Genomic DNA, 53,840 nt, shown 5'->3' on the forward strand with positions numbered 1-53,840 from the left:
CCCGGCCCAACGATCCGGTGAGCCTCGTCCTGGCCGGCCACATTGCTAAAGGGGAAAAGCGCTTTGACGATGCCCTTGAACATTTCTTGGCGCTGCTGAAGATGCGTCAAGATCAAAGGCTTCTCGCGGAGCTCGTGGACCTGGTACTGATCAGGGGAGATCACGAAGGCGTACTGGACCGGCTCGAGGAGTGGGGCAAACGGAGCAATTATTCTTCGCCGCTGTTTTTGGGCCAGGTCGAACTTGCTTTGGGTCATCGCGCCAATGTTGTAGTGAACCCCCGGCACAGTGCTGAGTTCCTGTGATAATCCCGAGACTGCACGATCAGCGGCAAGGATTGAATCACTTTTCAGCGCGGACAACCCTCAATTGCTCACATGTCAAAATGTAGCCCATGCCGACCGGCGGGCGCAGCGTATTTTGCTGGCCATGATTACCAGTGAAAACCCGGGACTGCCTCGACTCCGGGCACCTGGAAAATCGACTGGCCGGTCAATTTCGCCGCAATCGTCCAATGGGACACAGGGAAATGATCCAGTCGCCGCAATCTTGGGTACTCTATTGAAGTGATATCGATCCTCGTAGCCGACGACCATGGAATTGTGCGAGAAGGTCTGCGCCGTCTGCTTGACGCGGAGAGTGACTTTCATGTGTGCGGCGAGGCCCTCGATGGACGCGAGGTCCTCGAACAAGTTGAAAAGTACGAGCCCGATGTGGTCGTGCTGGATATCACAATGCCCCGACTCGGCGGCCTCGAAACCCTCGAACGATTGCGCGTAAAGCACAGCAACGTAAGAGTGATTTTGCTCTCGGTGCACAGCGACCCGCCGTTCATCCAGAGCGCCATTTCCCTGGGCGCCGATGGCTACGTGCTCAAGAACGGCAAGGCGGGCGAGGTCGTCTCCGCGATCCGCGCCGTAACCCGGGGCGGCAGCTACTTCAGCCCGGCGGTGGCACGCGAGATCGTGCAACAATTGCGCGCCCCAAAATCGGCGGGCGACGAGCCCTTCACTCTGCTCTCCGGGCGTGAGCGCGAAGTTCTGCACTTGATTGCCGAAGGCCTCTCGGCCAAAGAAGTTGCAACGGAGCTCAATATCAGCACGAAGACCGTTGAAGCTCATCGCACCAGCCTGATGCGAAAGCTCGGTGTGCGAAAGGCCACCGAACTCGTGCGCTACGCCCTGCGCCACGGTTTGATCGAACCCTGATCTTCCGTCTTCACCAAGCGCTTCACCAAGCCCTCCACCAAACCCTTATCCCGAGCGGTCGAGCACTGCCAGGGCTTCGACGTGGGGCGTCTGCGGAAACAGATCCAGACCCGCGAGACGCGAGAGTTGGTAGCGCGGGCGCTCACTCCCGGGATCGCTGCAAATGATTTTCAGATCCCGGGCCAAGGTTGCGGGATCGCAACTCACGTAGGCAATTCGCGACGCTCCCAGCGCGGCCAGTTGTTCGGCGGCTCCGCGCGCCAGTCCGGCACGAGGCGGGTCGAGCAATACGACGTCGGGTTTGCTACCCGCCATTTTTGCGAGTGCAGTTTCGACCCGCGCCGTTCGCACCTCTACCCCGGTAAGTCCGGCACTGGCGAGGTTGCGCGCGAGATCCCCGGTCGCCGTCGAATCGGATTCAATGGCAATCACGTGCTTGAAAAGTTGCGCCAGACCCAGCGTGAAGAAACCCGCGCCAGCAAACAACTCCAACAACTCTTCACCAGGTACACCGCTTACGGCTTCGGCTACGAGCGAATACAGAACTTCGAAAAGAAGTGGGTTGCCCTGGGCGAAAACCCCGGGCGAAATGCCGATGCGCGCGCCCCCCGCTTCGATTTCGATACGCGTGTCTGACACCGGGACCTCGATCGCGTGCTCAGCCAACGCCGTCGTGCGCACCTGCCCATCGGCTCCAAGGGCCAGCTCCCATTCGCAAGTGTCCGATGCGACGGCGACCTCGGTGTCGGTGCTTTTGATGTCGGTGATGTAGGTCGGAATCCTGGATCCCAGTGCAGCGAGTTCTACTTCGAGTTCGGGCATCAGCACTGGACACGCGGTTATGGGTTCGATCTCGTGATCTCGAAAGCGTCGATACCCGATCTTCCCCGGCGCGCTCAACAGGCGTGTTCGACCGCGATAGCCATAGGCCTTGGGAGAGGCGATGAACTGGATCGGCGGCAGATCACGAAATTTTCCGATTCGCTCGAGCGCGTCGCTCAGGATCTGGCGCTTGGATCGAACCTGAGCGGAGTACGAGACGTGTTGCCATGCGCAGCCGCCGCATTCACCAAATACCGGGCACTCGGGTTCGACCCGGTCGGGGCTCGCCTGCAGAATCTCGACAGCATGGGCCCTGACGAATCGTCCACCGGTATCGAGCGCCGCGATGCGAACGCGATCTCCTGGAACCGTGAAGCGCGCAAATACCACCCGGCCGTCGGCCAGATGCCCCACACCGTCCCCCCCAGCAGCCAGGGAGTCGATTGACACTTCCTCGTCTATGGCTTCGCCGCTGGCGTTGGCTGCGTCTGTGACCCTGCTCGGACCCTGTTGAATTTTGGGTCGCCGCGAGTGGGGTTTTGATCGCCCTCGCCGCCGTTGACTCACTGCGCGTCCAAATGCGTGGGAAGTTCCTCTTGCTCGTCCTGCTGAGCGACTGTCTCGTGCGACACGACAGGTCGGATGCGAATTGCGACGGAATTTGAAGAGCGCACGGAACCCCAAATGCGATCTGCCAACCCGTACTTCTGCGCCATCGCCCGATTGAGCAGGGCCTGGAGCTTCAGGTCGTGTTCCACCTCGGTCTCAATTTCGATCATCCGGCCTTCGCGCTCCAGATACGACCGATCGCTGGACTCGAGTCGGGCCAGCCAGTTGACCCTTGGACTGGCCGCACGAAAGTAGATCTCGCCCTCGACCTCGGCGATCCAAAGATCGGTATCGCGTTCTTGCCCTTCGGCGTCTCGGGTCGTGAGTCGGACGACTTCTCCCTTGTCGGGAATGGTCACCGCGAACAAGATTGCAGCCGTCAAGCAGCCCACGGCCAACATGCCACCGCGCACCGGAAACGATTCACTTACCGGCACTCCATTTCTCCATGACTGCATTTGGCGAAAAAGCGCTCGCGGCGGAGCCGCGGTCGTCGCTGGACCTCAGGTCGAAGCTGACTTGTCGCCAAATTTCGAATCGTCATCCGCGGTTTTCTGGATCACGCGGAGTCGGGTGATCCGACTGCCGGAAACGTCAATACATATCAGTTCGTACCCGGACAACTCGACACTCTCGCCGCGCCGAGGACTTCGGCCCAAGGTATTGAAGAAGAGCCCCGCCAGGGTGTCTCCCTTTTCGGCGGTGATGCGCCAACTTGTCTCGCGATTGAAGTCCAATACCGAGACTCGTCCCAACACTTCGTAGCTTTCGTCGCCCAGCTTGCGAATGGTCAACAGTTCTTCGAAATCGAACTCGTCGCGAATCTCACCGACGATCTCTTCGAGGATGTCCTCCTGGGTGACCAACCCCAGGGTCACACCGAACTCATCCTTCACCAGCGCAACGTGACAGAACGATCGCTGCATATCGGCCAGCAGGCGCAGAATGGGTTTTCGCTCGGGCACCCGGAGAATCGGTTTGAGAATCCCTCGAACATCACCTCGCTCGTCGTTGACCAGCCGAATCACGTCCTTGAGGTGCGCAATTCCGAGAACGTGATCGATCGACTCCTCAAAAATTGGAACGCGGGTATAGCGCTCGTCGAGCACGCTTTCGAGCAGGGTTGCTGGAGGCGTGTCAACGGAAAAAGCGACGATCTCGGTGCGCTGCACCATGATCTCGGTCACGTCCATTTGCGCGGCGTCAGACGTGGCGCCGATGATCGCGAGCGGTGAGCCGAACTGGTCGCCTTCACGCGCCTCCCGGGCGAAACGCAGGACGCCTTCGGCGGAATGCCGGTCGGCTGCATCCCCCGATACGTGTGCGATGCGCTGCACAACGGGTTCGATGATGCGATCAAAGAGCGAGTGCACCGGACGCATCAACCCGTGAAAGATGTAGAGCGGCAAGCCGATCGTCCGCGCCACGATCACGGGGTGTTGTGCCGCCACGGCCTTGGGAAGGACTTCGCACAGAACCAGCACCAGGATCGTCATCACGACGGTCGAAATGACGATTCCGAGTTGGGGTCCGAAATGGCGAATCGAGAGCGCGGCAGCCGCCGACGCACCCAGGATATTGACGACGTTGTTTCCCAGTAGAATCGTAACCAGCAGACGAGACGACGAAGACAAGAGATCGCGCACGGCGACTGCAGCCGGACCCCGGGCCGATTCGATCTCCTTTTCGATCTCGTGGGAGCGCAGGCGGAACAGTGCAGTTTCGCTGCCGGAAAAGAAGGCAGAAATGACGATGCAGACCACGATGATGGTCAGATAGATCAGATCCGACACGAATGGCCCTCGAGGACTGACACACTAATGGTGATCGATGCGTGGGAGGCGATCAGAGCACACACCAAACGGCTTGGGGACGGATCCTCCGAGGCTATCGGAGAGGAAACAGAAGAGGCAACAGGACCCGGGCTCGTGCTGGACTCGCATTGTGGACTTGGCATGGCGCCTTTCGATCGTCCTTCTTTACTTTGCTTTACTTTGCAATCAGCCTTCGTTGTCCGTCGCTAAAACCAACCGTTACAGCAAACAAACGCTAACGCGACTCACCAATGCCGGCAACAATTCGACCCTACACGCAACACGAAGGCAATTCGCCAGTGGGAACCCTCCCCTGGCGGCCCGTTGAAAAACCCTTCGGTCGCCTGAGTTTCGAGAATTCCAAGCTACACGAGCTACGCACACAAGCTCGCTGACCCCGAACTCAGACAGTCGGCCCTACATCAAGACGATGGTGAACGGAACCCCATTCCTTCGAGCGTCTTGCGCAACTCGGATCCAGGCTCGAGCAGCCTTCGCAGCGCCACCACTGCGGGACGATCCCAGCGATCCTCGGGAACCGCAAAATCGTACTGCTCGTCCGTGAGGGGTTGGAAGCGAAGACCCGCCTGCAGGGCGACGGTTTCGATGGTGACGCCCCAGTCCGCCCGCTCTTGCGCTACCGCGGCTGCAACGGCGTAGTGCGATCGCGGCTCATGTGGAAAGCCGGGGGGCTGCAAGTCGCCGAGCAGTTGATCGATCAGGATGCGAGTGCCGGACCCGCGATTTCGATTCACCATGCGCAACCGACCGTCGGCGAGCAGCGCTTCGACACTTCGTTGTTCGTCGACTCGGGTCACGACGCCCTGCATGCGTCGATAACCGGATAGCAGGCGCAACCCCTCGTCGAGAAATGGCGCGTTGTATTCGCCCGATTCCGGGTCCAGTAGATGCAAGGGTGCAACATCACACTCGCCGCGTCGCGCTGCGGCGAGTCCGCCTAGACTTCCCACGGCGAGCAATTTGATCCGAAACCCCTCCTTCGAGAGCGCGCTCGCGATGGCGTCGAGTCCCGCGCAATGGCTTCCGATCATGACCATGTCGGCGACGGGCACTTCCCGGCCAATGCGAGTCACCTTCACGGGTTCAGAGGCTTCGACAATTTCAGTGTTGCGACCCACGCGAACGAATCCGTCTGCACGACTGAACGTCGTGACGCTGCCACTGCCCTTTCCCATCGGGTACGCGCGCAATCCGCCAGTAGCGCTCTCGACCAATCCCACGAGCAGATACTCGAGCCGCCCCCGCTCCGACACCACTTGCTGCGCCATCAGGGCTTCAACCTCTTCAGCACGATCCGCTGGAAGACCCGCCATCATGCGAATGACCGGCGCGACAAACTCGTGAAACGTGAAAATCGCCGAGGTCGGGAAGCCCGGAAGAATGACGACGGGTTGACGGTGATGGGAAGCGAGGCAAATGGGCTTGCCGGGTTTCAACGCGACTCCATGCACGGCAATCCCTGGATCGAGTTCCGCAACCACCAGCCCGTTGAGATCGCCTTCACCCTTTGACGTCCCGCCCGAGAGCAGCACGAGATCGGCGGATTTGATCGCGCGGGTGAGTGCGCCGCGGAGCGCGTCGAGGTCGTCGCGAAAGGCACCGTAGAAATCGGGTTCCCCGCCGAGTTCGCGAACCGCGTCGGCGAGAATTCGGCCATTGCTGTCGTAGACCAGTCCCGGGCGCATGGCTTCTCCCGGTTGAACGATCTCGTCACCGGTCGAAATGATTGCGACGGTTGGACGCCGCCAAACCAGGAGTTCTTCCCGCCCGATCGCCGCCAGCAGTCCGGTTTCGCGTGAAGTCAGCAGCGTCCCCGAGAACAGCACCGTCTCGCCGCGCCCCATATCAGTCCCCGCAAACGAGAGTGCCGCCCCAGGAACCCGGGAGTGGCGAACGACGAGCACCCGCTGCGAAGGGGAATCGCCGGCTTCTTCAATGTCCGTGTGTTCGACGGGTACGACCGCGTCGGCGCCCCGGGGCAGCATGCCCCCGGTGGCGATCATGGTTGCAGTTCCTGCGCGAACTTCTTCTTTTGGTATTACGCCTGTGGGAATCGTTTCTTGATTCAGCCGAAGTCGCACGGGCTTTTCTTCTGAAGCACCGAAGGTATCCGCGGCAAGCACCGCAAAGCCGTCCATGTTCGACCGGTCGAACCCGGGAACATCGACTTCCGAGCGCACATCCTCTGCCAGAACCCGGCCCAGCGCACTTTCGAGTGCAACGGTTTCGATTCCAACTGGCGCGAAATCGATCACCTCATGCCAGCGCCTTTCGGCTTCGTCGCGATCGATGACGTCGAGAAACTGTGTCTGCTTCACTGGGAAGGCTCCCATGGTTCGTCGTCATAGAGCAATACTTCGACCTCGTCGCCCGGTGCTACACCCTCGAGTTCGCGCGCAATGATCACGGCGCCAATCGCACGCACGGTAGAAGAGAGAATCGAAGCACCGGACGTCGCGAGTGGGACGATCTTGCCGCCTTCTTCCCCAACTCTCACGTAGTCCGTTCTGCCAATTTTTGACGCGATCTTGCGGGCCAGGGGTAAGCGAATGCGTCGGTGGGGCCAGGCGCGACTTCGCCCCCCCATGGCACGCAAACTCGGACCCGCAAAGAATTCGTAGGCACACAGACAGCTCACGGGGTTTCCCGGAAGTAGAAAAACCAGTCGCTCATCGATGCGCCCGACACCCGCCGGGCTCGACGGACGCATCGAAATCCCGTGGAAATCGAGACTCCCCATCTCGTCGAGCAATCTCGGCGCAAAGTCCTCCTTGCCCACACTGCTGCCCCCGGAAACGAGCACGACGTCCGCCAGCGGGTCTGCCATGGCGCGGGCAATGGGATCGGGTTCGTCGGGCAAGATTTCAAAGGGCAGTAATTCTGCGCCGTCGCGCTCGAGCAACCCTCGCAACACCACCGAATTGCTGTCCACGATCTTCGAGCCGCCTGGTTGACTACCCGCCGGTAAAAGTTCGTTGCCCGTGACGACCAGTCGCACCCGGGGTCGGCGCACACAGCGAGGATTGCCCACGCCAATCGAAGACAGGAGCCCCGCATCTTGCGCCCGCAAGCGTCGTCCGGCGCGCAAGACAATCTCGCCTTCACGAATGTCTTCGCCAATCTCGCCCACGTTCCTCTGCGGTGCGACCGCTTCGCTCACTTCGACGTGGCCCGCTTCTTCGTTGCAGACTTCTGCCATTACGACCGCATCCGCTCCGACGGGCACGGGGGCGCCCGTCATGATCCGAACGGCAGAACCCTTGGCCAGTGCGCCCTCGAACGGTTGCCCCGGCATTGATTCGCCGATGATCTCGAATCGGATTGGATTGTAGGAAGACGCACCAAAGCTCTCTTCTCCGCGAATCGCGTAGCCGTCCATCGCCGAACGGGGAAAACCGGGAACGTTGACGACCGCCCTCACCTCTTCAGCGAGAACACGCCCCACGCACTGCGAAAGATCGACTTCTTCGGGCTCACATTGCCGAGTGTGTTCCACCAGGAAACGCTCGACGTCTTCGACGTCGACGCGCGTAGCGAAGCCCTTCATACGAACATCGCGCATCGATCTAGAGTCTCCAAATGGAAAGCGGGCAGAGAAGCCAACGCCCCCCGCCCGCAATCCAACCAAATGCGCAGCGAATCAGCCGGCAGCCTTCGCCATGAACAACTCATCGCGGTTTTCGAAGCGAACCTTCGCCTGGGCGATGATCTCTGGACCTATATCAAACTTGAGCGAGTGATCCGGGCCAATGCCCTCCTCTACCAGGCAGTCCGAGAGCTTGTCGTCCTCATCCTTCCAACCCGCCTTGGCGTTGAAGCTCCATTCATCCTGGAGAATCTCCCAGCCCATATCGGCGATCTGATCCCGCGTTACTTCCTCGCCGTACAGCAAGCCGTAGTACTCTCGGATCATGTCGAGGTCTGGCCCGAGGAACTGGCAGAAGCCCGACGAATCGCAGACCGCATTCACGAGCTGCACTTCTTGCGCCGCTCGAGCCATGTCCTCGGGCGCCATGGCGGGGTTCACGATCAAGCCGGCTGTGTGATCCGCGCCCATCGAACTGGTGCAGTAGGAAACGCCCGTCGCCTTGAGGGGACGGGGATCCCAGGCGGGAATCGCCTGGCCGCGTCCGTGGGGGACGCGCTTGTGACCCGTGCGCTTGCCCACCGCAACTGCGCCGTTCCCCACCGCGCGACCGAGGTCGGTGCCCTCGGCAATTTCGTCGAAGAGCTTCTTCGCGGCTTCGGCGTCACCCCATTTCATTTCACCGGCGTCCATCAGGATCGCGATGGCAGCCCCCGTTTCGATCGTATCGAGGCCGAGTTCGTCACACAATCGATCGAGATCGGCAACATCTTCCCAGCTCTCCATTGCGCAGCTCGCACCCAATATGGTGAGGGTCTCGAACTCGAGGGCCGAGGTCTTGTAGTTGCCTTCTTTGTCGTGGACGATGTTCGAGCAGCTTATGATGCAGCCCGTCAAGCAATTGTGCATGCCTCCGCCGTAGGTCTCGAAGCTCTCGATGATGCGCGCGCCGTCGAGTTCGTTGACGTTGGGCGATTGGCCCTCTGTGCGGTTCTTGTATACGAACGTGTTGAGCATGTTCGCGACCGGAACCACCCCGGATGTGCCGGTCTTGAACATCTGCGGGCCGGCCAGGTATTCCTTCGACTTGCTCTTGTTCAACGCCGTAAAGCCCTTGTTGTCCGCTGCCTTTCGGAGTGGCGCCTTGGCGGGATCGATCAGCACCCACTTGAGTCCCTTGGAGCCCATCACCGCCCCCAAGCCACCGCGAGCTGCATGACGTGCGGGGCGGCGTTCCTTGTCCTGGTCCGTGCACGCGACTGAAGCGCCCGAGAGCATGTGCTCGCCTGCCGGTCCGATCGAAATTACCGAAGCGGTCTTGGGTTCATTCGCGAGCAGCTTCTCGCAGAGTGCGTAGTTCCACATGCCCTTGTATTCGTCGGCCTCTACGACTTCGACCGTGTCGGCACTGATCCGCAGCCCGTAGCGCTTGTTGCGGTCGGCGGGCTGGCCCTTCACGATCACCCCTCTAAAGCCGAGCTTCATCAGGTGCTGAGAGGGATTGCCGCCGGCGTTGGCCTCTTTGATGCCGCCGGTCAGCGGGCTTTTGCCACCGATCGAGATACGACCCGAGGTCGGTGCGGACGTACCCGAGAGCACGCCCGGTGCCATCACGAGAACGTTGTCGGGGCCCAGCGGGTCGCAGGTCGGGTCACAGTCTCGTGTCAAAATCTTTGCCGACAGTCCTCGCCCTCCGAGCAACTTCCACTCCGCGGGGAAGTCTTCGAACGTTACTGTTTGCGTGGTCATGTCGACGTGAATCAGGCGATCGCCTTCCGGTCCAGCCATCTGTCATCTCCATTCGTATTGCGATGGTTCCTGAATCGACCGTGTTCGATTCAAGTTTCTAGCGATCGAATCCCACCGGAGTTGGATCCGAAACATTAACAAAGCCGATGTGTTCAGCCTCCCGCGACGGCGGCCAACACCTCGAGCCGATCCGCTTCACCGATCTCGACGGACAGCGTATCCGGGGACACGTCGAGCTGAACTTCGTTCACGAAGAACTTCAGCCAGCGCTGAGCCTGGCCGTGCTCGTCGAGGCAGAGTTCCAGAAACCCCGGTGCCTGAGCGCCCACGCTTTCGAGGCAATCCCTGATGCTGCCGGCCGGCACGACCACCTCGCCGGCACCCTGGGTGGTGCCCCGAAAGGCTTGCGGAATTACGACGACCGGCATTTGCGTTTGCTTGCTCCACTGATTCGTACGGCGCGATCGGCGATTCTAGCCCGCATTCGTGCGACGGTCGTGTCAACGCGAGCGAATCAATCGGGGCGGATAGCCCCGGGGGCGACGCGTGGGAGAGAGTAACTTGGGTCCCGAGTGAAGCGCTGATCCGGGCCGAAGGGATTTACCGAATCGGGAGCCTCCGGCGCGTCCATGGCGGTAGCCGGGGTGTAGTGTTCACGAACCGCGATCTTCAGCAGCGTCCCGACCACAAGGGGATCGCCCAGCGTAAGTCCATTGACGACCGCGGTCCGGTTCAGGCTCCAGTCGTTCCCCGTGCGCTCACTGATTTGGGCCAGATCCTCGCCCTCTCTCACGGTGGCGATCCGCAGCCGCAGTTCGTCGATGACAGCCGCCTCACTCGGCCGCAAGCTGCGAAAACTTCGCGCGAAGCCGCGGAAGATCCCGGCGTGCCTCGAAAACTGGCCCTCCGGTGCGCCGGCGGACAAACGGTAGATATGCCCCTGATAGGCGATGAAGGTCAACTCCATTTCGAAGTAACCAATGGGGGTGGAGAGCAGACCTCTCACCCGCAGCGCCTCGAGGGGGCCAATCCGGATCGAGTCGCCCGCCGTAAAGCGCAACCTTTCCTCGGACGCGTACTGCATGGCGGCGGCGCGCGGATCCATTCCTGGCCCTTGCAACTCGAGAATCACGACTCCGTTCTGACCCGGCGCGACACCCAGTACCCGGGAGCGCTGGTTGTCGACCTTCCAACCGTGCGGGAAAGCCAGGGAGACCCTCAGATCGGGGTGTAGGAAGCGCCCGTTACGCATCACCCCCTCGCTTGCGGGTTTGCCGATCGCGAGACCGTCGAGCTTCGCAAAAAATTCAGCCCGGCTGGGGGCCAAACCAAACGTGGGCTTCCAGCGCAGAACTGCGGCGCGGGTCGTCGCTTCGGCCACGCGTTCTGGAGTGCTGGGATGGGTATCGAAAAAACCCGCGGACCTGGAAAAGCCGCGTTCGAGACGTGTAGTTTTGTCTAGCGTGCGCAAAAAGTCGCTCATCCCCCTGGGATTCACTCCGGCGGATGCCGTCAGGTCCTGGGCGATTCGGTCGGCCTCGCGCTCCTGGTCGCGCCCATATGCCGACATCATTCCCGCCCCCAACATCTGCACCCCGGCGACTGCGCGACCGTCGGCCCCGGCCATTACGGCACCCACCGTGCCCAGGATCGTCGCAAGCCCGACTGTCTTGCTCCGCATGTCGCGCTGCGCTGCGTGGCGCGCGACGACGTGACCAATTTCGTGACCGAGCACGTTGGCGAGTTCGGCTTCAGAGTTCGAAAGCACGAGCAACCCGCGCGAGACGTAGATATGACCACCCGGAAGCGCAAATGCGTTCGGCACGTCCATTTCTACGATGTTGAAGTGATAGTCGAGCTGGCGGCGCGGAGCGTGGGCCGCCATCGCCTGGCCGAGCGCATCGACGTAGGCCGCGAGTTCGGGGGCATCCACCAGGCCCAATATCTGCTCGACCTTGCGCGCCTCTCGTTCGTCGATGACACGCTCGTCTTCTTCGGACATTAAAATGACTTGCCGGCGACCCGTCACCGGGTTCACAGCGCACGCCATCTGGAGCAGCAGCATGGATGCCAGCAGCGCTCGGACGTGGATTCGCCGACGCGACGAACTCGCGAATGTTGCTTCAGCTGTCGTTGCATACATAACGGTAGGCAGAGTTCTAGATATCCCGATCGGCGACGTGTGTCTGGTTGTTGGGCCCGCGTCTCCAAGGATATCTCACTACGGACTTCTCGGGGTCGAGACACGATTTCGCATTTGCAGCGCAATCAGGTCCGGGCTCGGCGCAGTAGCCGGGGTCTTGTTCAGGATCGGTTGTTTGAGGTGTTGCAGTGCGGCGGGGAGTGGTCACACGGCCCTTTTATAATTGAACCAGGACCCGAAGTGGCGGGAGTCTTCCCAGGCCTCCGACGAGGCTCAGCGCCTTATACGGCTGCGACGAAGCGGCTCGTTTGAGATCGATCCCAGATCTGAACATCGAGAGATACGGAACGTATCCCGAGTGCGATGCTGACACGCGCCTCCAATTCAGATCTGTTGGAACCTATTTTCTGGTCGATCCCCTTTTCGAACCCTTGGAGAAACTCGGAACATCATCATCGGGTTGAAGGAGATGACAGAGACTGCTCTCCTCCGGCTGCTGGCCCCACGATTGATGAGGTCTCGAGCGAAATCTCCTGTAACTTCGCCCTTTGATTGGAGCTCCCGGGTCTGGGAAGTCCTCCCGCACCAAACGGCACTACACGGACGTTTCACTGGATTCGCACCGGAGTTATCGACTACGGCATCGACTTGCGGTGCAAGGACCGGGCCGTGCAGTGCTTTCGCCCTACCCCATCGACGCGGTTCGGAGTACATCGGCGACTGAGGTGTGAATTCGGTCGGTGGGATTGGGGCTTCGGTCTCCTATGCACCCCGCTCCGATGTACGAATTCAACTTAAAACAGTGCCACCGGTGGGCAATCCGGTGAATCCCCTAAACCCCAGTGATTTCTCGCGCGCCCGGTATTCACCGCGACAAGCACATGAGAATTGACACAATTACGTGCATACCACGACAGAATCAGGCAGACGTTCGGTAGCGGGTTACTGGTAATACCGACGGCGCGCCGGGATTCGCCAAAACCGAACATCGGGCACCTTGAATTGATCGGATTGGACCGACCCGTCGTCGTTCGAAGCGAATACTTTGGGCAGCCACGCGGTCAGATACCCATCGCGGCCCCGTTGATGGTGCACACAGCCCGTGTCCAGGCCGCGCAGACCTGCGGCGACATGTAGTCCCTGCACCGCCCAGTGTCCGTACACAACACCGTAGTCGTGCCCCCGCTCGGACCAGGCTGCATGCCAGGCCCGCGAAGGGGCTTCGGGTACGGCACTCATCCATTCGTTGGCCAGGTCCACGCTGCGACACCGGGTCAGTCGTCCCAGGGTGTCGCGATCTTCTGCGAGGCTCGCGTCGGACGTCGGCTCATCTACATTCAAGAGCGCGCGCAACTCGGACTTGTCTTTGGACGAAAGACGCGCCTCTACGCGCTGCGCTTTCGCTTCGAGTTCCTCGAGTGACCAGTCGGGATGCACAGAAGCGTGCACCATGGCGTAGCTCGACCCCTCTAATTCGCCACAGATGGCGACGCGCTGAGAGCAGATCCAATCGATCCAACCCTCGTGCGGGTCGTCCTCCAAAACCTGCGCGAAGGTGTCCCGGGGAGCCAGGTCTCGCAGGCCGAGCCAAACTCGAAGCAGGTTGATTTCGTGGTTGCCCAACACGTAGAAGCCCCGCCCCGCCAGGACGAGTTCCCGCACACTCCGCAGTGCCAGCAGATTTTTGGGGCCCCGATTGAGCAGATCTCCGACGCACCAGAGTTCGAATTCCGCGCCGTAGGTTTGGCTCGCCCGGGTGAGCAACTCTTCGAGTTCATCCCCACAGCCCTGGACGTCGCCAATGAATATCTTCTGCACAGAATTCTCAGCTCGCTTGGATATCGAAATATTGTGTCACGTGATCAGTCACGAGACGAACCGCCCGATCCGTCGCCAGGATTCCTCAACCACGCGAGCGTCGCACCCCAGCCACCGCGATCGGCCGGGGACTCGCCAAACCGCTCGACCCTGGGGTCGCGCTCCAGGAACCTGCGAATGTTCGCACGCTGCACTCCCTTGCCGCGTCCGTGGATGAGTCGAACTTCTCGAAACCCGGCCTCGAGCGCCGCTTCAATATAGGCGTCAACCACTGCGAGAATCTCTTGCGGCCTGAAGTGGTGGAGATCGATCGATTCCTCGATGGGGACGACGTAGAGATCCGTCTCGTCGCAGCTTCCGGGGGCCGGGGGCTCCTCCGTGTCGCGTGTTCCGTCTGCATTCGCTGCGTCGATCATTCCGGGCCATTCTACCAGGAGTCTCGATCGAGATCTCGGCCTGGTATCGGCCCCGTAGCCTTCGGGACCCGTTCGACACTTCAGGCTAGACTCGCCGATCGGGTTTCAATTTCACTCCCCCTTGAATTTTCCTCATTTGGTCGAATCGCTTGGACTTTGTGCCACAGCCACTCGCATTAGCGACCGATAGACGACCGACAACATGTCCTCGCCAGCACGTGGTGCCCTGTCTTGGCAACCCGTTCGGGCGGGAGAAGTGGCCGCGAACTACGAGTACGGGGTAGGGGGATCGTGCGACGCCGCATCATCGTCTGTGACGGAGCTGACAATGCGCGCCTGTGGACGCGCATTGGCAAACTCGATCACGAAGAGCTCACCTGGGTTCCGCGCGAGGAAGAGTCGAACCTGCGTCCGCCCGGGTTCCGTGCGCTATCGGGCGGGTTGAGCGTCGACGCCATCAGCAAACTCAACCCGCAGCCCGGCGAGGGGTTCGCACTCGTATGTGACGATGGTCCCTGGGTTCGCACGGCAATTCCGATGATCGCCAAGGCAGCGCCCGAATCCCCGATCCTGCTCTTGACCGATATGCTCAGCGTTGAAGATCTTCCCGATCACCCGTGTCTGCGACTGGCCGGGCTCAAGACCCTGATCCGCGACGACATCAGTATGGAGTTCGACCACCTGGACAATCTTCAACGGGTGGCCCGGCTGCGAGAACTTCTCGGACCGCGCGAAAAAGTCGCGGTGTTGTTGCAACCCGATCCCGATCCGGACGGCATCGCGTGCGGCTACGCCCTGCGTGTCATCCTCGGCCGCAACAAGACCACGGCACCGTTGGTGTCGTTCGGGGAAGTCCAACGACCCGAAAATCGCGCCCTGGTTCGGGCACTCGGCATCGACATTCAAACCATCTCGCCCGAAGAACTGGATGAATTCGACGGCCTGATGCTGGTCGACGTTCAACCGAACGTCTTTGGCGATGAGCCGCCTCCCCGGTTGCGTTCGGTGGACGTCGTGATCGATCACCATCCCGAGCGCACTGGATACGACAGCGTCATCAAGGACATCCGTCCCAGCTACGGTGCCACTGCGACCATTCTCACCGAGTATCTGCGGGCATCGGGAATTGAAATTGGACCCCGACTCGCAACCGCCCTGCTCTACGGCATCAAGAGTGACACTCAATTGCTCGGCCGCGAAACCAGCCCGCACGACATGCTGTCCTTCGCCTACCTTCACGCATCCCATAGCCCCGCACTGCTGCGCAGAATCGAACGACCGGCGCTGCCCCTCGACGGGCTTCGCGCCCTGGGACGCGCGCTGAGTCACGCCGAAGTGCGCGATGGGATCCACATCCTCGTGCTCGGTCGCGTTCGAGAAGATGTAATCCCGCAGGTTGCAGACATGGGCCTGCAGGCCGAAGGCGCCGAATGGGCGATCGCCGCTGGCATTGTCGGATCGAATCTCGTCTTCTCAGTGCGCAACGTCGGCTATGTACGCGCCGCGGGCGATGTCGTGCGCGCCGTAGTCGAAGACCTGGGTGTTGGCGGCGGGCATCGTTCGATGGCCAAGGGCATCATTCCGCTAAAGGCCTTCCGCAAGGTCTACAAGAAGGCGGATCGCGCGACGATCGGTCGAGCGCTTCACGATGCATTCATCGCTGCAATTCACGGTGAGAACGCGTAGCCAACCCATCCAGCTAATTTCCGTTATCGGGTCAAGCGCAATTCTACAAATTCCGATTAGTAGGATTGGGAGCGTCCATGCTTGGCCCGCTAGACAGCGATAGAACACCGCGAATCCTCGTCGTAGACGACGACGCCACTTTCTTGCTCATGACAAACAAGACGATGAAGGCTTCGGGTTTCTTGGTCTACACCTGCAAAACTGGCGAGGAAGCGCTCGAAATCTTCAGCGAAGTGCAACCTGACATCGTACTGCTCGACGTGCGTCTTCCGGGCATCGACGGCATCGAGGTTTGCAGAGAGCTGCGCAAAGTTGCTGACGAAATGATGCTTCCAATTCTGCTCGTCACCGGTGGCGTCGAGAAGGATGCCGTGGCTCGGGGCTACGCAGCCGGCGCCACCGACTTCATCGCGAAACCCGTGAATTGGGTTCACTTCGCACACCGAGCGGATCACCTGGTGCGCACCAGTCGTGGCTTGAGTGAACTGCGCTTCAACCGCGCGTCTCTGGCGACCGTACAGCGCATCGCGAAGCTTGGCAGCTTCACCTACGACCCGGAGACGACAGAGACGCGTTGGTCCGAGGAGTTGTGCTCGATTCTGGATCTCGACGTAGGTGCAGGAAATTCCGAAACCGATCTCTTCACCGACATGATTCATCCCGAAGATAAAGAACGCGTGGTCACCGTCAGCCAGGAAGCGTTGGACGCCGGCAAGAGCTTCACCGTGGACCACCGGCTGATCTTGCCCAACGGACAGGTGCGGCACGTACGTTACTGCGGCGAACTTCTCGACGATGGAATCGGTCGCAGCCTCGTGACCTGCATCGTTCAAGACAACACCCATCACACAAGGGCGTTGGATCAAATTCGCTATCTCGCCAATTTCGACGGATTGACGGGCCTCACGAACCGAAGACAGTTCAACGCCCGCCTGGTCGACACACTGAAACACGCGAAATTGAGCAAGAATCTCGTCGCCGTCTTGATCCTCGATGTCGATCGTTTCAAGGTCATCAATGACACCCTTGGTCACACCGCGGGCGATCGGATCCTGCAGGTCGTCGCCGATCGGGTCAACAATCAGGTGCGAGCCAGTGATTGCGTCGGGCGCACCCTGTCCCCTGGCCCCAGCGCAGAAGTTGCGCGGGTAGGCGGAGACGAATTTACGCTGTTCCTTCCCAGGATTGCGCATCCCACGGACGCGGGCCGAGTCGCAAAGCGCATCCTGGAGGCGATACCCGAGCCCATCGAAGTCGACGGACAACACTTGACCCTGACGGCCAGCATCGGCATATCGGTATATCCGCTCGACGGCCAGGACTCCGAATCGCTCTTGCGTCAAGCGGGCCGGGCCATGACCTTTATCAAGTCCCAGGGCGGAAACAATTTTCAGTACTACACCGAGTCACTGAATCAGACCTCGCTACGCCGGCTGGTGCTCGAATCCAAACTGCGTGAAGCAGTGGACCATGGAAGCTTGCATCTGGTCTATCAACCGAAGTGCGATCTTCGATCTGGAGAGGTAGTCGGGATGGAGGCGCTGTTGCGCTGGCATGAGCCCAACCTCGGCCTGATTCCCCCCGATGAGTTCATTCCTCTCGCCGAGGAAATCGGCTGCATCTCCAAGATCGGTCAATGGGTTCTGCATGAAGCCACTCGGCAGAACAAGGCATGGCAGGACCGCGGACTGAAGCCGATCCCGGTGGCGGTGAATGTGTCGAGTCGGCAGTTTTCGGACACTAATCTTTTGGAAGTCGTCAAAGATATTCTGCAAGAAACTCAACTCGATCCACGTTTTCTCGAGCTCGAGATCACCGAAAGCGCCATGCTCGAAGACGAAGACAAAACCACCCGTGCGCTCGAACAAATTCGCGAACTCGGCATCCGAATATCGCTCGACGATTTTGGCACCGGCTTCTCGTCGCTGAGTTATCTGAGAAGACTTCCCCTCGACACCCTCAAGATCGATCGCTCGTTCGTGATGGATCTGCCCGACGATCCAGACGCCAACGGAATTGTCGAAGCCATCATCGCCATGGCCCACGTACTCAAGTTGCTCGTCATCGCCGAAGGGGTCGAGACCCAGGAGCAGCGCGATTTTCTGCGCAGCATCGAGTGCGACGAGATGCAGGGCTACCTCTTCAGCAAACCCGTCCCACCGGACGAGTTCACCAAGTTCCTGCAAATGGAACCGACTCGCTGAACTGCACTAGAACGCGTGCGTTCGTCGACAAAGCGGCGCTGGAACGCTCACACGGCGGAGCTATAGTCGCGGTGCCGCGAACCATTGCAGCAAGGAACCCCCCGGAAACCATGGCCATTCCCATCGTCATTCCCGACATCGCCTCCCTCAAGAACTACATCGGCAAGCCGCTGGGCCAGAGCGACTGGATCACTGTGACCCAGGAACAGATCCAACACTTCGCCGAGGCGACTGGCGATCACCAGTGGATCCATGTGGACGTCGAGCGCGCAAAGACAGATTCGCCTTTTGGCGGCACCATCGCCCACGGGTACCTGACGCTCTCCCTGACCCCGACGCTGCTGCCACAAATTGTCCGAGTCGAGAACGCGTCGCGCACCATCAACTACGGCATCGACAAATTGCGTCTGCCGGTTCCGGTTCCCGCGGGCGCGCGAGTGCGTCTTTCCGCCGAGATCAAGCACGTCCGCAATGTCCCGGGTGGTGCGGCGCGGGTCACGTTCGCAGTCAAAATCCATCTCGAAAACACGACCAGGCCCTGCTGCACCGCCGACGCGATCTACGTCTACTTTCCGTAGCCGCCAAGCAGCCCCGAAGACTCCCGATCGAAGGTATGCTCACCCGCGATGAAGATCGCATTGGCCCAAGTGAATCCCACCGTCGGCGACCTGGTCGGCAACCGCAGACTCGTCGAGGAAGCGGCCGACAAGGCACGACGTGCGGGCGCAGACCTGGTGGTGTTGCCCGAAATGGTGCTCACCGGATACCCGCCCATGGACCTGCTCGAGCGGGACGGCTTTGTGCGGGATCAACTGCAGGAGCTCGAGAACCTGTTGCCGGCCTCGAACGGGATCGCGATCGCCCTCGGTGCGGTGCTGCGAGAGAACGACGGGCGACCATCCGGCGCAAGCGACCTGGTCAACGCGGGCGTTCTGCTCGAGAACGGCAAGCAGGTCCACATCCAATCCAAGACACTGCTGCCGAGTTACGACGTGTTCGACGAAAAACGCTACTTCGCCCCGTCGCAAAAACGCGAGATCGCTCGGGTCAATGGGACCGCCCTGGGAATTGCGATCTGCGAGGATACCTGGTGCGAACAAATCCCCTACGACATCAATCCCGTCGCAGAGATGGTCAGGGCGGGCGCTTCACTGATCCTCAATCCATCGGCTTCACCCTGGCATGCGGGCAAAGCGGCAGAGCGACGGCAGATGCTGGTCGACCTCGCCAGGAATCACCAGGTCCCCATCGTGTTCGTCAACCAGGTCGGGGGCAACGATGAACTGATCTTCGACGGCGGATCCTTTGTAACCGATGCGAGCGGACGCATCTCGGGCCTGTTGCCGAGCTTTGAGTCGGGCCTTTCCTTTGTCGATATGGAAATGCCCGGCGGTTCGATCAGCGATCCGGTCGACGACGTTGTTGATGACGTAGTAGACGTGGTCGATCTCGACAACGCCGCCCAACTCGAAGCCGGGTTGGTGCTCGGGATCCGCGACTACTTCCACAAACAACAGCTGCCCCCCGGCGCCGTTATCGGACTTTCGGGCGGGATCGACTCCGCCGTCACCGCCCATCTCGCAGTAGAGGCGTTGGGAGCCGATCGAGTGCTTGGGATCGCGATGCCGGGCCCCTACTCGTCAGACCACAGCGTCGATGATGCCCACGCGCTCGGAGAGTTGCTCGGGATCGAAGTGCGCGAGGTGTCGATCGCGACGATCTACGAAGGCTACAGAAGCGTGTTCGCGGGACTCTTCGGCGAACAGGACGACTACGGACTCACCCAGCAGAACATCCAGTCGCGGATTCGCGGGGCCATCTTGATGGCGGTGTCCAATCACGAAGGACGCCTGGTTCTCGCCACTGGAAACAAGAGCGAGCTTTCCGTCGGCTACTGCACTCTCTACGGTGATACGGTCGGGGGATTGTGCGTGCTCGGAGACGTATACAAACACGACGTCTACGCGATCGCGCGCCACGCAAACCGCAAGCAACCGCACATCCCCGCAAACACCATCACCAAACCACCCTCTGCCGAACTCGCCGCAGACCAACTGGACAGCGACGACCTGCCCGATTACGACATCCTCGATTCACTACTCGAACAGTGCATCGAAGGAGAACTGGGAGCGACAAGTGTTCAGATACCCGATGGATGTCCACCGGAAGTCGCTGAGAAAGCAATAAGAAGACTGGATCGCAATGAATACAAACGCAGGCAGGCGCCGCTCGTGCTTCGCACTACAGCGAAGGCTTTCGGTACAGGGCGCCGCATGCCGATTGTTCATCGATATTTGCGGTGAGTCTTTGTCCTGTTGCGGGGCTTTGGGGGTGAGCCTCGGGAGCTTCCTTCTACTGAGCGTGTTGCCATTTGGGCATTGAGGGGAAGGGTCGTTGTGGAGGTGGTAGTTGTTGACGGGTATGGCGGCGGCGCGGACGGAGGTGAATCAAAGTTCGCGAATTGTAGTTTTGTTTATTTTATTTATCTGACGCATTATTAGGTTGACCGGGGCGCTGGTCCTGCTATAGTACAGGCATGGCAGTAATCAAGCAGCTCGAACTCGCTGACTATGTCTTGCAGGAGAGAATGACCTCTGGGCATGGCGGCCCGCGCAAAGGGGCTGGGGCCAAGCGAGTTGGGCGGGGCCAGGAACCTCATCGACAGCGAGTTGGATTTCATAAACTTACTCCGGCCCATGTGACGTTGCGTGTTGTGAAGGGGCTCTCGAACCTTCGGCAACGATCACTCGTAATGGAAGTGCGCAAGACCTTCGCCCAGGGGTGTGAGCGCGGCGACTTTCGGTTGGTTGAGTATTCCATCCAGCACAATCATCTTCACATGATCGTTGAGGCGGAGTCTCAGGATGCCCTCTCTCGGGGCATGAAGTCGATTGCGGCTCGTTTTGCACTGGCTGTGAATCGTGTCTTCAAGCGCACAGGTAAGGTGATTGCAGGGCGTTATCACGTTCAGCTTCTCACTTCGCCCCAGCAGGTGCGCAACGCGCTTCGCTACGTACTTCTCAATATTAGAAAGCACTTCAAACAGCGGAACGGTCATGCGCCGCAGGTGAAGATCGACGAAGCCTCTTCGGGCAGCCAGTTCGACGGCTGGCGCGCAAGCTCAAAGAGCTTGCGAGTGAAGGCATCCACCCAGGAAGAAGATATAGGAGTCGCCAAGGCAGCAAGCTGGCTCCTCAGCAAAGGCTGGCGCAGACGAGGCCTAATCAACCTCTCCGCAATACCTGGCTGAAAACTCTCCCCCCCCCACTATCCCCCGCAATCAATCAATACCTTCAACACCCCGCCTTCCCCTGCCTTCGCCAAAGCATCCTCCGCCTGCTCCAGCCCGTAACGCTCCGCAATCATCGCTTCCACCTCCACACTTCCATCCTCCAACGCCGCAAGCGCCGGGGCGAAGGGTCCGCAGCGCGAGCCCACTACCTGGATTTCGTTGATGACCAGCGGAGAGAGGTCGATTGCTTCGGGGTGTGCAACCGTGCTCTTGAGCACCATGGTACCGCGTGGCCGAGTCGCGGCGATTGCCCGGGCGAAGCCCGCCGAACTGCCCGTGGCTTCTACCACGATGTCGCCCAGCTCGGAACTTGCGTCCCAATCTGCGAGTAGACACGTTGCGATGCCTCGAGCTTCCATCAGTGCGAGTTTCTCGGGATGTTTTCCGATCGTCGTGACCGAGGCTCCGGTCGTCTGCATGACCTGACTGATGAGCAGGCCCAGGCGGCCGTCGCCGAAGACCAATACTCGGTGCTCGGGTCGAAGCTTGACTTGTTCGAGGATTTCGAATGCTGCCGCGAGCGGTTCGGTGAAGACTGCGGCTTCGTCGGGTACCGAGTCTGGAACTCGGTGTAGATTGCCAATCGGCATGGCGATGCGCTCAGCGAAGGCGCCGTCTGCACCCAGAATGCCGATCACGCTTCGGTTGGGGCAGTGGCGCCCAAGGTTCTGGCGACAACTCGCGCAGGTGCCGCACGCGATGTTGATCTCTCCGACCACCCGAGATCCGATCCATTCGGTGGGGCCTTCTTCCACGCACCCCACGAATTCGTGACCCAAAATTCCGCGGTAGTCCATGTATCCGCGAGTGATTTCAAGATCGGTGGCGCAGACGCCGGCGAGACTGACTCGAACGCCGACGCGTCCCGCGAGAACTGGATCGGGCCGCTCGACCACCCGCGCTTGCTCGCCGTCAAAATACAGTGCTCGCATGTGCTTGACCCCGTCGTGGATCTGATCTTGGTCCGCAGCTTTTGCGCTCAGCGTTCGGTCAGCTTCGCAAGCGACGAAGTTTGAGCAGCGCGGGCAGAATCACCAGGTTGGTAAAGACAGTCAGGACCATGCCCCCCGTCAGCAGGATCCCGAGACTCGAAAGCCCGTTGTGGCCGGAAAAGGCGAGAGTTCCGAAGGCGACGGTCGTCGTGAGCGCACTGTAGAAAACAGCCCTCGCGGTGGTCGTACCCATCAACTCGGCGGCATCGTCCTTCAGGTTTTCCGCGCGGTGGACCAGGTGGATGCCGCTATCGACGCCGATGCCGAGCAGCAGGGGGATCACGATCACATTGGCAAACTGAAACGGCAGGTCGAGCACCGCCATCATCGCGCAAATGAGCAGCGAACTGAGGAGGAGCGGCGCGGTGGCGAGCAAGATGGGAGCGGGCCGTCGCCAGAGAAGCCAAAGCAGCGCCCAGATCACCAGGATGGCAGAGATCAGCGCTTGGCGAAATGAATCGCGTATCGCCTTGGCGAACCCAACCAGGTTGACCGCCACTCCGGCCGCTTTTGGATCGATCGTGAGCACGGCATTGACGAACCGGGTGAAGGACGCCTCGGTTTGCATGGTCTCGGCGGGAAAGACTTGAATGCGCGCATGGCCGTCTTCAGTGAGCATCCGCTTCACGAGGCCATAGGGAAGATCCTTCATCGTGATCCCGGTGGTGTTGAGCGATGCGTGCAGTCGCGCAATTTGATCCGGCAAATTGGAAAGCAAGATGTCGTCGAGGCTCGCCAGTGCGTCGTCGGGAGATTCGTCTTGTTCGACCCGCGCCAAAAAGACTTCCAGTCGCTCGTTCAATATGCGCATGCTTTTCGTGAGCGGGCTTTGCTTGTCGGGGAACTCGGTCGAGAGAAAACTGTGCAGATCGCGGATTGCCGCGACCTGCATTTCCACCGAGAAGGGTTTGCTGTCGGTTTCGTCCCCACCGCCCGGCGTCTCCAGCATGAAGGCGATGTCCGAAAGAATTTCGAGCTTCTCTTCCTGATCCTCGGGAATGTAGTCACTCAGGATGATCGTCTGTTCGACCTCGTCGAGGGCCGCAAACTGATCGGCTCGCTCACGAGCGATCTCGAGGTTTGGGGCGACCGAATTGATGAACCAGGGCGATGAGGTCCCCGCCTGGGCGAGCAGATCGTCAAACGCCTGTACCGAAACCGCTGCGGGATTGCGCATGTTGATCACGTTGGGATCGAATCGCAGATAGGGGAACGCGGCCAGCGAGATCAGGCCGGCCAAGCCTCCAAAGATCGCCACTCTCCCGGGCATGCGTTCGAGCGGCGCCCACCAGGGATGTTGAAATCGGAATGATGTATTCGCGACGGACTGCGGACTCACATGCATCACGCTCGTGAGCATCGCGGGGAACAGCGTCATGGTCTGGAATAGAAGGATGAACATACCGCCGCCGGCGATCAGTCCCAACTCGGCGATTCCGAGGTACTGGGTGGGGACGAAGACGAAGAAACCGACGGCCGTTGTCATTGCGCAGATCAAGAGAGAGCTTCCCACGCTCTCGGCCGATCCGCGCATCGCTTCTTCGTGGCTGTGACCCTGCTGCAGCAGGTCGCCGTAGCACATCCCGAGATGAATGCCGAAGTCTACGCCGAGCCCGATGAACAATACCGCGAAGGACATCGAGACGATGTTGAGGTGGCCGATCGCAATCGCGGCGAACGCGCCGGTCCATATCAGGCCCGTGAGCAGTGATACCAGGCAGGCAATGACGATTGGAACCGAGCGCAGTGCAAAGTACAGGACTACCGCCACCACGAAGAAACAGAAGATGCCGCCAATCCCAATCTCCCAGATGATGCCGAACATTTCTTCGTAGTTGAGCGCCGGGTTTCCGGTGATGCGGACGACCACACCCGCTTCGGGATCGAGATCGAGTTCGTCTGCGATTTGGTGAATCATCTCCATGGGGCGAGCAGCAGAAAAGACGTTCTTGAAATCGAGAATGGGATGAACGACCAGGACCCGGCGGGTAACTGACTCGATCGCCGAGCCTTCAAGCAGCATCTCTTCCCAAGAGATGGCGACCGGGAACTCCGTAAAGACCGCAAGGGTCGCGTCGCCGAAACGTTCGAGCACTGAAGGCCAGTTCTCGACCCCCAGGCCTTCGTCGCGGGCGGCCTCGAGGCCCTGGGTCAGCAAGCTGGTCATGTTGGCGAGGCTCGGATCCTGATCCAGAGCGGCGATCAGCGGTTGGACTTGCGCCATCTGGTCCGCAAAATCGTCGAGCTGTTCTGGAGTCTGGTAAAGCAAACCATTGCGCTCGAAGAAGCTTCCCCCTCCCGGCGCGTAGACGTCAGAAAAATAATCTGGAAGTCGACGCATGCGATGCCCGAGCTTGAGGGCCGCCAGCCTGGAGAGCTCCGGTGTCTTGGCGTCGATGACTACGAAGAGGGCGTTTTCGAGGTTTGGAAAGAGACGGGTGAATGCTTCGTGATTGATCCGAGCGGGTAGATCTTCGGAGATGAGGCTCACGGCGTCAGAGTTGATACTCAGGTTTTCGAACGTGTAGCCGAGCAGGACAAGGGTGGTTACGAGGATTGCCACGACGAAACGGCGCGCGTGCCGCATGACGAGCGACACCCAGCGCACGATTTTTTCTGACAGGTAGCCGTCAATTCGGTCTTGTACGCTGATCGATTGTGAATGACGATCACTCACCGCTCTCTCCTGTCACTGCTTTTCGATCATGCGTTTGGGCCTGACGGGCGCCCATGAGGCCCATGAGATAGCAAACCTCGTGATGTGGCGAGCCGGTGATCATCAGACCCGTATATGACGAAGAAACGTTTGCGGGGTGTTCGCGGGGTCAACTCGCAGGCATCACACGAATCATCAGGCGGAGTGCGGGCCCCGCGGCCCCGCGGGGTTCGCGCGTTTCCATCCCCTGATACCCTTTTCTTTCGCGTTTCTCTTTCTGGTATCACGGAGTCTGGGGCTGGAGAATAGGATCCTCGCCATGGCCAAGGCCGATGAATGTCCGACAAATCGGCGCGCCGCACATGAATAACGCGAATCGCCGCGCACTGATCATCCTCCCCACCTACAACGAGAGGGACAATGTCCTCCCCCTGTTCGAGGAGATTCTCTCCGTATCCGATCAGGTCGAGATTCTTGTTGTGGATGACTGCAGTCCCGACGGCACCGGTGACGTCGTTGCCGAAGCGCAGGCCAAAGAGCCCCGGATCCACTTGATCCGGCGCGAGGGCAAGTTGGGGCTCGGCACCGCCTATCTCGCGGGCTTTCTTCGCGGAATCGAAGAAGGCTACGACTATATCTTCACGATGGATGCGGACCGAAGCCACAATCCGCGATATCTGCCGGCGTTGCTCGATTTGCTCGAACACGACGACATGGTGATCGGCTCGAGATACGTGCCCGGTGGTGGGATCGAGAACTGGCCAATCCACCGCCGGGCGCTCTCGAAGTTCGCCAATTTTTACACCCGGACGATGCTGCGAATTTCCGTCAATGACTGTACGTCGGGTTTCCGAGGCTACCGCCGGGAAGTACTGGAAGCCGTTGACCCGTTTCAGGTCAAGTCCAGCGGCTACTCATTTCTATACGAGATGGTTTGGCGCGTCTCTCGCGCCGGCTATCGCATTGGCGAGGTTCCCATCATTTTCGAGCAGCGCATCGCCGGTCATTCAAAGATCAACTCATCTGAAATCTACTTCGCCGCTGTGCGTGTTCTCGTCACTGCATTTTCGCGGCACGGTGTGCCGAAGCGCCCTTCCTGAGTAGTCCCAACCAGGTCTCACCGCCGCCCTGAATCTTTTCCATCATCCGATAGTTCGTCTCGATGTAGAGATTGAGCTTTGGAAAGAGTTGACGAAACGGAGCGAACTCGGGGTACATCACCGGGTTGTACACAATGCATCTGGTTTGCGAGGATTCGAGTGATTCGATGATGCGATGGCCCAGGACGTTGCCGGGGATCGTCAAGTCGTAGCGAGAAACATTGCTTCGACCGGTAAGGAAGTAGACCACTGGCATGTAGGGTGCGACGAAGATGGCTTCGTCATCGGCTGCGCATCGGTTCACAAAGGCTACGGCGTTGCGATACAGCTCGGCTTGACCGGGGCTGACCTGAAGATCGGCCCTTGGAAGTTCGAGCGGGGTCGAGTGCCAACGCGCGATGTCGGCAGAAGCCGCGACCCCGGCGATCGAGCCGGCTACGACCAGGGCGGCAACCCCGCAACGCAGGGCATTGGATCCGATGCCGGCGCGCTGCTTGAGCGCCGCGTCGCAGCGCGCCGCGAGCAGCCCCGCCGCGAGCAGGATCGGGGGCAGGACAAAGGCCAGGTGAGACCAGATCGCGGATGGAAAGATCCCGAGAGAAAAGAGCAGTGCGAAGATCCCCACGACGCGCACATCGCGTCGATCGCGCGCGCTGCTGCTTCCTACCCGAAACCAACCCATGACAAGTGTCATGAACAAGGTTGCGAGCGCAATCCCGTAGGAGAGTCGGATGGCAATGCTCTGCACGGTGGTGTCGACCTGAATGCCGAATAGAGGTTCGCCGTGGTACATCTTGTTGAACAGGTAGGGGGGCGAGTAGAGAAATACGAAGCGCGGGTCTTCGAGGGGATGATATCCGAGCACCGGCGGGATCGGATTATTGAACGATTCCAGCTGATCACCACCCAATTGGATCATGGTGGCGCTGATGAAATCCATCGACGTGCCGGTGGCGACGAAGTAGATGGTGAAGACAAGCGTGATCGCGAGACCCGAACTGGCGATCGGCAGTAAGATGGCGATCCAACCGCGGTCTGCCAATCTAGAGTGGCGGCGGTTCCAGAGCAGGCCGATCAGAACGGCGGCGAACGCGAGCGCGCCGAAGTTCTGTTTGCAAAATACACCCAGTGCGAGAGTTACGCCGAGCCCGATGGCAGACGACATGCGGCCCTTGTCCAGCAGGTCGATCAGCAGGTAGAGGGAAGTCATGCAGAGGGCGAGTGCGAGGGATGAGTAATTGAACATGGCCAGCACGGGGAAGCTCATCGGTATCAATGCGAGATAGAGCGCCGGAGCCACGACCGCCCAGCCGCGGGGCATGATCCTCACACCGGTGAGCCAGAGGCAGACCGCGATCGCGGCATTTACAGCGACCTGGGCCCAGCGGGTCACCAGCAGATCGTCTCCAAAAACCGCAAAGAGCAATGTCGTCAATTGATAGATACCCGGGAAAATTCCGGTATGGAGATCTCGGTAGAGAGCCTTCCCCGAAGCCATCCAGCTGGCGAGGGCCGCCAGATGTCCTTCGTCCATCGGAACAATGCTGCGATCGAAACTCTGGAGTTGCAGCAAAACCGCGAAGACAAGGACTGCGAGGGTGCAGGCACTTTCCTTCGACCAGATATTTCTGCCCCAACTTTGTTTGCTACCGCTGGAATCGAGTGTCGCGTGCGGCCCGCTGGGGGTTCGCATGGGCGCACTCAAGGAGCCACCCCTTCGGCCGCTTTGGTATGGGTGCGCCGCAGATTTTTTCGACAGACGGCCAATAGATCGATATCTGCCGGGTTGGCGGGAGCGATCGGGAAGTCGCCAACGTACGCATTCGGCAACCCGTCGTCGCTGTTCCGGATGCTGCGCCGAACCCAAAGCGCCCCCTTTGCGAAAAGCCACGCGACCCAGGCCTTGGGCAGGAGATTGCGAATTCCGAGCGGGTCGATTCGCATGATTTTGGCGATGCGCTCGAGGCGTGCATCGAAATAGGGTCTGACGGCTTTGGAGAGCCCGACTCCCTGCATCACCACTTCGTCGAAGTACGGCGCGAGGCAAGCGCGCAGCTCTTCGGATTCGTACTCGTGTACGTGATACGGATTGATCTTGTCCGAGGTCAGGATGTTCGGTGTGGTGATGATCGCCGTTCCACCGGGGGCGAGGAGCCGTGCGATCGACTCCAGGTAGACCTGCGGATCGTCGAGATGCTCGATGACCTGAAAACTCACAATGAGATTGAACGAACCCGGCGCAAGGGGATTGGCGCGGAGGTCCGCTCGCACCCAGTCAATGTTGTCACGAGAGTTTTTTGCGTCGTGAGTAATGCGATCGAGTCCGACGACCCGGGGTAGGGCGTCCGCGAGTTCGGCAGTTCCGTAGCCCGAGCCACAACCGAGGTCGAGCACTCGCGGAGTCTCCTCGCGTTTACGGGGGCCGAATCCGACGCTCAAAGCAGCGCCGGGACTGGTTCTGGAATCGGAGTCGGAATTGGCCCCTGAATTTGCCCCTGAATTTGCCCCTGAATTTGCCCCTGAATTTGCATAGTCGAGAGCGTAGAGGTAGGGAGCGCGGTGTCGCGCTAGGTCGACGCCAAACAGCGAACTCCCCGCGTGCAATCTCTCACCGGTAAACGCGACCTGACTCATGCTTCCTCTTCAAACGGTTCATCCTCAGACAGGGTACTGACAGACAACGTTTTCGCATCCCAAGCGGCGTCGTAGACCTCACGGCTGAACTCGCGTGCAAAAACGACACCGATCAGCGCGCGCATCACGATCAACCCCGCCGACATTGCGATGCTACAGGCCAGAAGGTTATCCGCCGTGCCGTACGCCCGAAAGAATTCGACCATCGCGATCTGGCTTGGTCCGATGCCCGCGATCGACGGGAGCATCGCAACCAGGGCCACCGCCGAGAAGCTTACCAGCAAGGCACCAAATGGGACCTCGATTTCAAATGCATACAGCGCCGCCCAGCCCACGAGTTCAAAGCCCATGACGAAGGCGAGACGAAGTACGGCCAACTCCACCAGGTCTCGCGTCGCGATCATACGCGCGGTGTGGAACAACTCGAGATTGCGAATCCGATCGAGGAGACCGAGCGAAAAGGGAGCGCGGAGTAGCGCGAGCCCCCCAGCAATGAACGCAATGACGCCGAGGATCAGGCCCAACTGCAACTCCACTTGCGTTTCCGAGACGAGGGTGACGCCGACGACCACTAGCGAGAGCACCATTCCGAGATCGAACATCATGATCAACATGACGATCCCGGCAGATTTCGCGACGCCAATACCGGCGCGACGACGGAGCAAGAGCGTGAGCGTCGCGGCACCGAGGGCGTAGTGCACGAGTGCCACCAGATAGCTTGCCGCCTTGACCCGTGCTGCAGTGATCAGGCCGAAGTCACTGCGACTCACGTGTGTCAGCCGCCGCAGTGTGATGGCTTCGATGAGGAGGCTCCAGGCGCCGTAAACGATCAGCGCCGCGACGAGGATCGCTGCCGCCCTCAGAGTGAGGTGGGCTCTCACGCCCTCAAAGTCGATGATGCGCGCGAGGTAGACGATCGCCGTGGCGCTGATCGCCGAGGGGATGCCCCATTTTGAAAAATTGTTCTTCACTGCGATTGCCGCGCGTCTTCGATCGTTTCCGCCATTGCGTCCGCCGCGGAGTCCCAGTCGAAGTTCTTCGACCAGGCGAGCGCGCGTTCGGACATCTGGATCGCGAGCGCATCATTGCCGAGTAGTTCGCCGATGCGCGATCGAAAACCGTCCACGTCGCGACTCGCGACCAGGAAGCCGGTTTCACCGTCAAGCACACTGTCCCGCAGTCCGTCCGCGTCGGTTGCCACCACCGGAGTGCCCAGAGCGTTGCTCTCGATGATCGTGAGTCCCCATCCCTCTTTTTCGGAAGGACATACACACACACGAGTCTGCGAAATCAGTTCGTCGCGTTCACGGTCGTCGATGAATCCGGTGAAGCGTGTGCGCTCTTGGATCCCCAGTTCTATCGCGAGTGCTTCGAGGGAATCCCGCGCCGCTCCGCGGCCAATGACGAGGATCTCGAGGTCGGGGAACTGCTCGACCAGTGAAGCGCATGCGCGAAGCATGATGTCGACATTTTTGTACACCTCGAGTCGCCCCAGGTAGGCGACCCGCATTCCGCGTGGCCTCTTGGTGTCGATCTCGGGATGCTGAATTCCACAGTGATCGACGCGGATCCTGTCTGAATCGATTCCCCGCCGAATCAGATCCGAGCGAGTGCTCTCGGAGATGGAAACGAATGGAAGCTGCTTGTAGAAGAAGGGGATCAACCGCTCGGTGATCCAAACGGTAGCGGCCACGGGCCAGGAGACCTGCTGGAATGCGACTTCGCCGAACAGGTGGTGGCATACCACCAACACGGGGACCGCCGAGTAGATGGGCGAATAGAACGGCACCTTGTTCAGGCATTCGACGACGATGTCAAACTCGCCGTTGCGGGTTGCTCGCGCGGTAGTCCAGGCTACGCGGGGGTAATAAAATCGAAGTCGCCCGAGCCGCCAGATCCGTATCCCGTCGATCTCGTCTTCGGTTTTGCAACCGGCAAAACTCGAAGCGGCGAGGGTGACTTCATACCCACGTGCGACGAGTCGACGAAAAACTTCGGCGACGTGGATCTCCGCGCCACCAGCTCTGGGGTTTTGAGGGTCGCGCTCGTTGAGGACGAGTACCCGACAGGGTGACGTCATTGCCAAGCCTAGATGCGACCGAGTGCGTCGCTGATGCGCAGCCACCAGACGATCCAGAAAGCTTCGAATGCGATGTTCAAGCTGAGTTTAGATTCTCCGAGTGTTCGATCTACAAAGAAAAAGGGCAGTTCCTTGATGCGGGCGCCGTGTTTTTCGAATCGATAATTCATCTCGATCTGGAACGCATAACCGTCGGAGCGAATGCTCTCGAAGCCAATCTGTTCGAGCAACTCGCGGCGAACGCAACGGAAACCCCCGGTTAGATCCGTAATCGACAGCCCGGTGACGAGCCGGGCGTACACCCCCGCGAAATAGCTGATCAGGATGCGCTCGATCGGCCAGTTCACCACCGTGATGCCGTTGACGTAACGCGAGCCCATCACGATGTCGTGGTGCTCGATTTCGTCCAACATTTCCGGGATGGTCCCGGGTGGATGCGAAAAATCGGCATCCATCTGGATCACGATCTCCGCGCCGAGTTCCAGCGCCATCGCGATTCCAGCGCGATAGGCGGAACCCAGTCCAGCTTTCTCGGGCCGGTGAAGTACGTGGACTCGGCCCGTCCGCTTTTGCAAGTCGTCAGCGACCTTTCCCGTTCCGTCCGGTGAGTTGTCATCCACGATCAGAACTTCGATCTGATGATCCTGTTCCAGTACTTCCGCAACGATGAGCGGCAAGTTCTCCACTTCGTTGTAGGTTGGGATGACGACGATCACGCTTGACATGAGTGCTCCCGAGAGTGAGCGATAGCTTAGTCCTTTCGCCGGTCGATGCACGGATGAGACGCGCTTGTTCGTGATGTTGCAACGCAACCGCATGGCGATTGCCGGTTGCTTGAACTGCTCTGCGTATGTCTGTCATCTGCGGCCCCTCGACGGCACAGGCGTTCGCTACGCTTCTGCCTCTATCGAAATTCAACTGCGAACGGGTGATCAGTGGACGGTTCCTCACACAGCTCGACGCAGAACGGCAAGACCGAGAGCCGCATCGACGCGCATTGCGCAGCCGTAATCTTCGCTGGGTCGGGGTTGCTCTTCGTAGTCGCGCTCTCGCTCTATCTTGCAGCGGCGCCAACCTTCACGAACGATTTCTGGTTTCACCTGAAGATGGGAGAGGTGTATTGGCTCGAGGGCCTGTGGCCGGATGCTGATCCCATGCTCCATACCGCCCTCGCCAGTGCACCCATCCAACACGAATGGCTCTTCGGCGTGCTGCTCCACGGACTCGAACGAACGACGGGGTTCTTCGGCATTCGAGTCGCCCATGCCCTGGCAGTTCTCGCCATCATTGGATTCGGTTACGCGATCGCGCGGAAAACTTCCGCCAATACTCTGGTCGCATGTCTGATCGCCACGGCCTTCGCGATCCTGGCCTGGACTCGTCTCTATCAACTGCGTCCCGATCTGTTGAGCATCCCCGCAACGCTTGTGACCTGCATGCTGTTCATGGCTTCGTATCGTGTGCCGACCCGGCGTGAGTGGTTTGCGTTTGCATGCATGATGTTGGTCTGGGCGAATTCACACTCGCTCTTCGCACTCGCTCCCCTGCTCCTGTTTGCGGGTCTGCTCGGAACAGGCTTGCGCGCGGGTGCAGAGTGGTATCTGTTCGAAGCGGGCGATCGTCGCACTGCCCTGGCTGCCACGCGCCGTATTGCCTTGGCGCTCATTCTGGCGATCGGTATTTCTGTCTTTGTATCGCTGTTGAATCCTCGCGGGATCGAACAACACCTCACCTTCTTTGCATCCTCGCAAGATGCGGCCATCTGGTCGGTCAAAGATGAATGGTCGCACTTCGATCCATGGGTAGCGTCGAACAACCCGGGTACGGTCAGTCCACTCCTCTTTGGATTGATGGACGGCATTCTGATCGCGTTCGGCTTGACGTCGATTGCGGGAATCTGGGCAATCTTGCGCCGGCGGGCTCGAGCTCTCGAAACATTCGACCCCATCGCGTTCGGTCTCTCGCTCGCGAGCATCGTGGCGATTTTTGTTTCGGTTCGTTTTCTATGGCTGGCGATCTTTCCGATGTTGTTTGTCGGTCGAGCGCTCGGCAGTGCACTTGTGCAGTCGCGCATGCGATCCGACAGCCGGGAGATCGTGTGTTGGATACTTGCCCTTGCGACGCTCGGTTTGGGAATCCAGTTTTACAGGGTCGGGGGCTATCAGACGACCGCCGACAGATTGCCCGATAGCGTTGCTGAGTATTTTTCGACGCCCTATCTCTCGCGGAAATTCCACGTCGCCGGTGTCCAATTTCTTCGCGACGCCGAAGTCGAGGGACGGTTGTTCAACAGCTATGGGATGGGCGGATTTCTCGGGTATTGGTTGTCACCGAAACTCTCGACCTACATAGACAGTCGGACCGAGCACTACCCTCCTGAAGTCGTCACTGAATACACTCGCATCACTCGGATGCGGGAGTTGGGAGGCCGCTTCAGTTATCTCGATACCCTGGACAGCCGGGAAATCGACTTCTTCTTTGGCGTTGGAATGCCGGTCGGGCTTGTGACCCGCGCGGGACCGAGCACGACCGCTCATCTCGAGGGCATGCCCAATTGGGTTCCGGTGTCCCGGTCCCTCAATCACGCGATCTACCTTCGCGATCATTCTCGCAACGACGAAAATTTTGCAAAGATCGAGCGCTACTACGCAGCTCGCGGTATCGCGTTCGACCGCCATCACGGCATCGATGTTGCGGCCACGGTTGCTTCCAACATCGATTGGGCGCTGGCCAACGATTTATTGACCCCTGGCCAGGCCCAGAGGATCACGTTGCGCACGAGCGCTGACCCGGTGGAACGGGCGGCTGCCCTCGAAGCGCTCGCCTGGGTCTATACCCTGGGTGGTTCGTATTCGGCAGCAGGTGGAGTGGAGCGTGAACTCGCGCAGCTGAAGCGAGTTTCAGATTCATCGCTGCGCAGGCAGGTGTACAGCGCCATGAAACTCGATCGACCCGAAGAGGCCAATCGAGCCGCTGCGGAACTCGTCCGCAAGTTTCCCAAAGAGGCGAATGCACGCGTCGTGCAACAGCTCGCGATCGCTTTCGCCGAAGTGTCTCGCTTGACCGCGGGCCGCATGGAGGTCGGGGCGAGAAACGTCGCGCTCGGACGCGTCGCTCAACAGCTTCCATTGCTGACCCCGTTCGAAGCCGGTTTGATCGAATGGGGCATGCCGGGTGAGCCACAGGTTGAAGTTTCTGAAGCGTTGGTGCCAAAATTTCGGCGCTAATTTGCCGACCTCCATTCGAGTCGCAGGCATCCCTCTGGGGGAAATACGTCTTCTCACCTTTCAGCGAAGTTGGTTGCATCAATTTTGGTGGTTCTCGTCATCTTATTTCAATAATCCCGTGTGTGTGCCCGCCGCAACGCTATGATTTTTACACCGCCCCCCTCTAGAAACTCGCTGGTGATGACGATTGTGAGGATCAGACGGAGGTGACGTGATGGGGCGCGAGCTCCGAAAGGTTCATTTGGATGGCACGCTCCATCCAGACTTTCAGAAACTGGCGACCATCCTCGAACGTATTCTGGAGCGACAGACGGGCGGCGCCGCCCTCTGTGTCTACCACCATGGCAAATGCGTCGTGGACCTCTGGGGTGGCTATCTCGATCGCGAAAAAACTCCCTGGCAGCGCGACACGATGGCGTGCAGTTTCTCGACGACGAAGGGTGTGACGTCCACGCTGATTCACATGATGAGTGATCGGGGACTGATCGACTACGACGCCAAGGTTGCCGACTACTGGCCAGAATTTGCCCAAAATGGCAAAGCAGAGATCACCGTTCGCCAGATTCTCACTCACCAGGCTGGCCTCTATCACATCAGGCAGATGATCGACGACGCATCACGCATGCGCGACTGGGGCTACATGGTCAACGCTCTCGAACGCGCGGAACCAATTCATGTACCCGGCGAAAGAACCGGCTACCACGGTCTGACTTTTGGATTCCTGGTCGGTGAGCTTCTGCAGCGCGTCACGGGCAGTTGCTTTTCAGAGCTTGTCCAGCAGGAGATCGTGCGGCCGTTGGGCCTTGACGGAATGTACGTGGGGGCGCCCGAAACCGAGCTGCATCGCGTGGCCGAACTGATCTGGTCCCGGCCGAGCCGAGTGCTTCAAGGATTCCCCCATGACGCCATCCCGACCTGGCTGTCGGAAGCCGGAGAAACGGCCACATCCTTGATGAGCTACGGATTCGGGATGGTTGGGATCGATCTCGATTTTGCGAGTGCCATAGACGCTTTCGCGCCCAAGGGAATTTCCGATTTTTCCTTCAACGACGCCGAATCACTGAAAGCAACGATCCCGGCGGGCAATGGCCTGTTTACGGCTCGATCCCTGGCAAAGATGTACGCCGCGTTGTCTCAGGGCGGAGAGATCGACGGCGTGCGACTGCTCTCGCGTGACACGCTGGCCCGGGCAATCGAACCGCAGCCCGAGGCGGAGGGACGTTCGGTGCTGCCGATCAACATGGGCTGGAGCCTGGGATATCACGGCGTGCCGACAACCCATGGCTTTCCCAAGCGGGCGTTTGGACACTTTGGTTTCGGCGGCTCGGGAGCCTGGGCAGATCCGGTTCGCGAGCTTTCGGTCGCCTTGACGGTCAATTGTGGGACCGGCACGCCGCTCGGCGATCTCCGCATCGTGCGGTTGGGAGGGGCGGCGCTGGCAGCAGCCAGCCGCCGCGACGGCCAATACGTTTCACCGGTCGTGCAACAACTCGACGCATCGTGGTCAAGGGCGCGCTCCTGGTTCGATCGCCGAAGCGCCGCCAGCTTCTACTGAGCTTCCGCTCCGCACGCCCACATGCCTGGACTCGCGTTGGCAGCGGAATCGCCGTGGTTCTACTCTCCGCGCCACAAGGAGATGCGATTTCGATGTCGATCCAAGTCGAACCGAAGTGGCGGGCGCTCTGATGGATCCAAGAACTCCCTGCATCGTCGGCGTCGCGCAAACGACCTATCGCGATGTCGATCGAGACGCCCCCGAGCCGTTGCAAATCTGGGCGGCCATGGCCAAGCAAGCCGCCGAAGACAGCGGTGGCCATGACATATTGAGTTCGGTGGATTCGCTTCACGTCGTCTACCCAATGAGTTGGCAATACGACGATGCGCCAGCTCGACTGGCCGCGCAGCTGGGTCTCAAAGATGGCTTGCGCTTCTATTCGGGGATCAGCGGCACGACTTCGCAACAGTTCGTCAATACTGCAGCCCGGAACATCCTTGCCGGCCACAGCGAGATGGCCCTCATCACCAGCGGTGAAGCGCTCGCGACAAAGAGGCGCCTGAAGCAGCGCGGACACGAGCCCGATTGGAGCCATCGTCTCAGCGAAGAGCGACCCCTGCCCTTCAATGATCCCATCCATCCCGCGGAATTGGCGCATCATGTTTTTAAGCCCTATGTGAGTTATGCGATCTTCGACGTAGCGCGGCGAGCGCATCTGGGGCTGAGTCCGGACGAAAACCGCCAGCGCGACGGCGAAGTGCTTGCACGCTTGACGGGCATTGCGTCGAACAATCCCAATGCCTGGTTTCCGATCGTGCAGTCCGCCCGGGAACTGATCGAGGTTTCGCCGCAGAACCGGATGGTTTCGTATCCCTACACGAAGAACATGGCTTCGATCATGGACGTCGACATGGGCGGTGCGATTCTAGTCACCAGTTATGGCAAGGCGGACGCGTTGGGAATTCCAGTCGATCGTCGGGTTGCGCTGCGAGGCTTTTGTGCGGCGCAAGATCCCGCCTACGTGGCACAACGCGACGAGATGTGGCGCTCCCATTCGATGGCGGAGGCCTCGGCGGAAGCGCTTCGATGTGCGGGGATCGCGGTGGACGACGTCGCACACCTGGATCTCTACAGTTGCTTTGCGAGTTCGGTAAATTTTGCCCTCGATGCCCTGGAAATCTCCGAGCAGGACACGCGTCCGTTGACGGTGACCGGTGGCTTGCCGTACTTCGGGGGCGCGGGGAACGGTTACACGACGCATTCGATCGTCTCGATGGTCGAGAAGTTGCGCGAAAAACCGGCCGAGTATGGCCTGGTGAGCGGGGTGGGGATGCATATGCAGAACCACGTGTTCGGCATCTATTCGGGGACCCCCGGCCCCTTGGAGTTACCCGATGAAGACGCCGTCCAGGCCCGGGTCAACCAGGCAAAGGTTCGCGTGATTGAAAACCGGGCAACCGGAGCGGCCAACGTCGTGGCCTACTGTGTTGTTCACGATCGAGAGGGTCCGAGCCATGGTGTCGCGGTTTGTGACCTGCCGGACGGGGCGCGCTGTTACGCAAATGTTTCGGATTTGGACATCATGGCGAGCATGCAACAAGAAGAATGGGTCGGACGCCCGGTCGAGTTGATCCCGGGAGACGGAGAGGTCAATCTGCTGACTGCGTAGTTGTTGTAGTTGTTCTAGTTGTTGGTTTTGTAGCAGTCGTGCCGACGTTCTTTTCCAAAAAGGCCGCTACCGGCTGATCGCCCGACCATGCTGGCATCCAATTCGGCATGACTCCGCTGGTTTCGAATAGAAGCCTTCCCTGGCGGTCAATCACGCGGATCTTGATCGCGGCGTGATTTTTCTTTTCCGCCAGATAATCGTCTTTGGGCACGACGATGTATGCGATGCGCTCTCCATCGGGCGACCAGACTGGATCGAGATCCGCGTCCGTCGAATTCTTGGTGAGATTCACTGGCGGTGTTCTACCGACGAGATCGGCGAGAAACAGGTCGGGCGATCCATCGCGATCGGATACGAACGCAATCTCGTCCCGAACCGGAGATGGCGCCGCCGAGAAATCGTCTGATCGGGGATGGCTCGCCAAACGACTGGCTCCCGATCTTTCTCCGAGGCCAATCACCATGACATCGCGCGGACGCGATTCGTTGACGCGAACGGTGAACACCACCCTCTGGTTGTCTCGCGTAAACCTTGGCTTTTCGTAGGTACCGTGAGGAATTCGCCTGATGGGTTGGGGAGGCTGACCCGGGCCCAATATCCAGAGCTTGTCATTGCGCGGTTTGCCGTACTCTGTGCCGTGCGCCACGATCTTGGCGCCGTCGCTCGAGTATGCGAGGTATTGCATACGATGCTGGATCGACTCGACCTTGGCGATGACGACCCGGGTCGCTCGCTCGAGATTCACGATCACGGTGCCCGAGTCTGTAATGAACTTCTCATCGGAGGAAGGAATTCGGAACGTGTGGGCGATCGACTTGCCGTCGGGTGCCCAGACGTGGGTGCGTTGAACGAAGTCGGGAGTTGGTCCAATGCCACTCTCTTTGCCGGTCTCGATGTCGAGAGTTTTGATGATCGACTTCATGGTGCCGACGGTGTTGCGGGCGATGAACGCGATACGCTTTGCATTCCCGGACCAGGCCGGCCAGCGCTCCTCCTGATCTCGAGTCGCGCTAACTCGCTGCAGCGCTTTGTCCGCCAGCCGCGCCCGCCAGATTTCCATTCCGGTTTCGTTCGACACGACGAACACGAGTCCCTCGGACTCGCTGCCAGCGATCATGTCGGAAGCCCTGGCCGTCGAGGCGATCCAGGCGCTGGCGATGCTTGCAGCCGCGATGATCAAGATTGTCTGGGGGGAATGTCGTCGATTCATGGGTTCGTCTCCGTACGCGCCCCGGTCCGTTGCCCCGGTGCACCGCTCGGGCGCGGCACACTGTAGACGATGTGGGAATTGAAGGGTGGGGCTGTGGCTACGGCGAGCCATGGCTGGGAGGACGCTGGGAGGACCTCGTTGCCAATCTCACGACCGCTAAAACACCCAATTATTTGAGGGATTGATTCCCTAGATTTTGTTCGATTTTACTGCAGCCGCAGACCGGAAATCACTCAAGCCCATAGGTCATTACACCGAAAGTTGCACCAGTGCGCGGGATGCGGGCGTGTTGATTGGCGCTGATTCGAATGTCGCCGTTGTCACAGTTGAAGCTGATCTTGCTGACGTTGTAGCCGTAGTTCCCGTAGCTGCCCTGTTGATCTGAATGGCCCGGTACCCGCGCACGCCAACGTCCGTTCTTGCTTCGTCCCTATCGAACGTCTATCGAACGCTGCCCCCTGTAACAGCGTTCCCTAGAGATTGAAAAAGAGGGGAGAGGGCGATCAGTAGGGCGTCTACATCTTCCTCGGCGGGTCTGCCATTGAGTCATGTTGACACCCAATGTTCTGCTCATCGTCAGCAACAAATACCCCAAATCGCCCCCTCCAGGCTTGCACACTCGCGGTCGTCCGACCTCGTTGCACCGCGCTTCTCAACGCCTTGCGGGTCTGTCCACCCGCGTCGGTTCAGTATCAACTTGGGCTTCAATTGCTCTTCGAATCTTGTGTAATCAGCGGGATCCGAGTCCATTGCTACCTTCGCGTGAGCTTCTGCTGCAAATTCAGATTGTCGTTGAAGCGGTGCTATTCCGAACGACTTTGCCTTTTACCTCCTTAAACTCTCCAATCTGGTTTGTCTGGTTAGAGTTGATTCCAGGTAGAGCAATCTGCGTGCCAACTTGAAACCAGACAGCCTTGGAGCTTGGAAGGCGATTGACGGATTTAAGAACGCGCTTTCTCTTTGTCGGAAAGTGTGTTCTTAATGGAGGAAATTGTTTTCCTTGAATGGAAATCTGATCCATACAAACGGGCCTAAAACGCAACGTTTTTATCGATGAAAGAGCAGCCGATCGAAGAAAGCCCGATTCGACGCGACAATTCGATACCCGAGCTCGACAAACCAAATCATTGGCTGTAGCGAAAAAAACACAGAAGTGCGCCGCCAACCCAGTCCGGAGAGGACGTAGAGAGACGCCCGTCCAGCGCGCAGCACCCGACCGTCAGCGCACAGGACATGCACTTCACGCTCGCAGGCCGCGGCGAGTTCCGGGGTCATCGGGGGATTGGCTACTGCCTGAAAGGGCTGCGGATCGAAGCGCTCGCCGTGGTCATGCCGCCTGATCCAGGCGACTAGGCGACCTCAAAATCCGCAGTCACCGTCCCAGAGAACGAGTTCTCGCGCCATTGCTGCCAGTTCCTCAATGTTGTGGTCTTCACCGTCATCGCACTGGGTGTGTCGTCTCGCCGAGTTTTAGAACCCGTATCACTCTTCAGCACCCGGTCCTAGCGGCTGCCCATAACTAAACTCGACGATGTTTCCATCTGGGTCACGAATACCGCAGTAGTACCCGACCGGGTAGGGCTCTCTGTATGGCGGCCAGACTAGGCGGCCCTCGGACTTTGCATGGGAAGCCAGTTCATCGACGCGTTCGCAGCTTTCCACCGCGAATCCCAGATGACCGAAATCTTCGGCCGCCTGGGGTGAGCTCTTGCCTCCATCGATCACCACGATGATGAACTCGCGCTCCTTGCCCGGTTCGCTGAGCCAGACGACGCGCGAGTGGTCGTCCCCTCGTTGATGGCAAACTGACATCCCGCAGTAGCGCTCATAGAACGAGATGCAGGCTTCGAAATCGTTCACGTGCAATGCGATGTGGGTCAAGGCTGTACTCACGTCGAGTCTCCTTCACCTCGCCAGGAAGGTCACGATCGCAGCGAGATCGTTTTCCAGATACGGAAGGGCGATCATCGCGCGGGTGTCACGCTTTGGCGTGTATCCTTCGGGGTACTCGTTGCGCATGACTCTCGCTTCGATGAGTGCGAGGGACGATCCCGCGATCGCGGGCCCGATCCCCCCGTCCATCGATGGATCGGGATTGTGGCAGGCGATGCAATTGGCCGAGTAGACCGCCTGGCCTCGGCTCCTGAGGGCTGCGGGATCGTCGGGTGCTGGTTCCGCTGGTGTCTCGGGATCGCCAGCTGTAGGAGGCGTGGTCGGGGTCTGCTCAGGGGTCTGCCCAGGGGGTTGTTCAGAGGGTTGCGAAGCAGGCTTGCCAACAGGCGCCTTCTCGGACTCCGAGCATGCGAAAAGGGCGATGACCGCGATCGCGAGAGCCATTCGAAGCAGCACATTCATGGAAATAGAAACCCCTGGGCGAGATGCCGTGTGCATCGTTGTTTTCGAATTGTCGTTTACAGAATCATTGTTTACGGAACCGCTCGGTCTAGAACTTAGCCAGCCGGCTGTTCGCGCGCCTGAACTCAGTGCTCGTTCCAAAAACGATAGACCGTGGTCTGGTCATAGAAGCTTCCGGGGGCGAGCTCTGGACTGGGAAAGTGGCGATGATTCGCCGCGTTCGGAAAATTCTGGGGACATAGACAAAGACTGAGTTTGCGCTCTTCCGATCCTGGCGCCGCGCTGGTCTCGAAGCGAATGCCGGGCTGAGTGGTCGCAAGTTCGACGTTGCGTCCAGATCCGGGGTCCCTGAGCCGAGCGACCGCGCGCATGCTCGAGCTGGGTCGGCGCAACACGTAGCAATCATCGTAGTCACCGCGCGGGCGGTTCGATGCCCGATTCTCCGCTCCAACTTCTCTCGCCGACCGGAAGTCCATCGAGCTCCCTGCGACCGGCAGGAAATGGCCCGTTGGAATTCCCTCTCGATCGACCTCGACAATCTCGTCTGCGGCAATCGAGAGTTCGTGGCCGAGAACCGAGCTGCGGCCACCATCGCGCAGATTGAAGTAGATCTGGCTCGCGAGATCGACGACGGTCCGCGCATCGGTGGTGGCCCGATGCGTTACCCGAAGGCTGCCGGCCTGATCGAGCCGATACTCGACGCTGCATTCGAGCTTGCCGGGGTATCCGTCTTCACCCTCCGGACTGCTGTAATGGAAGCGCACACCCTCGCTCAGCGCTTCGCCCCACCACACCGGGCAATTCAAACCCGCCGCGTTTCTGTGCAGTTTGTGCGGAGCCCCGGGTCCATCCAGCACGCGCAGTTCGAGCTGCGCCCGAGGCGGTCTGTCTCCGACGCGTCCGGCGTAACGGCCCAGGGTAATGCTCTGGGGATGGGTAGCTTCGAGGTAGGGGGCGAGATTGTCGAACCCCGGGACGATGGGTCCAGCTCTGCCTTTGCGATCGGGTGTTTCAATCGAGACGACTGCGGCGCCCAGTTCCATGACGCTTACCGAAACCCCAGCGCTGCTCTCGAGACGAAAGACATGGATCGGAACCCCAGTGGGGGTCGTGCCAAAATACATTCGCCGCATCGGCTGCCCCTCTCGATACCCGCGGTTCGGGTGAGCCCTGAATATCACCTGCGCATTCTCGCAAAGCAAGGAATTCGTGAATTCTCTTGGCGCTGATCTGCCCCCGCGGTGGGACTTTTCCGAATCATTCGGGTTAAGCTCACGCCTGACTTTGGGAGATCGAGCTTGCAAGAAATTCTGCGTCAGTTGATCGAGACCGAAAAGTTCGATGGGGAGATCGATCTCCTCGATGAAAAATTGGCGAAGTTTCCAGCCGAAATTGCGCGGGTCGCCAGCGATATTGCACAGGCCGAGCAGCAGGTCGCCAGTGAGCGTAGTGTGCTCGAGACCGAAGAATTGGAAGAGCGCAGGCTCGAGAGTCAGATGCGCGTTCAAGAAGAGCTGATCCTGAAGCTGAACCATCAAACCGCCCAGGTGAGTTCGAACCAGGCCTATACCGCGTTGCAACACGAGATTGACGCCGCTGAAACCGCCAAGACCGAGTTTGAAACCCTTGCCCTCGAACACATGGAATCGATCGACCGGGCCAAGCAGGCGCTCAAGGCTGCCCAGGGGCAATTGCTGGATCTCGAAGAAGCCAGTCCCGACAAGCTCGTTGAGATCGACACGCGGCGCGAGAGCGTCGAAGCGGAGCGCTCGAAGGTCACCGCGTTACGCGAAGGAGAATGCGCTGGCATCGAAGCCGGGATCATGAAGCGCTACCAGGCGACCCGAAAGAAAAAGCGGCCGGCGATCGTGGTCTTGAACGGCGACTCGTGTCCTCACTGCAAGATGGTGCTTCCGAGGATTCGCGTGAGTGAGGTCAAGCGACTCGAAGACATTTTCGAGTGTACGAACTGCAAACGGTTGCTCGCGCCCGCCAAGATCTATCCAGCTCAGGATTGATCCGGAAAAAACTGACCCGCCGCAATCGGAAAAGAATCGTCAGGCATTCGCCAGGAGTTGCTGGGTTGCAGCGGCGAGGTCTGTCGAGGAAACGACTTCGGGGTGGACTTCGCCGATCGTCACCACGACAGTTTTGCGAAGCGAGGGTCCCGCGGATCCGCCCGGGGCCGATGCTTCGCCGTTCCGACCGATTCCCCGCAGTGCAATGGCGATGCCCGCAACCGATCTGTGGGCCAGAATCGGTTCGAGACGAGCTGCCAGAGGACCGTGGGTGTCCGGCCTCTCTGCGTTGCTTGCGTTGATCGCGCCGAACAGACATACGATTTGTCCGTTCGAAAGCGCGCGATCAATTTCTCGCAGCGCCTCTTCGACAAGCTCTTCATCGCTTTCGAGATCGCCATCGAGTTCGCCTTTGCGAACCGGAATCGCATCGAACCAGTGGACGAGTATCCAAACCAATGGGCCGCTCACTTTTGTCGTTTCGAGCACGAATCGCACCGGTCGATCGCATGCCGTCGTGATGATCGGCCAATCGAGCCAACTCATCCGATTCGAGTACAGCAGACATGCACCCTCGCGCGGAACATTCGAACACCCCAGATAGCGGATGCGATATCGGATGAGGCCGCACAACCAGGAGAATAAGCGCAGCAAGAATTCAGAGTGCGCGATGAAGAGGGCGATTCCCGTCGCCGTATTGAGCCCCGCGAGCACCAGGAACAGTTCCGCAGTGTCGAGACCGACGGCGTAGAGAGCCGAGACGACGATCGCGGATACCACCATGAAGATCGCCCCCGCGATGTTGTTGGCGGCAATCACCTGGGACCGAGTTTCTGGGGCTGTCCGGTGCTGAAGCAGGGCGTAGAGGGGAACGATGAAGAAACTTCCCGCCACCCCCATCCCGCATACATCAAACATGATCCGATAAATCAGTGGATCTGCTTGATTGGCGAGCAGTCCAGCCATGGTCAGCGTTTCCCTCGAAACCTGTGCGTAGTCGAGCAACCCGATGTCGAGGGGAAAGATCGTGAGGCCGATGGCGCCAAAGGGCACCATGCCCAACTCGATCCTGTCGTCCGAGAGCAGATTCGTGAGCACCGAACCGGCCGCAATGCTCAGGGTGAAGAGAGACAAGAAAAGGATGTATATGGATTCGTCACCGTGCACGAACAACTTCACATAGTTGGGAAGTTGGGCCATCACCATGGCGCCCAGAAACCAGAACCATGAGATCCCGACGATCGAGAGAAGCACAGACGCCTTCTGGCTTGATATTCGGTAGAGGTTTCCGTACTCCGAGAGCCAATTCCAGCGGATCACGAGGTCGGGGTTCGACGGTGTCGCCGACGGAATCATGCGGCTCGAGATCCAGCCCGCCGCCGACAAGAGCACCAGACACGCGGCCACCAGGTACTCGCTCTGCATGATCAGAACGCCGCCAACGATAGTGCCGGTGAGGATCGCGACAAAGGTCCCGCTCTCGACGAACGCCGTGCCCTCCATCAGTTCCTCATCGCGAAGATGTTGCGGGATAATGCTGTACTTCACCGGCCCGAAGAATGTCGATTGAGTCCCCATCAAAAACAAGATCGCGATCAGGTAAGTATCTGCCCAGGGCACCCCGGCGTTCGCCATGATGAAGCCGATCGCCGCCAGCACCATGATCGCGAGTTCGAGAATCTTGACTCGGCGCATGATGGTGGCTTTCTCGAATTTGTCTGCGAGCTGTCCCGCCAGCGGAGAGAACAGGAAAAACGGCAGGACGAACAATCCCGACGCAATGGCGATCAGGGTGCCGGTTTCGGCTTCGGACATGGTCGCCCGAAAGGTGATCATCAAGATCAGGGCCTGCTTGAAGGTATTGTCCGTGAAGGCCCCGAGGAACTGGGTCCAAAAGAACGGCGCAAAACGTTTTTCGAGTAGGAGCGCCAAGCGAACCCTCCGGACTTCAAGCTTGCGAGGTCTCGGGGCCTCATGCAATCCCCCACATGAACGTCTCCATCGCTGGGCCGCCGGGGCTCTTCTATGCTGGTGCCGGTGCTGACGGACGCTGAAGAACGCTGCACGATGCACAGAGGTACGGCATCTCGAGGAGCAACGAGCATGGGACTCTTGGACAAAAAGGTGGGGCTCGTTACCGGAGCGAGTTCGGGACTCGGCCGCGCGACCTCGATTCTCGCGGCGCGCGAGGGTTCGAGGGTCGCGGTCGTGGACATCGACGATTCGGCAGGTCGCGAGGTAGTGGCCCAGATCGAAGAACAGGGCGGAGACGCCATCTTCGTGCATGCTGACGTGACACAGCCAGAACAGGTCGAGGCCATGGTGGCCAAAACCGTTTCCGAGTTTGGACGGCTCGACTGGGCCTCGAACAATGCGGTCGGGGGAACGGGTGGTTTTGACTCGCTGCACCAAACCGACCCAAAGGCCTGGGACGCGACCATGGACGTAGTTCTCAACGGCGTCTTCTACTGCATGAAGTACGAGATACCGGCCATGCTCGAGGCGGGGAGCGGCTCGATCATCAACATTATTTCGGCGAGCGTCTTCAAGGGCGAGGCGATGCTCGCGGCCTACGTCGCCGCCAAGGGCGGGGTCGACGCGCTGACCCGGACGGGCGCGGCAGAGTACGCGGCTCGAGGAATCCGCATCAATTCGGTTGCGCCAGGTGGCTTCGAAACGCCGGGGCTTGCGCGGTACTTCGAAAGGTTTCCAGAGCACAAGGAACAGACGATCAAGCAGCACGCGATGCGCCGCATTGGTCAGCCCGAAGAGGTCGCGGAGCCGGTCATCTGGCTCGCGTCGGATCGGGCGTCGTTCATCACCGGGACCTGCATCGTGTGCGATGGCGGAATTGGCGTGAATTCGCACCTTCTCTAATCTGAGGGCCAATACCCCACCGCCTGACCCGAATCGCAGCTTGAAAACACAATGCGACTGTGGTCGCATTGTAATTTCAACTTGGGCTACTTCGCGCTAGCCCGGTGGAATTCCACGACTTTTCAAGTGTCTGCTCGACTCGGCGACCAGTCCGAGAGGAGCGGGGGAATTCGGGGTGAATCGTTTTGTCTGTGGTGAAAATACCCGATACGAATTAATTTGAAATACCATTCTATTCTCGCTGCTTAAAGCTCAAAGTTGCGGCATCATGCTGGGCCGGATTTGTGACTGGAAGTCGCGAATCCCGGGCGTGAAGACGGGCGGGTCGCCGAGTCCAGGCGAAGGGCCGCGGGCAGGTTTGATTCCCGAATTCAAATGAATTTCATTTTTTGCTAGGCGACGACTGAGGGTATCTGACAGGGTGCGCCTGAGTTGAAAACACCACGCAGGAGCTGAATCATGCTGAATGTGCAGTCCCGGTTGCAGCCGCTTTCGGGTCGGAGTCTCAAGAGCCTCCACCGAGCGATCATCGAAGACCCGGGCAAAGTGCGGGAGTTCTTGGAAGCGCTGCGGCTGGCAGAGGTCGAGTTGGGCAATGGCGTGGACCGCAAAAGCCAGTATCGCATCGCCCGGGTTGACGCACTTGGCGATAGCACCGTCGACCTGCGGGTCGAGAACATCACGTTTCACCCCCACGAGCAGATCTACTTCGAATTCGAGTTCAAGGGTGTGGGCTATTTCCTCGTGGCCTCGCCCCGGGCTTCACGCGAACCGGACATCATCGAGATCAGTTATCCCAAGGCGATCTACGAGGCCGAGCGCCGCGATCTGTTTCGCGAATCGGTCACGGACCGCAACGCGTCGTCCAACAACGCTTCGTCCAACCACGTCGAGTTCCACGACGGAAGCGGCATGACCCGGACCGCTGCACTGCGGGACGTCTCGTATCAGGGCTTGTCCCTCGCGGTGCCCAAAAAACACGCGCGGGAACTCCGCTTCCCGTTGGCGTTGAAGTTCCTGGACGGGGATCGCAAGGGTGAGTCGGTCTACGGCGACCTCAAACACACCCGCGGCGATACTTTGAAAAAGGGCTGGGTTCAGTTGGGCATGTCGATCAGCCGGGTCCCGACCGGAAAATTGATCGACGTCGAACGCCATCGCTCTTTGCTCGGCGGCGGTGCCGGGGCTTCGGCCTGGCGCCGGATCTCTTTTGCCGGAGCAATGGCCAAGGGAGGCTCGGCCCGGGTCGTGAACCGACTGCGGCGTCCGCTGCCGCATCCAGACATCGACGTCGTCGAGTATCTGAACAATCGAGGTCAGCGCATTCGCGCGATCATCAACCATACGGGGGACTGTCGGGGTGCTCCGGCGGTCGTGATTCCCCCCGCGTGGGGGCGAACCAAGGAGACCATGCTGCCCCTGGCCGCAACCCTGATTCGCATGTTCGAAAAGGCGGGCCAGCCGCTGGTCGTGCTGCGCTTCGATGGCACGAACCGGCGCGGTGAATCGTACATCGATCCCCGCTACTCGAACCCGGGTGACGAATACCTGGGCTTTCGTTTTTCCCAAGCAGTTGACGACATCACTGCGAGCCTCGATTTCCTTGAGCACGACTCACGCTTTGGGACCCGCGAGATGGTTCTTCTCACCATCAGCATGGGGGCGATAGAGGGGCGACGTGCGATTGCCCAGGAAACCCGCGATCGACTCAAGGGCTGGGTTTCCCTGGTTGGAATGGTCGATCTTCAGTCGGGGTTGCGATCCGTGTCGGGCGGCGTTGACTACGCCTACGGACTTGCACAAGGGTTGAAGTTCGGTCGCCATGAGTTGGTCGGCGTGACTGCGGACATGGACCTCACCGGTGGTGATGCTTTCGAACACCGGCTGGTCTTGTTCGAAGATGCAAAGCGCGACATGGAGAGAATCAAGATTCCCATCACCTGGTTGCATGGACGCTACGACGCATGGATGGATCTCGACCGAGTGCGAAACTTGCTTTCGGCCGGAGACATCAGAGAGCGCCGCTTGATCGAAGTCCCCACCGGTCATCAGTTGCGGAGCAGTCGTCAGGCCCTCGAAACTTTTCAAGTGACCAGCCGCGAGGTTTCCAGCATGCTGCTGGGTCGAGAGCTCGAGCCCGCGCTTCCGGATCTGGCGACGCTAGAAGGGCACTCAAAGGCAGAACGTTCGAGGCGACCCAAAATTTCTGTCGACCTGCGGGCCTTCTGGCGTGACTATCTGTTGGGGCGGGATCGCAATCTCGGAATCGAATTGATGACCGCGACTTCGGCCTATCGGCGGTTGATGTCTCTGCAGCTCGAAAGACTCGGGCTCGAGCGATCTCAACACGTGCTCGACCTGGGATCGGGTGCGGGAGATTTTCCACTGCGACTCGTCGAATCCTGCGGTGCCGACATGAACCTGCGGGTTACCGAAGTAGACTTCGTCACCGAGGCGTTGCGTCGCGGTCGAACCCGCTTGCAAGATCATCTGAAGCTTGCCACGACAACAAACCAGATCTCGACCGCTTCGGTGGCCGCCAATCTCGATATTTCGACTGGAGTTCATATTCCACTGGGAGACGAGATCGCCGACGCCGCGCTGCTCTCCCTGCTGATCAGTTACCTCGAAGATGCCGAGGGCCTGGTTCGCGAGGTCGCGAGAGTGCTGCGTCCTGGAGGGCGCCTGGTGCTGTCGAGCTTGAGCCGAGACGCGGATATTTCCAAGATCTATGTCGATGGCATCGCGGAACTCCCCCCGGACCGGGTGCAGGCCTTGTTTGGCGAGACCGGCATGAGCGAGTTCGGCGAACTCCAGCGCTGGTTCTTGAGTGACGCGGCCAAGTTGCTCGATCTGGAAGAAGAAGGTCGGTTTCGCTTCTGGGATGCTGACGAATTGGCGGACATGGTCGCAGCCGCTGGCTTCGAACACGTTCGGTCGGAACCTTCGTTTGGCGATCCCCCTCAGGCGGTCGTGATCTCGGCCATTCGTCGGGCGTAGCCAGCATGGCCGCGGTTCGCACGGGCTTGTTCGCACTCCCTCGTCGCATGGTTCGATTCGGGGTCGAAAATCCCCACTTGACGATGGGGTTCTGGATCGTCGGGTCGCTGCTTCTGGCCATGACCCTGACGCGCCTGCATCTCGACACCTCGACTTCGACGTTTCTCGACCAGTCTGACCCCGCCTGGCAGGTCTATCAGCAAAGCCTCGACAACTACGGCGGAGACGAGTTTGTCGTGGTGGCCCTCGAGGCCCCATCTCCCTTTGCACGCGAGACCCTCGAAGAGGTGCGTGATCTGACCCGGATCATGGAGAAGCTTCCGGGCGTGAGACGCGTCGACAGTCTCTCGACCGTGCCGATGATTCGCGCCGGTGCTGAAGGCGAACTGCTGCTCGGCGCCGCACTCGAAGACGGCGTTCCAACGGACCCCGCGGTTTTCGAACAATTGCTCGTCGATTTACGCCGGGATCCCATCGCCCGGGACAGCCTCTTTTCCAGGGACGAGCGCCTCTTTGCGATCAACGTGATGCTCGACGACGACGTGGCGGGCGATCGCACCCAGATCGTCGCTTCAATCAAACATCTCATCCAGGGGCGATCGGCTCGCGCAACTGGCGTGCCGTTGTTTCGCACCGAGGTAAATGGCCGCACCTACAAAGAAGTACTCATCTTCGTCCCCCTCACCTTGCTCTGCGTCGCAATCGTGGTGGCGTTTGCGTTCGCGAACCTGCGGCCGGTGTCGATACCGCTTGCGATCGGTGCCACGGGCAGCATCGCCTCCGTGGGTGCGATGAGCTTGTTGGGCGTATCGCTTTCGCTTTCCACAATGGTGCTTCCGTCGATCTTGCTCGCCCTCGGTTGCGCGTATTCGATGCATGTCTTGACCGCCGCACAGGGAATTGCCGAACCCGACGCGCTCAGCCGGTCGATCGAACGGGTGGCCAAGCCCGTCGCCCTGTCGGGTCTTACGACCGTGATCGGGTTCCTGGCCATGGGCGCCGTCCGCATTTCCGCCATTCAACAGTTGGCGTTCTTTGGTGCGCTCGGGGTCGCGACTCTGACGGTCGCTTCCCTCAACCTGGCGCCCGCCCTGTTGCGCTTGCGCCCGATTCCAAACCATCAATCGGTTTTCAGCGCGTTGATCCGCGCTCGACTGCGCCCCGCCATATTGAGGCTTGCCGACCGACACCAGACCCGCGCGCTCGCGCTCTGGGGTGTCGTGCTCGTCGCGCTCACGGTTGGAATCTTTGGTCTGCGAATTTCGACCGACATCATTGTCTGGTTCCCGACGGGAACCGAGATTCGCGACGATTACGAGATTCTTCGCGAGCGGCTATCGGGCATCTCCCCTGTAAACGTGGTTGTCAACGCGATCGGCGACCGCCCGGTGACCCATCCCGAAGCCCTCGAAGCCATTGATGCGCTTTCGAGTTGGCTCGCAGCGCAGCCCGAGGTTGGCAAGAGCCTCTCGGTGACCGACCCCCTGCGACAAGTGCACGGCGTCTACAGCGAGAACGACGCAGCGGGGCTGCCCACAAGTCAGGCGATGGCAGAGCAGTACCTGATGTTGCTCGAGAGTGTCGACTACATGCGGGATGTCATCACCGAAGACCGCACTGGCGCAAACATACTGCTCCGGGTGGACGACAACGGGTCGGATCGCCTGGTTGCACTCGGAGATCGGATCGCAGAGTTCTGGGCTGAAAATGGTCCCGCTGACTTCACGGTGAACACAACCGGGTTGATGTATGAATTTGGTCGTGCCGAGGAACAGATCGCCTACGGGCAAGTGGCCGGACTTGCCTTTGCGTTGGTTTCCATTGGCGCGGTGTTGCTCTACATCCTGCGCGTCCCCAAGAACGCCTTGATCGCGCTACTTCCCAATGCGGTGCCGCTGGTCATCACCTTTGGTTTGATGGGTTTCCTGGGCATTCCCCTCGATGCCGCGACGGTTTGCCTGGGCAGCCTGGCGCTCGGGATCGCGGTCGACGACACCATCCATTTGATGACGGGCTACACCGACCGGCGACACGCAGGAGAGAAGCCCTTGGTGGCTCTCGATCGCAGTCTGGAACAAGTTCTTCCGGCGCTCGTCTTTACCACGGCCGCCATCGTTGTGGGTTTCGCAGTGCTCGCCCTCTCGCAGTTCACATTGATCCGAAACCTCGGTCTCGTTACTTCGGGCCTCGTCTTCTTGTGTCTCGTTGCAGACATCACATTGCTGCCACCCCTGTTGCTCCTGGCTGATCGGAAATCTCGCTAAACTCTGTACTCGTGTCGGAAGGTCAAGTCGCGATTGAGCGATGTCGATGCGCAGCGAATGTTCTTTCGCAGAGAGATCGATCAAGATCTCTATCTTGAATACCGCGCAATAACACGCAGCGATCACATGATCGACGCGATGCGTCGCGGCATCATGGTCGTGATCAGCCTCAATACGCTCTTCATTCTCTTTGACCTATGGGTGTTCCCGGAGCAGTTTCGCGATCTGCTGATCACTCGCATCGTCTGGAACGCCTTGATGGTGGCGATCTACCACAGCCCGATCCCGAGAGATGGATCGGTGCGCGCGATGCTCGCCTGCCATATCACGGGGCTCGGTCTTGTCGCGGTGATCGGGGGAGCGGGCGGCGTGGACAGTGGTTATGCGCCGGGCCTGATGTTGCTCTTTTTGGGCTTGCCCGTGCTCCTTCCCATGTCCCCCGGCCAGGCCGCCCGAGTGGTGACGGTCTCGCTCGTGGCACTCGGCGCATTGCCGTTGCTCAGCGGGTCGCCGCTCTGCCTCGAGTCCTGGGGCATGAACATGTTCTTTCCGACGGCTGCCGCGATCGAGTGCATCGCCAGTTGCGCCGCGCTGGAACGCATGCGCATCGCCGACTTCTTGCAGCGTCGAGAAATTCAAAGCGCGCGGGACGAACTCGCCGAACTCGATCAGGCAAAGTCCCGCTTCAGTGCCAACGTGCACCACGAACTGAGAACGCCCCTCACCCTGATCCTCGCTCCCATCGACGCGATCCGCTCGGGTGACTTCGGCAAGACCACTGGCCTGCTGGCAGAAACGATCGAAACCATGCACGCCAACGGTCGCAGACTGTACAAGTTGATCTCCAACCTGCTCGACCTTTCGAAACTGGAGAGCAAGCTCTTCGAAATTTACCGCGCACCCATGGATCTGCACGAACTCGTCGACGACCTCGTGACGGCTGCTCGCGGCATGGCCGAGCGAAAGCACATCAGCCTCCGACACGAAGGCATCGACACGCTTGCGAACATCAACGCGGACGCCGCGGCGGTAGAGAAGATCTTGATGAACCTGGTAGGCAATGCGCTGAAATTCACCCCGTCCGGTGGCCAGATCGTCATTTCGGGAGAAGCCGCGCCGGATGGCGTGTTGATTCACGTCAAGGACAGTGGACAGGGGATCCCGGCCGACAAGCTGAAGTCGGTCTTTGACCGTTTCGCCCAGGTAGACGGTTCCGCCACACGCGCTCACCAGGGCACCGGGATCGGCCTGTCCCTGGCACTCGAACTCGCGCAGCTTCACGGGGGCGGGATCGAGGCAAAGAGCGCGGGTCCAGATCTTGGAACCACCATGACCCTCTCCCTGCCCATTGGCGATGCAGATGCCGGGGCCCTTGAAGACGCCGCACTGCTTCCGGATGCTGAAGACTCACTGGGGCTTGGTCACTCGATCGAGGCCGTAGAAGCAGAGTTGAATCTCGAACGACCCGCCTCGAGTCCGGGGGGCACAAGCGAACTCGAGGGCCTCGAAGGCCTCGAAGGCAATGTCGAGCGCTGGGAGGACGACACTCAGCAGCCGCAGACGGCTGCTGAGACCGACGCCGCGTCTCAACCGAAGCTGGGCGAGATCTTGATCGCAGAGGACAACCCCGACATGCGCCGGTTGCTGGCGACGTTGCTCGGTCGCGAATTTCGCGTCCGCACCGCACGCAACGGTCTCGATGCCCTCGAACAGATCTCGCAATCGGCGCCCGATCTCGTCCTCACCGACGTCATGATGCCGGAGATGTCGGGCCTTGAACTGTGTCGCGAAATCAAGCGGCGCGACGATCTCAGCGCAATTCCGGTGGTGCTCGTGACCTCAAAGGCGGATCACGACATGCAGGTCGAGGGCCTGGAACTCGGCGCGGACGATTACATCACCAAGCCCTTCCACCCGCGTGCACTGATCGCTCGGGTTCGCACACTCGTGCGCGTTCGGGGACTTCAGAAAGAACTCACTCAGAAGAATGAAACCCTGCAGACGGCACTCGACGACCTCAAGCAGGCCGAGGTTCAGATCATCCAATCCGAGCGACTGGCAGCGGTGGGCGAACTCGCCGCGGGCATCGCACACGAAGTCAACAACCCGGTAAATTTCGCCCTCAACGCCGCCCGGGCCCTCGACGTCGAGTTCGAACGCGTTCAAGAACTCGTCTCCGCCGCCGCAGATCTCTCCACCGATGAAGGTGCCCCGGACGATTTCGGGCTGGACCGCTTCCGCCACATCGCTGACTCGGCCAAGCTTCACGATCTGGCGAGCACGATTGGCGAACTCTCGGGAATCGTACGCAGCGGACTCGAGCGCACGCAAGCCCTCGTCAGCGACCTGCGCGACTTCGCAGCACCCGGTCGCAATACCGGTCAGGTACCCAACGTCGACATCGAAAAAGGAATCCGCTCAACCGTGCACTTGTTGAATTCCGCCATGTCCCACGCAAACGCCCAGGTCACCATAGAGGTTCAGGACGACCTGCCACTAATACTGGCCGACTCCGGCGCCCTCAACCAAGTATTCTTGAACCTGATCAAGAACGCGGCAGATGCATTCGAATACCGGGCAGGAAAGCTCGACATTCGCGTTAGTCACGATGAGCACGGAGTGCGAATAGAATTCCAGGACGACGGCCCGGGGATTCCTGCGGACGTCATCTCGCAGATCTTCGATCCGTTCTTTACGACCAAGACAGCCGGGAAGGGTACGGGACTGGGGTTGTCGATCTCGCGGCAGATTATTGAGAGCCATGAAGGAAGTCTGGAAGTGGAGTGCCCGGATGTGGGCGGGGCTTTGTTTGTGGTGAGGTTGCCGGTTTCGCGTTAGGGGTAGTGAGGGGGCTGTGGTTGCGGGGCTTTGGGAATTGGCCTCGGGCCCTTCCTT

The 53,840-nt window shown here is 59.8% G+C and carries 39 protein-coding genes; 16 read left to right on the forward strand and 23 right to left on the reverse strand.

Features of this window, described 5'->3' with window-relative positions; translation table 11 throughout:
• The coding region (locus IH881_11055) for a hypothetical protein (GenBank protein ID MCH7868224.1) at positions 1–305 on the forward strand (305 nt) is incomplete at its 5' end.
• Between the two features lie 261 nt (positions 306–566).
• Positions 567–1,208, forward strand: coding sequence for a response regulator transcription factor (locus IH881_11060; GenBank protein ID MCH7868225.1), 642 nt, complete (start codon positions 567–569; stop codon positions 1,206–1,208).
• A 45-nt stretch (positions 1,209–1,253) separates the two neighbouring features.
• Here IH881_11060 and IH881_11065 read toward each other — a convergent pair whose 3' ends face one another.
• The 10 genes from IH881_11065 to IH881_11110 form a co-directional block, all read right to left on the reverse strand.
• Positions 1,254–2,480 (reverse strand): class I SAM-dependent RNA methyltransferase, encoded by a 1,227-nt coding sequence (locus tag IH881_11065; GenBank protein MCH7868226.1) that lies wholly within the window; start codon positions 2,478–2,480, stop codon positions 1,254–1,256.
• A 113-nt stretch (positions 2,481–2,593) separates the two neighbouring features.
• Positions 2,594–3,076, reverse strand: coding sequence for a hypothetical protein (locus IH881_11070; protein ID MCH7868227.1), 483 nt, complete (start codon positions 3,074–3,076; stop codon positions 2,594–2,596).
• A gap of 66 nt (positions 3,077–3,142) precedes the next feature.
• On the reverse strand, positions 3,143–4,432 hold the full coding sequence (locus IH881_11075) for an HlyC/CorC family transporter (GenBank protein ID MCH7868228.1): 1,290 nt from the start codon (positions 4,430–4,432) through the stop codon (positions 3,143–3,145).
• Positions 4,433–4,875: 443 nt separating this feature from the next.
• Entirely contained in the window at positions 4,876–6,807 is a 1,932-nt protein-coding gene (locus IH881_11080; GenBank protein ID MCH7868229.1) for a molybdopterin biosynthesis protein, read from the reverse strand.
• The gene (locus tag IH881_11085; GenBank protein ID MCH7868230.1) at positions 6,789–8,036 is read right to left on the reverse strand and encodes a molybdopterin molybdotransferase MoeA; all 1,248 of its coding nucleotides are present in this window, start codon (positions 8,034–8,036) and stop codon (positions 6,789–6,791) included. Before IH881_11085 ends, IH881_11080 begins: the two co-directional genes overlap by 19 nt.
• 78 nt (positions 8,037–8,114) lie before the next feature.
• Positions 8,115–9,848 carry an aldehyde ferredoxin oxidoreductase gene (locus tag IH881_11090; protein ID MCH7868231.1) on the reverse strand — a complete coding sequence of 578 codons (1,734 nt, stop codon included), beginning with the start codon at positions 9,846–9,848 and terminating at the stop codon, positions 8,115–8,117.
• Positions 9,849–9,961: 113 nt separating this feature from the next.
• Positions 9,962–10,237 carry a hypothetical protein gene (locus IH881_11095; protein MCH7868232.1) on the reverse strand — a complete coding sequence of 92 codons (276 nt, stop codon included), beginning with the start codon at positions 10,235–10,237 and terminating at the stop codon, positions 9,962–9,964.
• A gap of 86 nt (positions 10,238–10,323) precedes the next feature.
• The gene (locus IH881_11100) at positions 10,324–11,874 is read right to left on the reverse strand and encodes a M48 family metalloprotease (GenBank protein MCH7868233.1); all 1,551 of its coding nucleotides are present in this window, start codon (positions 11,872–11,874) and stop codon (positions 10,324–10,326) included.
• A gap of 1,020 nt (positions 11,875–12,894) precedes the next feature.
• Positions 12,895–13,770: a metallophosphoesterase gene (locus IH881_11105; GenBank protein MCH7868234.1), complete on the reverse strand. Its 876-nt coding sequence runs from the start codon at positions 13,768–13,770 to the stop codon at positions 12,895–12,897.
• Between the two features lie 44 nt (positions 13,771–13,814).
• Positions 13,815–14,186, reverse strand: coding sequence for a Smr/MutS family protein (locus IH881_11110; protein ID MCH7868235.1), 372 nt, complete (start codon positions 14,184–14,186; stop codon positions 13,815–13,817).
• A 291-nt stretch (positions 14,187–14,477) separates the two neighbouring features.
• On the opposite strand from IH881_11110, the gene IH881_11115 reads away from it, so the two are divergent.
• From IH881_11115 to IH881_11135, 5 genes are all read left to right on the forward strand, one after another.
• Positions 14,478–15,872 carry a DHH family phosphoesterase gene (locus tag IH881_11115; protein MCH7868236.1) on the forward strand — a complete coding sequence of 465 codons (1,395 nt, stop codon included), beginning with the start codon at positions 14,478–14,480 and terminating at the stop codon, positions 15,870–15,872.
• A gap of 77 nt (positions 15,873–15,949) precedes the next feature.
• Complete coding sequence (locus tag IH881_11120) at positions 15,950–18,076, forward strand: EAL domain-containing protein (protein ID MCH7868237.1); 2,127 nt, start codon at positions 15,950–15,952, stop codon at positions 18,074–18,076.
• 110 nt (positions 18,077–18,186) lie between these two features.
• Positions 18,187–18,654, forward strand: a complete 468-nt coding sequence (locus IH881_11125; protein ID MCH7868238.1) for a MaoC family dehydratase — start codon at positions 18,187–18,189, stop codon at positions 18,652–18,654.
• A 48-nt stretch (positions 18,655–18,702) separates the two neighbouring features.
• Positions 18,703–20,379: an NAD+ synthase gene (locus IH881_11130; protein ID MCH7868239.1), complete on the forward strand. Its 1,677-nt coding sequence runs from the start codon at positions 18,703–18,705 to the stop codon at positions 20,377–20,379.
• Positions 20,380–20,612: 233 nt separating this feature from the next.
• Complete coding sequence (locus IH881_11135) at positions 20,613–21,326, forward strand: transposase (protein ID MCH7868240.1); 714 nt, start codon at positions 20,613–20,615, stop codon at positions 21,324–21,326.
• Positions 21,327–21,343: 17 nt separating this feature from the next.
• On the opposite strand, the gene IH881_11140 is transcribed toward IH881_11135, so the two are convergent.
• Both IH881_11140 and IH881_11145 read right to left on the reverse strand, forming a co-directional pair.
• Entirely contained in the window at positions 21,344–22,300 is a 957-nt protein-coding gene (locus IH881_11140; GenBank protein MCH7868241.1) for an alcohol dehydrogenase catalytic domain-containing protein, read from the reverse strand.
• A gap of 58 nt (positions 22,301–22,358) precedes the next feature.
• Entirely contained in the window at positions 22,359–25,037 is a 2,679-nt protein-coding gene (locus IH881_11145; protein ID MCH7868242.1) for an MMPL family transporter, read from the reverse strand.
• Positions 25,038–25,378: 341 nt separating this feature from the next.
• On the opposite strand from IH881_11145, the gene IH881_11150 reads away from it, so the two are divergent.
• On the forward strand, positions 25,379–26,116 hold the full coding sequence (locus IH881_11150; GenBank protein MCH7868243.1) for a polyprenol monophosphomannose synthase: 738 nt from the start codon (positions 25,379–25,381) through the stop codon (positions 26,114–26,116).
• Here IH881_11150 and IH881_11155 read toward each other — a convergent pair.
• From IH881_11155 to IH881_11175, 5 genes are read right to left on the reverse strand one after another with little or no spacing between them, the layout of a single operon-like run.
• Positions 26,073–27,809, reverse strand: coding sequence for a glycosyltransferase family 39 protein (locus tag IH881_11155; GenBank protein ID MCH7868244.1), 1,737 nt, complete (start codon positions 27,807–27,809; stop codon positions 26,073–26,075). The two genes, IH881_11150 and IH881_11155, sit on opposite strands and share 44 nt — an antisense overlap.
• Positions 27,810–27,817: 8 nt before the next feature.
• Positions 27,818–28,750 carry a class I SAM-dependent methyltransferase gene (locus tag IH881_11160; protein MCH7868245.1) on the reverse strand — a complete coding sequence of 311 codons (933 nt, stop codon included), beginning with the start codon at positions 28,748–28,750 and terminating at the stop codon, positions 27,818–27,820.
• Complete coding sequence (locus IH881_11165; protein ID MCH7868246.1) at positions 28,747–29,721, reverse strand: flippase-like domain-containing protein; 975 nt, start codon at positions 29,719–29,721, stop codon at positions 28,747–28,749. The genes IH881_11160 and IH881_11165 overlap by 4 nt, the downstream gene beginning before the upstream one ends.
• A complete protein-coding gene (locus IH881_11170) occupies positions 29,718–30,830 on the reverse strand; it encodes a glycosyltransferase family 4 protein (GenBank protein MCH7868247.1) in 1,113 nt (370 codons plus the stop codon). Before IH881_11170 ends, IH881_11165 begins: the two co-directional genes overlap by 4 nt.
• 8 nt (positions 30,831–30,838) lie before the next feature.
• Positions 30,839–31,555, reverse strand: a complete 717-nt coding sequence (locus IH881_11175; protein ID MCH7868248.1) for a polyprenol monophosphomannose synthase — start codon at positions 31,553–31,555, stop codon at positions 30,839–30,841.
• Between the two features lie 210 nt (positions 31,556–31,765).
• Here IH881_11175 and IH881_11180 point away from each other — a divergent pair, with 210 nt between their 5' ends.
• The 3 genes from IH881_11180 (at position 31,766) to IH881_11190 (ending at position 37,221) form a co-directional block, all read left to right on the forward strand.
• A complete protein-coding gene (locus IH881_11180; protein ID MCH7868249.1) occupies positions 31,766–34,057 on the forward strand; it encodes a hypothetical protein in 2,292 nt (763 codons plus the stop codon).
• A 214-nt stretch (positions 34,058–34,271) separates the two neighbouring features.
• The gene (locus IH881_11185) at positions 34,272–35,612 is read left to right on the forward strand and encodes a beta-lactamase family protein (protein ID MCH7868250.1); all 1,341 of its coding nucleotides are present in this window, start codon (positions 34,272–34,274) and stop codon (positions 35,610–35,612) included.
• Between the two features lie 130 nt (positions 35,613–35,742).
• Positions 35,743–37,221, forward strand: a complete 1,479-nt coding sequence (locus IH881_11190; GenBank protein ID MCH7868251.1) for an acetyl-CoA synthetase — start codon at positions 35,743–35,745, stop codon at positions 37,219–37,221.
• On the opposite strand, the gene IH881_11195 is transcribed toward IH881_11190, so the two are convergent.
• The 5 genes from IH881_11195 to IH881_11215 all read right to left on the reverse strand — a co-directional run bounded on the left by IH881_11195 (position 37,202) and on the right by IH881_11215 (position 41,919).
• Positions 37,202–38,431, reverse strand: a complete 1,230-nt coding sequence (locus IH881_11195) for a PD40 domain-containing protein (GenBank protein MCH7868252.1) — start codon at positions 38,429–38,431, stop codon at positions 37,202–37,204. The two genes, IH881_11190 and IH881_11195, sit on opposite strands and share 20 nt — an antisense overlap.
• Before the next feature lie 1,047 nt (positions 38,432–39,478).
• Positions 39,479–39,772 (reverse strand): DUF393 domain-containing protein, encoded by a 294-nt coding sequence (locus IH881_11200; GenBank protein MCH7868253.1) that lies wholly within the window; start codon positions 39,770–39,772, stop codon positions 39,479–39,481.
• Between the two features lie 141 nt (positions 39,773–39,913).
• On the reverse strand, positions 39,914–40,324 hold the full coding sequence (locus tag IH881_11205; GenBank protein ID MCH7868254.1) for a VOC family protein: 411 nt from the start codon (positions 40,322–40,324) through the stop codon (positions 39,914–39,916).
• 12 nt (positions 40,325–40,336) lie between these two features.
• On the reverse strand, positions 40,337–40,786 hold the full coding sequence (locus IH881_11210) for a hypothetical protein (protein ID MCH7868255.1): 450 nt from the start codon (positions 40,784–40,786) through the stop codon (positions 40,337–40,339).
• 125 nt (positions 40,787–40,911) lie between these two features.
• On the reverse strand, positions 40,912–41,919 hold the full coding sequence (locus IH881_11215) for a galactose mutarotase (protein MCH7868256.1): 1,008 nt from the start codon (positions 41,917–41,919) through the stop codon (positions 40,912–40,914).
• A 165-nt stretch (positions 41,920–42,084) separates the two neighbouring features.
• On the opposite strand from IH881_11215, the gene IH881_11220 reads away from it, so the two are divergent.
• Positions 42,085–42,804, forward strand: a complete 720-nt coding sequence (locus IH881_11220) for a hypothetical protein (protein ID MCH7868257.1) — start codon at positions 42,085–42,087, stop codon at positions 42,802–42,804.
• A 39-nt stretch (positions 42,805–42,843) separates the two neighbouring features.
• Here the strand turns inward: IH881_11220 and IH881_11225 are convergent, their stop codons facing one another.
• A complete protein-coding gene (locus IH881_11225; GenBank protein MCH7868258.1) occupies positions 42,844–44,736 on the reverse strand; it encodes an MFS transporter in 1,893 nt (630 codons plus the stop codon).
• Positions 44,737–44,907: 171 nt separating this feature from the next.
• Here IH881_11225 and IH881_11230 point away from each other — a divergent pair, with 171 nt between their 5' ends.
• The 4 genes from IH881_11230 to IH881_11245 all read left to right on the forward strand — a co-directional run bounded on the left by IH881_11230 (position 44,908) and on the right by IH881_11245 (position 53,783).
• On the forward strand, positions 44,908–45,681 hold the full coding sequence (locus IH881_11230) for an SDR family oxidoreductase (GenBank protein ID MCH7868259.1): 774 nt from the start codon (positions 44,908–44,910) through the stop codon (positions 45,679–45,681).
• 459 nt (positions 45,682–46,140) lie between these two features.
• Positions 46,141–48,681, forward strand: coding sequence for a methyltransferase domain-containing protein (locus tag IH881_11235; protein ID MCH7868260.1), 2,541 nt, complete (start codon positions 46,141–46,143; stop codon positions 48,679–48,681).
• A gap of 5 nt (positions 48,682–48,686) precedes the next feature.
• Entirely contained in the window at positions 48,687–50,945 is a 2,259-nt protein-coding gene (locus IH881_11240) for an MMPL family transporter (protein ID MCH7868261.1), read from the forward strand.
• A gap of 33 nt (positions 50,946–50,978) precedes the next feature.
• Positions 50,979–53,783: a response regulator gene (locus tag IH881_11245; GenBank protein MCH7868262.1), complete on the forward strand. Its 2,805-nt coding sequence runs from the start codon at positions 50,979–50,981 to the stop codon at positions 53,781–53,783.
• The last annotated feature ends 57 nt before the right edge of the window (positions 53,784–53,840 follow it).

The sequence above is a fragment of the Myxococcales bacterium genome, assembly GCA_022563535.1.
GTDB lineage: Bacteria > Myxococcota_A > UBA9160 > UBA9160 > UBA4427 > DUBZ01.

What these genes read in the sequence shown, in the direction of transcription:
- IH881_11080 (MCH7868229.1), bottom strand. Translation starts at nt 6,807, where the DNA reads ATGGGAGCCTTCCCAGTGAAGCAGACACAGTTTCTCGACGTCATCGAT.
- IH881_11085 (MCH7868230.1), bottom strand. Translation starts at nt 8,036, where the DNA reads ATGCGCGATGTTCGTATGAAGGGCTTCGCTACGCGCGTCGACGTCGAA.
- IH881_11090 (MCH7868231.1), bottom strand. Translation starts at nt 9,848, where the DNA reads ATGGCTGGACCGGAAGGCGATCGCCTGATTCACGTCGACATGACCACG.
- IH881_11095 (MCH7868232.1), bottom strand. Translation starts at nt 10,237, where the DNA reads ATGCCGGTCGTCGTAATTCCGCAAGCCTTTCGGGGCACCACCCAGGGT.
- IH881_11100 (MCH7868233.1), bottom strand. Translation starts at nt 11,874, where the DNA reads ATGCTGCTGCTCCAGATGGCGTGCGCTGTGAACCCGGTGACGGGTCGC.
- IH881_11110 (MCH7868235.1), bottom strand. Translation starts at nt 14,186, where the DNA reads ATGATCGACGCAGCGAATGCAGACGGAACACGCGACACGGAGGAGCCC.
- IH881_11120 (MCH7868237.1), top strand. Translation starts at nt 15,950, where the DNA reads ATGCTTGGCCCGCTAGACAGCGATAGAACACCGCGAATCCTCGTCGTA.
- IH881_11125 (MCH7868238.1), top strand. Translation starts at nt 18,187, where the DNA reads ATGGCCATTCCCATCGTCATTCCCGACATCGCCTCCCTCAAGAACTAC.
- IH881_11130 (MCH7868239.1), top strand. Translation starts at nt 18,703, where the DNA reads ATGAAGATCGCATTGGCCCAAGTGAATCCCACCGTCGGCGACCTGGTC.
- IH881_11135 (MCH7868240.1), top strand. Translation starts at nt 20,613, where the DNA reads ATGGCAGTAATCAAGCAGCTCGAACTCGCTGACTATGTCTTGCAGGAG.
- IH881_11140 (MCH7868241.1), bottom strand. Translation starts at nt 22,300, where the DNA reads ATGCGAGCACTGTATTTTGACGGCGAGCAAGCGCGGGTGGTCGAGCGG.
- IH881_11150 (MCH7868243.1), top strand. Translation starts at nt 25,379, where the DNA reads ATGAATAACGCGAATCGCCGCGCACTGATCATCCTCCCCACCTACAAC.
- IH881_11155 (MCH7868244.1), bottom strand. Translation starts at nt 27,809, where the DNA reads ATGCGAACCCCCAGCGGGCCGCACGCGACACTCGATTCCAGCGGTAGC.
- IH881_11160 (MCH7868245.1), bottom strand. Translation starts at nt 28,750, where the DNA reads ATGAGTCAGGTCGCGTTTACCGGTGAGAGATTGCACGCGGGGAGTTCG.
- IH881_11170 (MCH7868247.1), bottom strand. Translation starts at nt 30,830, where the DNA reads ATGACGTCACCCTGTCGGGTACTCGTCCTCAACGAGCGCGACCCTCAA.
- IH881_11175 (MCH7868248.1), bottom strand. Translation starts at nt 31,555, where the DNA reads ATGTCAAGCGTGATCGTCGTCATCCCAACCTACAACGAAGTGGAGAAC.
- IH881_11185 (MCH7868250.1), top strand. Translation starts at nt 34,272, where the DNA reads ATGGGGCGCGAGCTCCGAAAGGTTCATTTGGATGGCACGCTCCATCCA.
- IH881_11190 (MCH7868251.1), top strand. Translation starts at nt 35,743, where the DNA reads ATGGATCCAAGAACTCCCTGCATCGTCGGCGTCGCGCAAACGACCTAT.
- IH881_11195 (MCH7868252.1), bottom strand. Translation starts at nt 38,431, where the DNA reads ATGAATCGACGACATTCCCCCCAGACAATCTTGATCATCGCGGCTGCA.
- IH881_11210 (MCH7868255.1), bottom strand. Translation starts at nt 40,786, where the DNA reads ATGAATGTGCTGCTTCGAATGGCTCTCGCGATCGCGGTCATCGCCCTT.
- IH881_11215 (MCH7868256.1), bottom strand. Translation starts at nt 41,919, where the DNA reads ATGCGGCGAATGTATTTTGGCACGACCCCCACTGGGGTTCCGATCCAT.
- IH881_11230 (MCH7868259.1), top strand. Translation starts at nt 44,908, where the DNA reads ATGGGACTCTTGGACAAAAAGGTGGGGCTCGTTACCGGAGCGAGTTCG.
- IH881_11235 (MCH7868260.1), top strand. Translation starts at nt 46,141, where the DNA reads ATGCTGAATGTGCAGTCCCGGTTGCAGCCGCTTTCGGGTCGGAGTCTC.
- IH881_11240 (MCH7868261.1), top strand. Translation starts at nt 48,687, where the DNA reads ATGGCCGCGGTTCGCACGGGCTTGTTCGCACTCCCTCGTCGCATGGTT.